Genomic DNA, 57,213 nt, shown 5'->3' with positions numbered 1-57,213 from the left:
GCCGCCGCGCATTCGGAGTACGACACCGGCCTGGACCTGCAGGCCGTGTGCGACCTCGAGCCGTACTGGGAGGCGCTGCGCAAGGTCTACAAGCCCTTCGAGTCGGGGCTGCCGGCCCCGACCGGACGCGTCTACACGCACGAGATCCCGGGCGGTCAGCTGTCGAACCTGCGCACCCAGGCCGTGGCCCTCGGTCTCGGCGACAAGTTCGAGGAGGTCGAGGCCAAGTACGCGGCCGCCGACCGCATGCTCGGCCGCCTCGTGAAGGTCACCCCGTCGTCGAAGGTCGTCGGCGACCTCGCCCTGCACCTCGTCGGATCCGGTGCCTCCACCGAGGAATTCAAGGACAACCCGGCGAAGTTCGACATCCCCGACTCGGTGGTCGGATTCCTGCGCGGCGAACTGGGCACCCCGCCCGGTGGCTGGCCCGAACCGTTCCGCACCCGGGCACTCGAAGGCCGCGGCGAAGCGAAGCCGGAGGTGCCGCTGTCCGCGGAGGACGAGAAGGCCCTCTCCGGCACGTCCGCGGAACGCCGCGCGACGCTCAACCGGTTGCTGTTCCCCGGCCCGACGAAGGAATTCCTCGAGCACCGCGACAAGTACGGCGACACGTCGCAGCTCTCGGCCAACCAGTTCTTCTACGGCCTGCGCCGCGGCGACGAGCACCGGGTCCGCCTCGCGCAGGGTGTCGAGCTGATCATCGGGCTCGAGGCCATCTCCGAACCCGACGAGCGGGGATACCGCACCGTCATGTGCATCCTCAACGGGCAGCTGCGTCCGGTGTCGGTGCGCGACCGGTCCATCTCCAGTGAGATGCCCGCCGCGGAGAAGGCGGACAAGAACAACCCCGGCCACGTGCCGGCGCCGTTCGCCGGTGTGGTGACCCTCGCCGTGACCGAGGGCCAGCACATCTCCGCGGGCGACACGATCGCGACCATCGAGGCCATGAAGATGGAAGCGGCCATCACCGCCCCGCGGAGTGGCACGGTCTCCCGGCTGGCCATCGGATCGGTCCAACAGGTGGAGGGCGGCGACCTGCTCGCCGTCGTGGCGACAGGGGAGTCCGCGAGCGAGTGACTCGGATCATCGCGGGACTCGCGGGCGGTCGACGCCTGCGGGTCCCGCCGAGCGGGACCCGGCCCACCTCGGACCGGGTCCGCGAGGCATTGTTCAGCGCACTGCACAGCCGGATGGACCTCGAGGGCGCGTCCGTCCTCGATCTCTACGCGGGATCGGGGGCGCTCGGCCTGGAAGCGCTCTCCCGGGGCGCGGACCGCGTGGTCCTCGTCGAGTCCGACGCGAAAGCGGCGGGCATCATCAAACACAACGTGAGCACCGTCGGTCTACCGGGCGCGGAAGTGCGCGGCGCTCCGGTGGCGGCGGTGCTCGCGGGCACCGCCGACCGGCCGTACGACCTGGTGATGGCGGATCCGCCGTACGCCGTCGACGACCAGGCGGTGCAGACGGTGCTCGGCCACCTGCGGGTCAACGGCTGGGTCGGCGACGGCTCGATCGTGGTGCTCGAACGGTCGTCGAGGTCACCCGAGACGGCCTGGCCCGAAGGCTTCGCACCCGTCAAGGCGAAGAAGTACGGCGAGGCGAGAATCGAATTGGCGACCTGCTACGGTCTGGACTCATGACTGGCGCTGTCTGCCCCGGATCCTTCGACCCCGTGACCAATGGCCACCTTGACGTGATCGGCAGAGCTGCCGCGCAGTTCGACGAGGTCATCGTGACGGTCATGGTCAACAAGAGCAAGCGTGGCCTGTTCACCGTCGAAGAGCGCATCGAGATGCTCGAAGACTCGACCAGTGAGCTGCCCAACGTGCGGGTCTCGTCCTGGCACGGCCTGCTGGTGGATTACGCCAAGCAGCAAGGGATCACAGCGATCGTCAAGGGCCTGCGCGGCGCCAACGACTTCGACTACGAGCTGCAGATGGCGCAGATGAACCAGAAGCTCAGTGGTGTCGACACCCTCTTCATCCCGACCAATCCCACGTACAGCTACCTGTCGAGTTCGCTCGTGAAGGAAGTGGCCACGTTCGGTGGCGACGTCTCCGACATGCTGCCCGAGAAGGTCCACGCCCGTCTTCTCGCGAGGATCGCCGAGCGCGCCGCCGAGAGCAGCTGATACCCGACACACCGGCTGCCACGACACACCCTCGGCGTCCGGTCGGGCAGACTTGCACGGAGAAGGCTGCGCCGACCTGCTGAGGGTCATGGATGATTGGGGTTGCTTGTGTACCGGGTATTCGAGGCGCTCGACGAACTTGTCGCGATTGTCGAAGAGGCACGCGGCGTACCGATGACCGCCGGCTGCGTGGTTCCACGCGGTGACGTCCTCGAACTGCTCGACGACGTGCGCGATGCGATTCCCGGTGAACTCGACGACGCCCAGGACGTCCTGGACCACAAGGACAAACTGGTGGGGGACGCGCGGTCCAACGCGGAGAAGACGATCTCCAGCGCCAACGCCGAGGCGAACTCCACCATCGAGAACGCGCGAGACGACGCCGACCGCATTCTGGCGGACGCGAAGGCGCAGGCCGACCGGATGGTCGCCGAGGCCCGCGCGCACGCCGAGCAGTTGGTCACCGACGCGCGCGCCGAGGCCGAGTCCTCGGTCGCGGAAGGCCAGCGCGAGTACGACGCACTCACGGGTCGAGCGCGGGCCGAGGCAGATCGCATGATCGAGTCGGGCAAGGCATCGTACGAGAGGTCCGTTGCGGAGGGCACGGCGGAGCAGGCGCGCCTCGTCTCGCAGACGGAGGTCGTCCAGGAGGCGCACGCCGAGTCTGCCCGGGTGATCGACTCCGCGCACGCCGAATCCGATCGTCTCCGCTCGGACTGCGATCTGTACGTCGACACGAAGCTCGCGGAATTCGAGGACTTCCTGAACGGCACCGTCCGGTCCGTCGGCCGGGGACGTCAGCAGTTGCGGACCGGTTCGGGTGTTCCCGACTACGCCTCGGACTACGACGTCGACGACCGCCGCGCCGAGCGTCGCCGCTGAGCGACGGTCGGGTCGCCGCACTCGATCGAATTTGGCTCCACCGCGCAGATTGCGTATCGTGGAGTGGTTGCCCTTTGTCGTTTCCCTTTTCTCGAAAGTGAAGTTTGTTGTCATCCCATCGCCACAGCTCATCGCGTTCCCGACGGGACGCGGACTTCGTGCTGGACACGGTCAAACTCGGCCGTCGTCCCGGTTCGATGCGCACCGTGGAACGGGTGGTGACGGCGCCACAGCGCATCGGTCTCGACCTGATCGCCATCGAGGAAGGATCGGAGATCGATCTCGATCTCCGATTGGAGGCCGTATCCGAGGGGGTCCTGGTCACCGGTTCGTTGCGAGCCGACACCGTGGGGGAGTGCTCGAGATGTCTCGAGCCGTTCTCCGACACGGTGGACCTGACTCTCACGGAGCTGTTCGCATACCCGGACAGCACTACGGAAGAGACCACGGAGGAGGGGGAGGTCTATCACGTCGTGGACGACGAGATCGATCTCGAACCCGTCGTGATCGATGCCGTCGGCCTCGCACTGCCATTGCAGCCGCTCTGCAGTGACGACTGCCAAGGATTGTGCCCAGAATGTGGCGTTCGCCTGGCGATTGCCGAATCTGGCCATGGGCATGACATACTTGATCCTCGCTGGGCTGGTCTTGCAGCCAAATTTGGCGTGGAATCAGAACCCAGCAAGAATCTTGTGAACACCGAAGCCGAGGAGAAGTAGAAGTGGCTGTCCCCAAGCGCAGAATGTCGCGATCCAACACGAGGTCGCGTCGCAGCCAGTGGAAGACCACTGTGCCTACTCTCGTCACCTGCCCCAACCGTGGCTGCGGCGAGAAGACGCTGCCCCACGTCGCGTGCCCGTCGTGTGGCACATACAAGGGCCGCCAGGTCACTGCCGCCGTCTAGTTCTCCGCGGAGAGGCGTTGTGACGAGCGACATCAGTAATACACCCGCCGGCGGCGAGGAGGATCATGCTTCCCTCCTCGCCGCCCTCGGCGTAGAAATCGAGCCTTCGCTGCTCACCTTGGCGTTGACGCACCGCTCGTATGCGTACGAGAACGGTGGTCTGCCCACCAACGAGCGTCTCGAATTTCTCGGCGACTCCGTGCTCGGAGTCACCGTCACCGAGAAGCTCTACCTTGCGCATCCGGACAAGTCCGAGGGCGACCTCGCGAAGATCCGTGCGAGCATCGTCAACATGCACGCGCTCGCGGAGGTGGCCCGCAGTCTCGGTGAGGGCGGCCTCGGTGCCCATCTCCTGCTCGGTAAGGGCGAGGAGATGACCGGTGGCCGTGACAAGCCGAGCATCCTGGCCGATGGCATGGAGTCGATTCTCGGCGCCATCCACCTCGAGCACGGCATCGATACGGCGCGACGCGTCGTACTCGACCTCTTCAGCGACCTCCTCCAGCGGGCCCCCCGTCTCGGTGCGGGTCTGGACTGGAAGACGAGTCTGCAGGAGTTGACCGCGGAGCGTGGCGTCGGTGTCCCGGCGTACGAGATCACCGCGACCGGCCCGGACCACGACAAGGAGTTCACCGCCACTGTGATCGTCGGCGGCAAGCCCCTCGGCGTCGGTATCGGCCGCTCCAAGAAAGAGGCCGAGCAGAAGGCTGCGAGCACGGCGTGGAATGCGTTGTCCGACGCAGGCCCCGACGTAGCGGCCGACGACGTCAGTGCCTGAACTGCCCGAAGTCGAGGTGGTCCGGCGCGGACTCGAACGCCATATCGTGGGGGCGTCGATCGATTCCGTCGACATCCTGCACCCGCGGGCGATCCGGCGTCATCTGCCCGGCGCCGCAGACCTCGCCGGACAGCTCACCGGCGAACGCATCGTGAGCGCCGACCGTCGTGGAAAGTATCTGTGGCTGGTCCTCGAACCCAGCACGGTCGCTCTCGTGGTGCATCTCGGCATGAGTGGTCAAATGCTCGTGCAGCCACCGGAATTGCCGACCGAGAAGCATCTGCGCATCCGTGCCCGGCTCGATTCCGGTCTCGACCTCCGGTTCGTCGACCAGCGGACGTTCGGGGGCTGGGCGCTGGCACCGCTCGTCGACGTCGACGGCTCGCTCGTGCCGGACTCGGTGGCGCACATCGCCCGTGACCCACTGGATCCGCGGTTCGACCTCGCGGCGACCGTGAAGGTCGTGCGCGGCAAGCACACCGAGATCAAGCGTGCGCTTCTCGACCAGACCGTCGTCTCCGGCATCGGCAACATCTACGCGGACGAGGCGCTGTGGCGCGCACAGATCCACGGAAATCGGCTCACTGACAGGGTGAGTGGTCCCAAGGTCCGTGAACTGCTCACGGCCGCCCGGGAGGTCATGCGTGAGGCACTCACGCAGGGCGGCACGTCCTTCGACGCGCTCTACGTGAACGTCAACGGCGAGTCGGGCTATTTCGACCGTTCGCTGTCCGCCTACGGTCAGGAGGATCGCCCGTGCCCGCGGTGCGGCACCGCGATCCGGCGGGAGAAATTCATGAACCGCTCGTCGTTCAGTTGCCCGAAGTGCCAGCCGGCCCCACGGAGAAGCCCGGCGAAATCGTCTGTGTGAGTTCGGCGGTCACGGGCTCGTCGGCGAACTGTCCGTCGGTGTCGTGGCGCGGTGTCGCCTTGGCGTCGAAGTAGTCGCCGCCCTTGCGTTTCACGTCGTCGGTGCCCCATTCGCGGTGGCGGGGGTCCGGTGCCATTCTCGGAATGTGCTTTCGGCAGTGGATGTATGCCTCCTCCACCTCCACCACCACCCAGCGTTCCGGGATCCGGCCGTTCGTGTGGTCCGCAGGCAGATCCGCGATGTCGGAGCGGAGGACCGGGTCTTCGACGATCCGGGCCGAACCGTTCACGTGCAGTCCGATGAGGTCCTGCACGAAGTCCACGAGAATGATTCCGACGTGCGGGTTTTCCCGGATGTTGCCGAGGCTCGCCATCACGCCGTTGCCGCGGTACTCCGGGTACGCGAGGGTCTTCGAGTCGATGACGTGCATGAATCCCGGTGTCCCGGCGCGCAGACTGTTGTCGCATTCGCCGGACGCGTCGGCGGTGGCGATGAAGGCGATCTCCTGGCGTCCGATGAACTCGATCATCGTCGGATTGAGATGGTCCAGCATCTGATCCGCGTAGAACTTGGCGGCACGATCCTCGGTCCCGTACTCGGACTGAAGTTGGCGCTCTCCCGCACTACCGATCTGGCCCATCTGCATTCCCCGCTACGTCTCGGCGTCATTGGTCGGTTCACCCTACGGCCCACCGGTTCCCTCTGCTGAGAATCCTCGTTCACAATTGCGCGGAAACCACTGCCGCCCACCCACCTACCTGGTGGTGCGTGGATCGGTGGCAGGATTGAGCGCATGGCAGAACAGACTTCCGACACGACGGCGCCCACCTCACTGTGGGTCGAGCGAACGGGCACCCGGCGGTACACCGGCCGCAGCTCGCGCGGCGCCGAGGTCCTGATCGGCTCCGAGGGCGTGGAGGGCGTGTTCACCCCCGGGGAACTCCTGAAGATCGCACTCGCCGCGTGCAGCGGAATGAGCTCGGACTTCCCGCTGTCGCGGCGGCTGGGCGACAACTACGACGCCACCATCCGGGTGTCCGGTGCCGCGGACCGGGAGAACGAGGTGTACCCGCAGCTGGACGAGGTCATGGAGCTGGACCTCAGCGAACTCGACGCCGATGCGCAGGAGCGTCTGGTGGCGCTCGTGGAACGGTCGGTGGACAAGGTCTGCACGGTCGGGCGGACGCTGAAGGCCGGGACGAAAGTGACGCTGACCGTCGAGAGAGAAGCATGATGCGGCGTGAGCTGGCCGCGCTCGCGGGCGGGGCGGCGCTCTGCGCGGGTCTGCTCGTGGTCGCGCCCGCGGCCGCTGGGCCCGCGTTCTCGCCGCCCGGCGGCGCGTGCACCCCGTGGTCGGTGTCGGAGGTGGCGTCCGGGGCGGGGGTTCTCGAGAACCTGGCCTTCGACGGGGCGGGCACCATGCTGGTGTCGCGAACAGGCCTGGTCGGCGGCGGAGCCCTCGACGGGGTCGCCCCCGACGGCACCGTCACCCCGATCGTGCCCGAGGTCGAGTCGCCCGGCGGAATCGCCGTGGACGGTGCCGACGCGTACTTCGCCACGGGGAACTCCTTCGCCGCCGGGGTCACGGGCTCGGCGAACGGCACGGTCGACGTCGTGAACCTCGCCACGAGTGACAGACGAACCGTGGCCGAGGGGCTGGTCATGCCGAACGGGCTGGTCCGGCTGAGTAACGGAGACATTCTCACCGCCCGGAATCTGGGCTCCGGGGCGGGGCTGACCCGCGTCCCCGCCGCGGATCCCCATACACCGGAGGTCGTGCGCACCGATCTGGGAACGGTCGACGGTCTCGCCGCGCACGACGGCAACGTCTACACGGTGACGACGTTCGACACGACCACCACGCTGCGCATCCTCCGCGAAGACGACCTGAGCGGTCCCGTCGTGTCGGTCGAACTGCCCGGCTCCGGGCCCCTCAACGCGGCCGACGATCTCACCGTCGGACCGGACGGCATCGTCTACGTCGCCTACAACGGCGGCGGCAAAGTGGTGCGGGTCGATCCCACGACGGGGGAGAGCTGCGCCCTCGCGTCCGGGCTGCCGCTGGTGTCGTCGGTGCGGTTCGGCGCCGGGCCGGGCTGGGATCCGGACGCGCTCTACGCCACCAGCTTCACCGGGAAGATCTACAAACTCGAACGGTCGTGACGGACATGGAGAGAATGACCGCGTGGGTGCACGGATTCGTGCAGGGTGTGGGATTCCGGTGGTGGACCCGCGCCCGCGCGCTGGAACTCGGCCTCGTCGGATACGCGGCCAACCAGAAGGACGGCCGCGTGCTCGTCATCGCCGAGGGGCCTCGCGACAAGCTGGAGACCCTCCTGACGCTGCTGCGGTCGGGAGACACGCCGGGCGCGGTGGATCTCGTCGTGGAGCAATGGGATTCCGCCCGCGGCGACCTCACCGGGTTCGTGGAACGGTGAACCGCAGGTAAAGTTCTCCGTCATGCATCTGAAGAGTCTGACGCTGAAGGGATTCAAATCCTTTGCGTCCGCAACGACTCTGCGATTCGAGCCGGGAATCACCTGTGTCGTGGGGCCCAACGGGTCGGGTAAGTCCAACGTCGTCGACGCGCTCACCTGGGTGATGGGCGAGCAGGGGGCGAAGGCGCTGCGCGGCGGCAAGATGGAAGACGTCATCTTCGCCGGCACCGCCGGGCGGGCGCCCCTCGGACGCGCCGAGGTCACGCTGACCATCGACAACTCCGACGGCGCCCTGCCGATCGACTACTCCGAGGTGTCGATCACCCGGCGCATGTTCCGCGACGGAGCCGGCGAATACGAGATCAACGGCAGCTCGTGCCGGCTGATGGACGTGCAGGAACTGCTCAGCGACTCCGGCATCGGCCGGGAGATGCACGTGATCGTCGGTCAGGGTCGCCTCGCCGCCATCCTCGAATCCCGTCCGGAGGACCGGCGCGCGTTCATCGAGGAAGCAGCCGGTGTCCTCAAGCACCGCAAACGCAAGGAAAAGGCGGTCCGCAAACTCGACGCGATGCAGGCCAACCTGGCGCGCCTGAACGACCTCACGGCGGAACTGCGGCGCCAGCTCAAACCACTCGGACGGCAGGCCGAGGTGGCACGCCGCGCCCAGACCGTGCAGGCCGACCTCCGCGACGCGAAGCTGCGGCTCGCCGCGGACGACCTGGTCACGCGACGCGAGGACCTGGCCAGCCAGGCTCAGGACGAGAAGATCGCGCGAGAGCAGCACGACCAGGTCACCGAGGCACTCGACGAAGCCAATCTCGAGCTGGGACGGCACGAACAGGAACTGTCGAGGCTCACACCGGGTGCGGAAGCGGCCGCGCAGACCTGGTTCCAGCTGTCGGCACTCGCCGAGCGCGTCAACGCGACCATCCGCATCGCCCGCGAGCGGGCGCGTCACCTCGACGCCGAGCCCTCCGCGAACCGCGGTCAGGATCCCGACGAGATGGAGGCCCGCGCCGACCGGATCGCCGCGGAGGAAATGGAGCTCGTCGAAGCCGTCGAGATGGCGCGCGCGGCGCTGGACGCGGCCAAGGAGCAGCTGGCACTGGGGGAGGAGACCGCCGCCGAGGCGGAACGAGCCCACATGGCAGCGGTCCGGGCGATCGCCGACCGCCGTGAAGGCCTGGCCCGGCTGTCCGGCCAGGTCGACACGCTGCGCACCCGCGCCGACTCCGTCGACGCCGAAGTGTCCCGGCTGACCGTCGCGATCGAGGAGGCCCGCCAGCGCGGCGACGCGGCACAGTCAGAGTTCGAGGTCGTCCAGGACGAGATCGGTGACCTCGACGCCGGCGAGCTCGGACTGGATTCCCACCACGAGCGTGCCGTCGAGGCACTGCGCCTGATCACCGAACGCGTCACCGAACTCCAGGCCGAGGAGCGCGCAGCCGGGCAGGAAGTGGCATCCCTGCGTGCCCGGATCGACGCACTGTCGATGGGCCTCGAACGCAAGGACGGCGCCGGCTGGCTCGTCGAGAATCGCGGCGAACACGGCATCCGCGGACCGATCGGTGGCCTCATCACCGTCGAGAAGGGGTACGAGGGCGCCGTCGCGGCCGCCATGGGCCCCGCCGCCGACGCCGTCGTCGCCGAATCCCTCGACGCCGCCCGTAGCGCAGTCGGTGCGCTGAAGGAGACGGACAGCGGTCGGGCGTCCCTGGTCATCGGAACCGATCTGGCGGCGCCGAACGGCGGACACCTGGACTCCGGCGCCCGGTGGGCCGTCGACGTCATCGACTGCCCTGCCGAACTGCGGACCGGACTCGCGGCGCTCCTGGCTGGAGTGGTCGTGGTCGATTCCCTCGACGACGCCGTCGAAACCGTCCGGCGCAGGCCCGACGTGCGCGCCGTCACCCGCGACGGAGATCTCCTCGGAGCGGGCTGGATGAGCGGCGGATCGGACCGTCAGCCGAGCACCCTCGAGGTCCAGGCCGCCATCGACAACTCGGTGCAGGATCTCGCCCGCGCCGAACGTCGCGCCGAGGAACTGTTCGCGGCACTGTCCGGCGCGGTCGCGGAACAGGCCGACCGCCAGGAGAACGCCGAGCAGGCACTGGCCGCGCTGAACGAGTCCGACGCCGCGATGTCCGCCATCTACGAGCGCCTCGGCCGCCTCGGCCAGGCCGCGCGGGCCGCGCACGCAGAATCCGATCGGCTCATGGCGCAGCGCGACAAGGCCGAGAGCGGCCGCGAGGACACACTGACCGCGCTCGCCGAACTCGAGGAACGGCTGCGCCTGGCGGAACAGGACGGGTCGCCCGCCGGCGCCGACACGGGCGGTTCCGACACGACGAGCATCGATCGTGAAATGGCGGCCGCCGCACTGGCCGAAGTGCGGGCCGTGGAAGTGGAAGCCCGGCTGTCCGTGCGCACGGCCGAGGAGCGCGCCGAGTCGGTGCGCGGCAAGGCCGACTCCCTGCGCCGCGCCGCACAGGTGGAACGCGACGCGCGCGCCCGCGCCGAACGCGTGATGAAGGCCCGCCAGAACGCGGCCGCCGTCGCGGCGGCGGTCGCCGAGTCGGGACAGCGGGTCGCCGAGCACCTCGGTGACGTCGTCGACGCCGCGATGGCGCACCGTGACGAACTCGCCCGGGCGCGCACCGAGCGGACGACCCAACTCGAACAGGTGAAGGAAAGGGTGCGTCAGCTGACCGGACAGCTGGCGTCGCTCACCGATGCCGTGCACCGCGACGAGGTGGCTCGCGCCCAGGCCGCGCTGCGCATCGAGCAGCTCGAGGAGGCGATCCTCGAACAGCACGGGATCGGCCTGGACGATCTGATCGCCGAATACGGCCCCGATGTCGCGCTGCCGCCGTCCGCACTCGAGATGGAGGAGTACGAGCAGGCGAAAGAGCGCGGCGAGCAGGTCACGATGCCCGCACCGATTCCGTACGACCGCGCCACGCAGGAACGTCGCGCGAAACGTGCCGAGAAGGACCTGGCGACGCTCGGCAAGGTCAACCCCCTGGCACTCGAGGAGTTCGCCGCACTCGAGGAGCGCTACAACTTCCTCTCGACTCAACTCGAGGACGTGAAGACCGCCCGCAAGGATCTCCTCGGTGTGGTGGCCGACGTCGATGCCCGCATCCTGCAGGTGTTCACCGAGGCCTATTCGGACGTCGAACGCGAATTCGTGCAAGTGTTCGCGAAGCTGTTCCCCGGTGGTGAGGGCAGGCTGGTGCTCACCGACCCGTCGAACATGCTGACCACCGGAATCGAGGTGGAGGCCCGCCCGCCCGGCAAGAAGGTCAAGCGGCTGTCGCTGCTGTCCGGTGGCGAGAAGTCTTTGACGGCGGTGGCGATGCTCGTGGCGATCTTCCGGGCCAGGCCGTCCCCTTTCTATGTGATGGACGAGGTGGAGGCCGCGCTGGACGACACGAACCTGCGTCGTCTCATCGGGTTGTTCGAGCAGTTGCGGGAGAAGTCGCAGCTGATCGTCATCACCCACCAGAAGCCGACGATGGAGGTGGCCGACGCGCTCTACGGCGTCAGCATGCGCGGCGACGGCATCACCACCGTCATCTCCCAGCGGCTCCGTGGCCAGGACATGGCGGCCGCGGACGCCTGATTTCGACCCGCTCCGGGACGGCGCGGGCGGGAAGGCAGTGCGCGACGAAATCCGGAGCCTGAAACAATGGGCGGCGTGACTACCGGAGCTTGGATTGCCATCGCGGCCGCACTGGCCGTACTTCTCGTCGTTCTCGTCGTCGGGTCCCTGCTGTATCGGCGTCGCCGGATTTCCCTGAAGGCGCCGGACACCCCGCAGGTCACCACGGCGGAGAAGGACCGTTCGGGCAGTTACCGGGCGGACGGCGGGTTCAACTTCAGCCAGGGGTCGACGGCGACGGCACCGCCGCGTCCGCCTGCGCCCGAGCCGGTTCTGCCGAAACCGGCGCCCGAACCCGAGGTGGCCGCGCCCGAACCCGAGGTCGTCGCGCCCCCGGCGCCGGAGAAGGCCCCTGAGAAGGCCCCTGAGAAGGCCCCGGAGAAGGCCCCGGAGAAGCCGACGGCCCCGGCGGAGCCGGTCACCTACGAGCCGGTCGTCGCGCCGGAGGTCGAAGCGGAACCCGAGGTCGCGCCCGCACCCGAACCCGAACCGGCTGCCGCCGTGCCGGTGCTCGACGTCATCGCCCCCACCGAAGGACGGCTCGACCGCCTGCGGGGGCGGCTGTCCCGTTCCCAGTCCGCGGTGGGCAAGAGCCTGCTCGGACTGCTCGGTGGTGGTGATCTCGACGAGGACTCCTGGGAAGAGGTGGAGGACACGCTCCTCATCGCCGACCTCGGCTCGGCGACCACCACGAAGATCGTCACGTCGCTGCGTGAGCAGATGGCATCGCGCAGCGTCCGCACCGAGGCCGATGCCCGCGCGCTGCTGCGTGAAGTCCTGGTCGCCGAACTCCGGCCGGAACTCGATCGCTCGATCCGTGCCCTGCCGCACGACGACCACCCGGCGGTCCTGCTGGTCGTCGGTGTGAACGGCACCGGCAAGACCACCACGACCGGCAAGCTCGCACGGGTGCTCGTGGCCGACGGCAGGCGCGTCCTGCTCGGTGCCGCCGACACGTTCCGTGCCGCCGCCGCGGACCAATTGCAGACGTGGGCCGAGCGAGTGGGCGCCGAGGTGGTGCGCGGGAAGGAAGCCGCAGATCCGGCGGCCGTCGCGTTCGACGCCGTGTCCAAGGGAATCGATACCGGCGTCGACGTCGTGCTGATCGATACCGCCGGCCGGCTCCACACGAAGACGGGACTGATGGACGAGCTCGGCAAGGTGAAGCGGGTCATCGAGAAGAAGGCCTCGGTCGACGACGTGCTCCTCGTCCTCGACGCGACCATCGGCCAGAACGGCCTCGCGCAGGCGCGGGTGTTCGCCGAGGTCGTCGACATCACCGGTGTGGTCCTCACCAAGCTCGACGGCACCGCCAAGGGCGGCATCGTGTTCCAGGTTCAGCACGAACTGGGGGTTCCCGTGAAGCTCGTCGGGCTCGGTGAGGGCGCCGACGATCTGGCGCCGTTCGAGCCGGGCGCCTTCGTCGACGCGTTGCTCGGCTGACGCAGCGATTCGGGGTCGTCGCGGGGTCCCGGACCGCTCCGGGGCGATGAAACCGACCGCAAATCGCCTGGCGAAACCTGGACGCAACAAAATAGGCCGATGCGTTCACGAGCGCGAAACAGTGCAGTGGCATAGCCGAAACACCAACTGAGCACCCTTCTTCTCAGGTCGTCAGCCGCTACCGGCTGGGCAGAGAAGGAGGAGGCTCAAGGTGGATTTCCCCACTATCGGTGCACCGGACACCGGGGACACAGCGTGGATGCTGACCAGCGCCGCGCTCGTGTTGCTCATGACTCCGGGTCTTGCGTTCTTCTACGGCGGCATGGTGCGGGCCAAGAGCGTGCTGAACATGCTCATGATGAGCATCAGCGCGATGGGTGTCGTCGGCATCCTGTGGGTTCTCTACGGCTACTCCATGGCCTTCGGTGAGGACAAGGGAAACCTTGTCGGTGATCCGTTCCAGTACTTCGGACTCAAGGGACTGTTCGGCGGGTCCTACCTCGCCGAGACCGACGACGCAGGTTCGGTCATCGCCGATTCCGCGATCCCGCTCGTCGGCACCATCCCCGCGACGGTGTTCGTCGCGTTCCAGGCCATGTTCGCGATCATCACCGTCGCCCTCATTTCGGGTGCCGTGGCGGATCGCCTGCGCTTCGGGCCCTGGCTGCTGTTCGCCGGCCTCTGGGCGACGGTCGTGTACTTCCCCGTGGCGCACTGGGTGTTCGCCTTCGACGGTGTCACCGCCGAGACCGGTGGCTGGATCGCCAACAAGCTCGCCGCGGTCGACTTCGCGGGTGGTACCGCCGTCCACATCAACGCCGGCGCCGCCGGCCTCGTCCTCGCGATCATTCTCGGCAAGCGCAAGGGATGGCCGGGAACCCCGTTCCGCCCGCACAACCTGCCCTTCGTGATGCTCGGCGCCGGCCTCCTCTGGTTCGGCTGGTTCGGTTTCAACGCCGGTTCGGCCGTCGGGTCCAACGGCATCGCCGGAGCAACCTTCATCACCACCGTCATCGGAACGTGCGCGGCCATGCTCGCCTGGCTCCTGGTCGAGCGGATTCGCGACGGCCACGCCACCACACTCGGCGCGGCGTCCGGAATCGTGGCCGGCCTGGTTGCCATCACGCCTTCCTGCTCCTCGGTGAACGTCCTCGGCGCACTTGCCATCGGCGTCGTGGCAGGCGCACTCTGCGCGCTCGCGGTCGGACTCAAGTTCCGCTTCGGATTCGACGACTCGCTCGATGTCGTCGGTGTCCACCTCGTCGGCGGCATCGTCGGAACGCTGATGGTGGGCCTGGTCGCAACGGCTGAGGCGCCCGCGGGTGTTGTCGGACTGTTCTATGGTGGAGGCCTCGACCAACTCTGGCGTCAGGCAGTGGGCGCCGGAGCAGTACTGCTTTACTCGCTCGTCGGTACAGCCGTCGTCGCGTTGATCGTGAAGTTCACGATCGGTCTGCGGCTCAGCGACGAGGGTGAATCACTTGGAGTGGACGAGTCGGAACACGCAGAAACTGGCTACGATTTCGCCGCTCTCGGCGGAAACTCGGCAACTGCTCGTGTATCCGGCAAGGAGGGATGAGGAAATGAAGCTGATCACAGCAATTGTCAAGCCGTTCACTCTGGAGGACGTGAAGACGGGCCTCGAGCAGGCGGGCGTCCTCGGGATGACCGTCAGCGAGGTTCAGGGGTACGGCCGGCAGAAGGGCCACACCGAGGTCTACCGAGGTGCCGAGTACTCGGTCGATTTCGTTCCGAAGGTCCGGGTCGAGGTCGTCGTGGACGACGCTGCTGTGGACAAGGTCGTCGAGGTGATCGTCGAGGCGGCACGCACCGGCAAGATCGGTGACGGCAAGGTCTGGGTCTCACCGGTCGAGTCGGTGATCCGGGTGCGTACCGGGGAACGCGGCGCGGATGCGCTCTGACCCCAACGGGTCCGGTAAGACCGGCCCTGGTCCCGTCGCCAAGGCGACGGAACCAGGGCCGGTTGCGTCAGGCGGATCGGACCAAGCAGCGGACCTGGCCCGCGCACGCAGGCAACTGCTCACCGGTGGCTCCGAGACCAGCCCCGGCGCAAGGAATTCCGCAGGTCACGGGCGTCGACTCGACGCTGCCGCGCTCCGTCACGCGCTCGTCGACCTGCACGAGTTCTGGTTGACCACAAAGGGTGCCGAGCTGGGCATCAAACCCGACAGCGGCTTCGCGCTCGTCGCGGTCGGTGGGCTCGGTCGCCGGGAACTCCTGCCGTATTCGGATCTCGACCTCCTTCTGCTTCACGACGACATGGATCCGACGGTCGTCTCGCAGGTGGCCGACCAGCTCTGGTATCCGTTGTGGGACGCGCACATCAAGCTCGACCACAGCGTCCGCACCATCCCTCAGGCCCTGCAGGTGGCGGACACGGACATCACCGCGGCGCTGGGAATGCTCGAGGCCCGTCACATCGTCGGCGACGTCGAGCTGACCAATCTGCTCATCAGCGGGGTGCGCCGGCAGTGGCGCACCGACATCCGCAACCGTTTCGACGGCCTCATCGAGCAGACCCGGTCGCGCTGGGAACGCAGCGGCGAGATCGCCCACCGCGCAGAGCCCGACCTGAAGAGCGGTCGCGGTGGACTGCGGGACGTACAGTTGCTCAACGCGCTGTCCATCGCGCAGCTCACCGACGGCATGCCCGGGCTCGGTCCCGAGTCGCCCGGCGGGGGACTGGCACTCGCACATCGCCGGCTCCTCGACGTCCGCACCGAACTGCACCGGGTCGCAGGCCGCTCCCGGGATCAGTTGCGAGCGCAGGACGCCGACGAGATCGGCGCCGCATTGCGGATCGGCGATCGATTCGACCTCGCGCGCATGCTCAGCGACGCCGCGCGCACCATCAGCTATTCCGTCGAGGTCGGTGTGCGGACGGCCGGACACGCCCTGCCGCGGCGCGGTCTGGCGCGGTTGCGCCGACCACCGGTGCGACGGCCCCTCGACGAGGGTGTCGTCGAGCACGCCGGGGAAGTGGTGCTGGCGCGCGATGCCCGGCCGGCGAAGGACCCCGGCCTCGTGCTGCGGGTCGCGTCGGCGTCGGCGACGACGGGGATGCCGATGTCGGCGTCCACTCTGAATCGCTTGGCCGACAACGCCCCCGAGCTGCGCGAGCCGTGGCCGAAGGAGGCGCTGAACGATCTGCTGGTGATGCTCGGCTCGGGTAGCCGTGCCGTCGCGGCGATCGAGGCTCTCGATCGGACCGGGCTGTGGGGCAGGCTTCTTCCCGAGTGGGGTGCCGTCCGGGATCTGCCGCCGCGGGACGCGGTGCACACGTGGACCGTGGATCGTCACCTCGTCGAGACCGCCGCCTACGCCAGTGGGTTCACCACCCGCGTCGCGCGCCCGGACCTGCTGATGCTCGGTGCGTTGCTGCACGACATCGGCAAGGGCCGCGGCGGCGACCACAGTGTGGTCGGCGCGGAACTGGCCACCCAGATCGGTAAGCGTCTCGGATTGTGGCCTTCGGACGTCGCGCTGCTGACGGCGATCGTGCGCCACCATCTGCTGCTGCCGCACACCGCGACGCGGCGTGACCTCGACGATCCCGAGACGGTCGAGAAGGTCGTGGAGGCACTCGGCGGTGACGGCGTTCTGCTGGAGTTGCTGCACGCGCTGGCGGAGGCGGATTCACTGGCGACGGGTCCCGGTGTGTGGGGCGACTGGAAGTCCTCGCTGATCGGGGAACTCGTGCGGCGCTGCCGCATGGTCATGGCGGGCGAGGTTCTTCCCGCACCCGATCCGCTCGATCCGGAACACGTCGCGCTTGCGGCGTCGGGTGGCGTGCACGTCGCGCTGGTCCCCGCCGACAGTCCCCACACGTACGTGGTGACGGTCATCGCCCCCGACCAGCGTGGTCTGCTGTCGAAAGCGGCAGGTGTGCTCGCGCTTCATTCGCTGCGGGTCCACTCCGCGTCGCTGGGCAGTGCCGAGGGGTCGGCTGTCAATTCGTTCGTCGTGTCTCCGAGATTCGGGGCGCCGCCGCAGGCGGGTCTGCTGCGGCAGGAGCTGATCCGCGCGCTGGCGGGAGAGCTGAATCTGCTGGAGATGCTGACGGCCAAGGAAGAGGAGGCTCGCGAGAGCCAGCGCGTGGCCGCCGTGGAGGAACGGGGCGAAGCCGCGGTTCCGGTGCAGTACGCGCAGGCGCCGCCGCGGGTCATCTGGTTCGACACCGCGTCGCCCGGCGAGGTCATCCTCGAGCTCAGGGCCGAGGATCGGCTGGGGCTGCTGTCCAGGCTGGCCGACGCGTTCGACACGTGCGGGGCCGACGTCCGCTGGGCGCGGGTGACCACCCTGGGTTCGTCGGTGATCGACTCGTTCTGCCTCGATCTCGGCGGCGGGGACACCCGGGCGAGCCGGGAACAGGTCGAGAGCGCGATCCTCGGCGTCGTTCCGCTGACGAAGCCGAAGAAGCAGGAGGGCAGCGGGGGAGAATGAACGGCAGGACGTGAGCGGCTAGGCTGGTGCCCGAGAATATCCACCGCACACTCGTATGACTTCAGGAGCGCACTCGGTGTTCGAATCCCTTTCCGACAGGTTGACCGGAACCCTCAAGGATCTGCGTGGCAAGGGTCGCCTTTCCGGAGCCGACATCGATGCCACCTGCCGTGAGATCCGGTTGGCCCTGCTCGAGGCAGACGTCGCGCTGCCCGTCGTCCGCGCGTTCATCGCCAAGATCAAGGAACGCGCCAAGGGCGTCGAGGTGTCGGCGGCGCTGAACCCGGCGCAGCAGGTCGTCAAGATCGTCAACGAGGAACTTGTCGGGATCCTCGGTGGCGAGACCCGCCGTCTGGTGTTCGCCAAGACGCCGCCGACGGTCATCATGCTCGCCGGTCTGCAGGGTTCCGGTAAGACGACGCTCGCAGGCAAGCTCGCGAAGTGGCTGCGCGACCAGGGGCACACCCCGCTCCTCGTCGCCTGCGACCTGCAGCGTCCCGGCGCCGTCACCCAGCTGCAGATCGTCGGCGAGAGGGCGGGCGCCACGGTGTTCGCTCCGCACCCCGGCACGTCCATCGGCGGCGGCGACAACGAGCTGGGCATCACCGCGGCCGACCCGATCGAGGTGGCCCGGGCAGGTGTCGAGGAAGCCCGCAACAAGCAGTTCGACGTGGTCATCGTCGACACCGCGGGCCGCCTGGGTATCGACGCCGACCTGATGGCGCAGGCGGCGGGTATCCGCGACGCCGTGAACCCGGACGAGACGATCTTCGTTCTCGACGCGATGATCGGTCAGGACGCGGTCAGCACGGCCGAGGCGTTCCGTGAGGGTGTCGGATTCACCGGTGTCGTGCTCACGAAGCTCGACGGCGACGCCCGCGGTGGTGCGGCGCTCAGCGTCCGCGAGGTCACCGGGCAGCCCATCCTGTTCGCGTCCACGGGTGAGAAGCTCGAGGACTTCGACGTCTTCCACCCCGATCGCATGGCCAGCCGCATCCTCGGCATGGGTGACGTCCTCAGCCTGATCGAGGCGGCCGAGCAGCACTTCGACGCCGAGCAGGCCGAGGCCACCGCACAGAAGATCGGCTCGGGCCAGCTCACACTGGAGGACTTCCTCGAGCAGATGATGGCCGTCCGCAAGATGGGCCCCATCGGCAACCTCCTGGGCATGCTCCCGGGTGCCGGACAGATGAAGGACGCTCTCGCGAACGTCGACGAGAAGCAGCTCGACCGGGTGCAGGCCATCATCCGCGGCATGACCCCCGCCGAGCGCGACGATCCCAAGATCATCAACGCCTCCCGCAGGCTGCGGATCGCCAACGGTTCGGGCGTCAAGGTCTCCGACGTCAACCAGCTCGTCGACCGTTTCTTCGAGGCCCGCAAGATGATGGCCGCGATGGCCGGGCGGATGGGCATGCCCGGTTCACGGAAGCAGCAGCGCAGCAAGAAGGGCAAGAAGGGCAAGAAGGGGGGCAAGGGACCGACGCCGCCGAAGGTGCGCGGGGGATTCCCCGGCGGTCTGCCCGGTGGGTTCCCGGGAATGCCGCCCGGCGGTCTTCCCGCGGGGATGCCGGATTTGTCGAACATGCCGAAGGGCCTGGACGAATTGCCGCCCGGACTCGAGGGCATCGACCTGTCCCAGCTGAAGCTGCCGAAGAAGTAGCCGATGGCTGCACTGCACTTCCGGGGGACCGGTCTGCCCGACGAACAGCCGGTCGAGTTCTGGGTCGACGGCGGTGTGATCTCGACGGAACCGGTTCCCGGCGCCGAGACCGTCTGTGAATCGGGATGGATCGTGCCCGGTCTCGTCGACGCTCACTGCCACGTCGGCATCCGGTTCGGCGGTGGGGGCGGCGAGAGCGTCGAAGGGTTGATCGCGCAGGCGGAGACCGAGCGCGACTGTGGGGTCCTGCTGATCCGTGACGCGGGTTCGCCGGTCGACACCCGGTTCGTCGACAACCGCCCCGACCTGCCGAGGATCATCCGCGCCGGGCAGCACATCGCCGCGCCCAAGCGGTACATCCGCGGACTCCCGGTCGATCTGGAGGACGAGTCGCAACTGCCGGACGAGGTGGTGCGCCAGGCCCGGGCCGGCGACGGATGGGTCAAGCTCGTCGGCGACTGGATCGACCGCTCCTCGGGCGACCTGGCGCCCTTGTGGAGCGACGACATCCTCGTCGAGGCGATCGCGGCCGCGCACCGCGAAGGGGCTCGTGTCACCGCGCACGTCTTCGCCGAGGATGCGCTTCCGGGCCTGATCAACGCCGGAATCGACTGCATCGAGCACGGCACCGGGCTCACCGACGAGACGATCGAGCTGATGGTCTCGCACGGAACCGCCCTCGTCCCGACGTTGATCAACATCGCGACGTTCCCGGACATCGCCGAGTCCGCCTCGCGGTTCCCGATCTACGCCGCGCACATGCGTGACCTGCACTCGCGGGTGAAGGACACCATCGGTGCCGCGCACGACGCGGGGATCCCGATCTACGCCGGCACCGACGCCGGCGGATCGATCGTCCACGGACGCATCGCCGACGAGGTCGAGGAACTGAAGGCGGTCGGACTGACCCCGTCCGAGGCGCTCGGCGCCGCATGCTGGGACGCGCGCGCGTGGCTCGGACATCCGGGAGTGGAAGCGGGTGCGCCCGCGGATCTGCTGGTATTCCGGAACGACCCGCGCGCGAGCAGCGACGCCCTCGCCGCGCCCGATGTCGTGGTGCTGCGGGGCACCGTCGTCAAGACCCGATGACCTGGTTTCCCCCTGACGGTGTTCGTCTGGCAGAATGAACCGCTGTTCGTCGCATCCGGTCACGCACCGCGCGGCGGTCACAGGTTGGAGGCAAAACCGGGCGCGCTATTCCTGCGCGTCGCCGAATTGCACGTGACACGTGGGCACTCGTGTGCGCACTGAAGGAGAAGTACAGCAGTGGCTGTCAAGATCAAGCTCACCCGGCTCGGCAAGATCCGGAACCCGCAGTACCGCATCGTCGTCGCCGACTCCCGCACCCGCCGCAACGGCCGTGCGATCGAGACCATCGGGAAGTACCACCCCAAGGAAGAGCCCTCGCTGATCGAGGTCGATTCCGAGCGCGCTCAGTACTGGCTCGGCGTCGGCGCCCAGCCCACCGAGCCCGTCGAGGCCATCCTCAAGATCACCGGTGACTGGCAGAAGTTCAAGGGCCTGCCGGGCGCCGAGGGCACCCTCCGCGTCAAGGAAGCCAAGCCCTCCAAGCTGGAGCTGTTCCAGGCTGCGCTCGCGCAGGCCGAGAACGAGCCCGTCGGCGAGGCCATCACGCCCAAGAAGAAGAAGGCGAAGGCCGAGGACGCCGAGGCTGCTGCCGACGCTCCCGCCGAGGCTGCTGCAGAGTCCGAGGCTGCTGACAAGTGAGTGCCGTCGTCGCCGATGCCGTGGAGCACCTCGTTCGTGGCATCGTCGCCAACCCCGACGACGTTCGTGTCGAGCTGATCACCGGGCGTCGGGGGCGCACTGTCGAGGTGCACGTCAACCCTGACGATCTCGGCAAGGTCATCGGTCGCGGTGGCCGCACCGCGACCGCTCTGCGGACGCTGGTCTCCGGTATCGGTGGCCGCGGGATCCGTGTCGACGTCGTCGACACCGATCAGTAGAGGCCTTACAGCAGTGGAGCTCGTCGTCGGCCGTGTCGCCAAGTCGCACGGCATCAAGGGTGAGGTCGTGGTCGAGGTTCGCACCGACGAACCCGAGGATCGATTCGCCGTCGGTGCCGTGCTGCGGGGGCACAAGCCGCGCGAGCAGACTGTGAGCACATACACGGTGGAAGCCGCCCGGGACCATTCCGGGCGGCTTCTGCTGCGCCTCGAAGGGGTGTCGGACCGCACCGCGGCGGATGCCCTGCGGGGCACGCTGTTCGTCATCGACAGCGCCGAACTCGAGCCGTCCGACGACCCTGACGAATTCTACGATCACGAACTCGAGGGACTGTCGGTGCGCCTCGCGGACGGCACCGAGGTGGGAACCGTCATCGAGGTATTGCATTCCGCGGCAGGCGAATTGCTCTCGATCCGCCGGGCCGGCGAACAGTCCGGCGAACTTCTCGTCCCGTTCGTGGCCGCGATCGTCACGTCCGTGTCCGTCGCCGACGGCGTCGTCGAGATCGATCCGCCGGAAGGGTTGCTCGATCCCGACTTCGGTGAATCCGCCGACGGGAAGTGAGTCGGTAGCCATGCGTCTCGACGTGGTCACCATCTTCCCCGAGTACCTCGAACCGCTTCGAGCGGCGTTGCTCGGCAAGGCCATCGACAAGGGCCTCATCTCCGTCGACGTGCACGATCTGCGGGACTGGACGCACGACGTCCACAAGGCCGTCGACGATTCTCCGTACGGCGGCGGGCCGGGGATGGTGATGAAACCCACGGTGTGGGGGCCCGCGCTGGACGATGTCCTCGCCGCGGGCGACGGCGACTCGGACACGCTGCTGGTCGTCCCCACACCGGCCGGTGTTCCTTTCACGCAGGCCACCGCCGAGCGCTGGGCGGGGGAGAAGCACATCGTCTTCGCCTGCGGACGTTACGAAGGCATCGATCAGCGCGTGTTCGACGACGCCGCCCGCCGGGTGCGCGTCGAAGAGGTGAGCATCGGCGACTACGTCCTCATCGGGGGCGAGGCGGCCGTGCTGGTGATGACCGAGGCGTTCGTGCGCCTGATCCCCGGAGTGCTCGGCAATCAGCAGTCGCACCAAGAGGATTCGTTTTCCGACGGCCTCCTCGAAGGACCCAGCTACACGCGGCCGGCGACGTGGCGCGGACTCGACGTCCCGCCCGTCCTGCTGTCGGGTGATCACGCGAAGGTGGCTGCGTGGCGACACGAGCAGTCGCTGCAACGCACGGCCGAACGCCGTCCGGACCTGTTGCCCTGAACCGATTTCCGGTCCTGCCCGGGCGCTAGCCCTGGGGATGTGCCCAGTCGTCGACGACACCGGTGGGGAACAGGGACTTCACGAATCCGGTCATCGTGTCCCGTGCATGCCGGGCGCTGGAATCCTCGGTGACATCTGTGGTCGCGGTGTCCGGGTACGACTCCTCGTCGTCCTCGTACCGGATGTCCTCGCGGGACGCGACGGCCACGATGTAGCGGTTGTCGTCACCGATCAGGCCCGTCGACACGTGGATCCACCGATCGCCCACACAGCACATCCAACCCTGTTTCACCCCGACGACGTTCTCGCCGGGCAACCCGTCGGGGATGCCGAAGCGCTGGTCGTAACCGTCGATGCCCTCGGGTGTCGACGACCGCAGGTAGTCGACGAACTCGGCGATGCGACCCGGGCCCAGGCCGTCACGGTCGTCGAGAAGCCCGGCATAGAACGTCACGAGGTCGGCGGCGGTCGTCTCGGTGTTCCACCACAACCCGTCCCAGGGCGGTGTGGTCGCGGCGAGTCCGTACCGCCCGGCGACGTCGACGACGACGTCCGAGCCGCCCAGATCGTCCCAGAGAGTGTTGGCCGCGTCGTCGTCGGACGCCTCGAGCATCCGCTTCAGGAGGACACGGTCGTAGTCGGACAGTGTCCGCTCACCGAGCGCGTCGAGGTGGTACATCTGGGCGGCGATGAACAGCTTGGCCAACGACGCCGTTTCGACCGGTTCGGCGGCGGCGCCCTCCAGATAGCTGCCGGCGGCGCGGTCCAGAACGGCGATAGACACGTCGGCGCCGCGCTCGGTGGCCGCCGTCGCGACCGCCGCCGAGATGCGTTCGGCGAGGGGTGCGGTGACGGGGACTCGCGCGGACGGGAACGGCTCGGGGCTCACGGTCACGCCGTCACCCGCCGGCGGTTCGTCGGCAGGGAGGAGGTCGGGGGTCGCGACGGCGGGTGACGTCGCCGGGATGTCGACCACGGAGTTCGTCTCGGTCGGGATGGTGCAGGCCGGCGGCGCAGCCAGCAGGAAGACCAGGACCGTCAGGCAACGGATCAGCCTGGACATGAAATTCTCCCGAGATTTCCGTGACGGCCTCACCGCCGACGATATTGTCTCAGGGTAGCGGTAGGGTCCATTTCCGTGACTCTCAAGACCGTGAACCAGCGCATTGCCGAGGAGCTCGACGTCCGGGAGGGACAGGTCGCGGCCGCCGTGGACCTCCTCGACGGTGGAGCCACCGTGCCCTTCATCGCCCGGTACCGCAAGGAAGTCACCGGAACGCTCGACGACGCTCAGCTCCGCCAGCTCGAGGAACGCCTGCGTTACCTGCGGGAACTGGACGAGCGCCGGGTTGCCGTGCTCGAGTCGATCGACTCGCAGGGCAAGCTCGACGACCAGTTGCGTGGGCAGATCATGACCGCCGACACGAAGGCGCGCCTCGAGGACATCTACCTGCCGTTCAAGCCGAAGCGCCGCACGAAGGCGCAGATCGCCCGCGAAGCCGGGCACGAGCCCGTCGCCGACGCGCTGATCACCGATCCCTCCACCGATCCGGCGTCCTACACGGCCGAACAGCTCGAGGGTGCGCGCGCGATCCTCGTCGAGCGTTTCGCCGAAGACGCGGACCTGGTGGGTGAGCTCCGCGAGCTGATGTGGACCCGTGGGCAGCTGGTGTCCGCGGTCCGCAAGGGCAAGGAGACCGAGGGCGCGAAGTTCGCCGACTACTTCGAGTTCTCCGAGCCGTTCGGCAAGCTCCCGTCCCACCGCATCCTGGCGGTGCTGCGCGGCGAGAAGGAAGAGGTGCTCACGCTCACCCTGGCACCCGACACGGAGGAGCCCGTCCCCGGCGAGCCCACCGTCTACGAGGGCCGGATCGCCGGCCGGTTCGGCATCGCCGACCGCGGCAGGCCCGCCGACCGGTGGCTGCTCGACACCGTGCGGTGGGCGTGGCGCACCAAGATGATCGTCACGCTGGGCATCGACACCCGGATGCGCCTGCGGCAGTCGGCGGAGAAGGACGCCGTCGACGTGTTCGCCAACAACCTGCGCGACCTGTTGCTGGCAGCGCCTGCCGGTACCCGCGCCACGATGGGCCTCGACCCCGGTTTCCGGACCGGTACGAAGGTCGCGGTCGTGGACGCCACCGGCAAGGTGGTGGCCCACGACACGATCTACCCGCATCAGCCGCAGAACAAATGGGACGCCTCCCTGGCCACCCTCGCCGGTCTCGTCGCCAAGCACGGCGTGGAGCTCATCGCCATCGGGAACGGCACCGCCTCCCGCGAGACGGATGCACTCGCGACCGAGCTGATCGCCAAGTCGGGCACCACCAACCTGACGAAGATCGTGGTGTCCGAGGCCGGCGCGTCCGTGTACTCGGCGTCCGCGTACGCCTCGGCGGAGTTGCCCGACCTCGACGTGTCGATCCGTGGAGCGGTCTCCATCGCGCGCCGACTGCAGGATCCTCTCGCCGAACTGGTGAAGATCGACCCGAAGTCGATCGGCGTCGGGCAGTACCAGCACGACGTGTCGGAGACGCTGCTCGCACGGTCGCTCGGCGCGGTCGTCGAGGACGCGGTGAACGCGGTCGGCGTCGACGTGAACACCGCGTCGGTGCCGCTGCTGTCCCGCGTGTCCGGTATCGCAGGTTCGCTGGCCGAGAGCATCGTCGCGCACCGGGACCAGAACGGCCCGTTCCGCAGCCGCAAGGGGCTCAAGGATGTCGCGAGACTCGGTCCGAAGGCGTTCGAGCAGTGCGCCGGTTTCCTGCGCATCCCCAACGGGGACGACCCGCTCGACGCGTCCAGCGTTCACCCCGAGGCCTACCCGGTGGTGCGCAAGATCGTCGGCGCCAGCGGCACCGACGTGCGCGAGATCATCGGCAACACGTCCGCGCTCCGCAGCCTGAACCCGGCAGACTTCGTCGACGACCGGTTCGGCCTGCCCACGGTCACCGACATCATCGGTGAGCTCGAGAAGCCCGGCCGCGACCCCCGCCCGGAGTTCAAGACGGCCACGTTCGCGGCCGGCATCGAGAAGGTGTCACACCTGAAGCCGGGGATGACGTTGGAGGGTGTCGTCACCAACGTGGCGGCGTTCGGCGCGTTCGTCGACGTCGGCGTCCACCAGGACGGCCTCGTTCACGTGTCCGCGATGTCCCACAACTTCGTCAAGGACCCGCGGGACGTGGTGAAGTCGGGCGACGTCGTGAAGGTGAAGGTCCTCGAGGTGGACGAGGCCCGTCAGCGCATCGGGCTGACGCTGCGGCTCGACGACGAGGTCGGGGCCGGCCGCAAGAACGACGGTCCCCGCGGCGGCGGGCAGCGGCCGGACCGACGCGGTGGCGGGCAGCCGCAGGATCGGCGCGGCGGCAAGCCGCAGCAGCAGGGTGGACGCGATCGCGGGCGTGACTCCCGCACGGCGCCCGGCGGTTCGATGGCCGACGCGCTGCGGAAGGCGGGATTCGGAAAGTAAACAGGTCACCATCCCGACACGAGCCACCACTTTTCGATGGAGTGACCAGTTCTTTACTGGGATAGTGGATGCCGATGTACGAATGGCTGGATCGGGAAATCGTCGGGCACGGGCGGCTGCCTCTGCTCTTTTTCCTGCTCGGGTTTCTCGCGGCTTTCCTGTTCATCCGGTTGAGCGTGCGGATGATCCGCGCCGAGGTGTCGTGGTGGCCGGGCAATGTGAAACCCGGCGGGCACCACGTCCACCACGTGGTGTTCGGCGTCGTCACGATGCTCGTGTCGGGAGTTTCCCTCATCGCCGTGTACGAGGACGGCACCCAGACCACCGGCGCCGTCCTCGCCACGTTCTTCGGGATCGGCGCCGCGCTGGTGCTGGACGAATTCGCGCTGATCTTCTACCTGCAGGACGTGTACTGGGCGGATGAGGGCCGGACGTCGGTCGATGCCGTGTTCGTGGCGATCGCGGTGACGGGTCTGCTGCTCCTCGGACTCCGGCCGCTCGAACTGATCAACGTCACCGACTTCCGGGATTCGCCCGATCCGTGGGTGCGGGTCGCGATCGGGGTGTCGTCCGTCATCAACCTGCTCATCGCGGCGGTGGTGCTGCTGAAGGGGAAGATCTGGACCGGTCTGCTCGGCCTGTTCATCTTCCCGATCCTGCTGATCGGGGCGCTCCGATTGAGCCGGCCGAGCGCGCCGTGGGCGCGGTGGCGGTACACCTCCAAGCCGAAGCGGATGCTCCGCGCACTCGAACGGGAGCGAAAATGGCGTCGGCCGGTCATCCGGGCCAAGATCTTCGTGCAGGACTTCATCGCGGGGACGCCCAGCGCGGAGCACGTGAAGGAAGCCGCGGAGCATGCCAGGGTGGCGGCGGAGGTGGAACTCGACCATGTGGTGCATGCGGCGCCACCGCCGATTTCTCTTCACCCGGTGGCGTCTGGCACAATGGACGGGTTGCCTGGACCAGGCAGCAATACTTGATCTGGGCACGAACCAGACGAGCACCGGTGTTCTCCGAACGTCCGGGTGCCGCTCGGTTCCTCTGCTCCTGCGAAAACGCAAGGATGGAACACCGATGAACACTCTCGATTTCCTGGACAAGAAGTCCCTCCGCGACGACATTCCCGAGTTCCGTCCCGGCGACACCCTCAACGTGCACGTCAAGGTCATCGAAGGCTCGAAGGAGCGCGTGCAGGTCTTCAAGGGCGTCGTGATCCGCCGTCAGGGCGGCGGCGTCCGCGAGACCTTCACCGTCCGCAAGGTCTCCTTCGGTGTCGGCGTCGAGCGCACCTTCCCGGTCCACAGCCCGAACCTGGCGCAGATCGAGGTCGTCACCCGCGGTGACGTCCGGCGCGCCAAGCTGTACTACCTCCGCGATCTGCGTGGCAAGGCCGCCAAGATCAAGGAAAAGCGCTGACCTTTCCGATGAGCCCGGCACTGCGTACTCGCAGTGCCGGGCTAATCTGACTTCGTGACAGATTCTTCGAAGGAGCGGGCATTGTCGTCGGAATCCGAGACCACCGGCGATTCGGCCGCCACCTCCGCCGTGAACGGCGGTACGGCGGAGCCCGAGAAGAAGCCCCGCTCCTTCTTCCGCGAGTTGCCGATCCTGATTCTGGTCGCGCTCGTTCTGAGTTTCCTGTTGCAGACGTTCGTCGCCCGGGTGTATCTCATTCCGTCCGAATCGATGGAACCGACGCTGCACGGGTGCGCGGGCTGCACCGGCGACCGCATCGTGGTCGAGAAGATCGGTTACCGCTTCGGTGAACCGCAACCGGGTGACGTCATCGTGTTCCGAGGCCCCGATTCGTGGTCGCAGGATTTCGTCTCCACCCGGTCCTCCAACGTGGTGATCCGCGGTGCGCAGGAACTCGGTTCCCTCGTCGGACTCGTCCCCCCGGACGAGAACGACCTCGTCAAGCGGGTGATCGCCACCGGCGGTCAGACCGTCGAATGCTGCGACGACCAGGGCCGCATCCTGGTCGACGGCACACCGCTCGACGAGCCCTACGTCGTCATGGACTTCCCGTTCGTCCCCGGCTCGCAGGCCTGCGACACCGCGTTGAAGTCGGCACGCTGCTTCGGTCCGGTCACCGTCCCGGACGGCCACCTGTGGGTGATGGGCGACAACCGCAGCAACTCCGCGGACTCGCGGTACCACGTGGGCGACGACATGCAAGGCACCATCCCGCTCGACAACGTGATCGGTAAGGCGGTCTTCATCGCGTTGCCGCCGGCGCGGATGGGCACGATCAGCTCACCCGATATCCAGGGCAAGTGACTTCCTGGCCTCCACGCATCGTCATTCGCAGGTCGTCCGGTCTGCGGACGATGGAGTCGGCCCTGGTCCGGAGCGGCCTCGGGCCGGTGGCCGGTGTCGACGAGGCGGGCCGGGGTGCGTGTGCAGGCCCGCTCGTCGTGGCGGCCTGCGTGCTCGCACCGAAGCCGTATCCGGCACTGGCGCGCCTCGACGATTCGAAGAAACTCACCGAACGCACGCGTGAAGAGCTGTTCCCGGCCATCACCCGGCTGGCAGTGGCGTGGAGCGTCGTGTCTTTCCCGGCCGAGGAAGTCGACCGCATGGGTGTCCACGTGGCCAACATCGAGGGCATGCGACGTGCCGTCGCCGGCCTCTCGACCACCCCGGGTTACGTTCTCACAGACGGCTTCCGCGTCCCGGGGCTCCCGGCCCCGTCGCTGCCGGTGATCGGCGGCGACGCCGCGGCGGCATGCATCGCGGCGGCGAGTGTGCTGGCCAAGGTGTCTCGTGACCGGGTGATGGTCGCGATGGACGAGGCACATCCCGGTTACGGTTTCGCGATCCACAAGGGCTACAACACGCCCGCGCACCTTGCGGCACTCGAGGAGCTGGGCCCGTGCCCGGAGCACCGCCGCTCGTGGTCGAACGTCGCGGCGTTGATACACCGGGTGGATAACAGTTCCGGAAGTGCGAGATGATGACAATTCACACCAGAGCAGGAGGACTCCGAGACCGATGAGTGCCGAGGATCTCGAGAAGTACGAAACCGAGATGGAGCTGTCGCTCTACCGCGAGTATCGGGACATCGTCGGTCAGTTCTCCTATGTCGTGGAGACCGAGCGCCGGTTCTATCTGGCCAACTCGGTGGAGTTGCTGCCGCACAACGCGGACGGGGAGATCTACTTCGAACTGCGTATGTCCGATGCATGGGTGTGGGACATGTACCGTCCCGCGCGCTTCGTGAAGTATGTCCGCGTCATCACGTTCAAGGACGTGAACATCGAGGAGCTCGACAAGCCGGACCTGCGGCTCCCGGACAACGGTCTGTCCTGACGGGCGACGTCCTCGTCCGCGTAGGATCGTTCGATGACCGGACGGAGGCGCGTCGCGCTGGCTCTGGGTAGCGGCGGCGCACGAGGGTACGCCCACATCGGGGCGATCCAGGTACTCGAGGAGCGCGGATTCGAGATCGTCGGTGTCGCGGGCTCGTCGATGGGTGCCCTCGTGGGTGGCCTCCACGCCGCGGGAAAGCTCGACGATTTCACCCGGTGGGCGATCAGCCTGACCCAGCTCGACGTCGTGCGGCTTCTCGATCTGTCCGTGTCCGCGCCCGGTGCCATCCATGCCGAGAAGATCCTGCAACGGGTCAGGGAGATTCTCGGCGAGATCCGCATCGAAGACCTTCCCATTCCGTATACGGCGGTGGCCACGGATCTCGCTGCAGGCCGGTCGGTGTGGTTCCAGCGAGGACCCGTCGACGCGGCCATCCGTGCGTCGATCGCGATTCCCGGCGTCATCACGCCGTATGTACTCAACGGCCGCGTCCTCGCCGACGGCGGGGTGCTCGACCCGCTGCCGATGGCCCCGCTCGTCTCGGTGAGCGCCGACCTGACCGTCGGGATCAGCCTGGGCGCCGAGGATCGGGACGGTCGCTCTCTGGCACCGGAGAACGTCAGCGCGGACTCGCGGCCCGTGGACGAGTGGATGACACGTTTCCGCCGGAGCGCTGCGCAGCTGCGCGACCTGGACATCGTGCGGTCGGTCGTCGGACGGTTCGGCGCCGCGCAGACCGATCCGGATCCGTCGGACGAGCCGGACGGCCAGGCGATCGACGGTCAGACGGTGGTCGAGGACGATGCGGTGGCTGTCCCGAAGTTCAGCCGGTTCGCGGTGATGAACCGCTCGCTCGACGTGATGCAGGCGACGCTGGCTCGATACCAGCTCGCCGCGTACCCGCCGGACGTGCAGGTTCGCGTGCCTCGGAACGCCTGCCGCAGTCTCGATTTCCATCGCGCCGCCGAGATGATCGAACTGGGTCGTGCGCTCACCGAGCGCGCCCTCGACGACGCCGGACTCACCTCGACGACCGTCGCCGTCTCTCCGGCAGATTCGGACGGCGAGCCCACCTGACAGGAGAAGGGGCCGGTGCTGCCCATGCTGCACCGGCCCCTCCGAGTCACGGGGTGTTCAGTTCGAGGCCGGCGTCCGGGCGGCGCCGAGGTCGCTCACGGACTCGCCGTCCACGTGATCGACGTGCTGTGGTGCCGCGAGCAGGCAGAGGATGCTGACCGCGCACATTCCGATCAGGAGCCCGATCACCGGCCACACGCTGCCGGTGGCCTGGTACATGAGGGTCGAGACCAACGGCGACAGCCCACCGAAGAGTGCACCCGCCCCCTGGTAGGCGAGGGAGATGCTGGTGTACCGGGCCTGCGGCCGGAACATCTGCGACAACACTGCGGCGATCGGACCGTATGTCGCGGCCAGGACGAGTCGCATGACGGCGAAGGTCAGGAAGATCAGGACCACCGAGCCGGATGTCAGGACCAGGAACTGCGGTGCCGCGAGCACCGCGACGGCCAGCAGTCCGTATATCACCACGCGGATCCGGCCGACCTTGTCACCGAGCCACGCCACTGCGAGGGTGGCGATCAACTCCACCACGGCGGCGACGCTGAGCGCGTTGAGGACGAGTGTCTCGGACAGTCCGACGTCCGGGTCGGTGGCGTAGGCCGTGATGAACGTCGTCACCAGGTAGTAGCCACCCACCGCGACGGGCAGGATGCCCATGCCGAGCAGAATCGGGCGCCAGTTCGTGACGATGGCGTACTTCAGTGGCAGCGCCTCGGGGACGGTTGCCGTCTGCACCTCGGATTCGAAGACGGGGGATTCCTCCACCTTCAGACGCACCAGCAGCCCCACGCCGATCAGCAGCGCCGAGCACAGGAACGGCAGGCGCCACGCCCAGTCCCGCAGGGCGTCGTCGCTGAAGGTCGAGAGGACGCTGAAGAACCCGGTGGCGAGCAGCGCGCCCGCGGGGTTACCCAACTGTGCGAATCCGCCGTAGAAGGTCTTCTTGTCCTCGGGCGCGTGTTCGACGGCCATCAGCACGGCCCCGCCCCACTCGCCGCCCACCGCGAAGCCCTGCACGAACCGCAGAATGACCAGCAGCAGCGGCGCCCAGAATCCGATCTGCGCGTACGTCGGCAGCGCACCGATCAGGAACGTGCCCGCGCCCATCAGGGTGAGCGTCACGACGAGTGCCGTCCGCCTGCCGATCCGGTCGCCGACGTGTCCGAAGACGATGCCACCGAGTGGGCGGGCGAAGAAGCCCACCGCGTAGGTGGCGAACGCGGCGGCGATGCCCGTCAGGCGGTCGGTGTCGGACGGGAAGAAGATCTCCCCGAACACCAGGGCCGCCGCCGTGGCGTACACGTAGAAGTCGTACCACTCGATGGTGGTGCCGACGAAGGCCGCGAAACCCGCCTTGCGGGCCTTCGCGATCTGAGTGTCGTGGCTCATGACTGATCCTCGGTGGTTGCGGTGGTCGAGAATAGGTCGCTGCGAGTGGAATGCGCCAATTCGCCGTCGATCCAGGTTTCACGGACCTCGATTTCGGCGATGGTGTTCGGGTCGACGGTGAGAGGGTCGGCGCCGAGGACCACGAAATCGGCGCGCTTGCCGGGGGAGATGCTGCCGAGTTCGGATTCGCGCCCGAGCGCGCGGGCCCCGTTCAGCGTGTGCGCGGTGAGGGCCTGGGCTGCTGTCAGTCGCAACGCGTTCGAGCCGAGTTGATGTCCCTGCCGGGTGATGCGGGTGACCGCGGCCTGGATGGCCTCGAGAGGCTTCGGCTCGGCGACCGGCGCGTCGGAACTGATCGTGACCGGCACGTCGGCTTCGACGAATTCGCCCAGGGGATTGAACCGCTCACCCGGGGTGCCGATGGCCGCGGTGACGCCCTCGCCCCAGTTGTAGTAGTGCTGCGGCTGGTTGACGGGGTACACCCCGAGTGAGTGCATCCGAGTGATCTGCTCGGGGGTCGGCAACCCGCAGTGCTCGATGCGGTGACGGGCGTCGGCGTCGGGATGCGCCTTCTGCGCGGCGTCGATCGCGTCGAGGACCATGTCGATCGCGGTCGGCGACTGCGCGTGTGTCGCAGTCTGCAGGCCGACGGCGTGCGCCTTCGCGATCAGCGCCGCATAGTCGGTGGGCTCGTGATAGAGCTGTCCGGTCCGGCACGGGTCGCCCACGTACCCGTCCGGGAAATACGCGGTCCAGCCGCCGAGAGTGCCGTCGGCGTAGAACTTGATCCCGCCGAACGCGAGACGTGAGTTGCCGAACGCGCCGTGCAATCCAGTGTCGAGCGCGTGATCGAGCAAGTGGCTGAGCAGGTACATGCTTACCCGGGTCTCGAGCCGGCCCTGCTCCGCCAGGCGCAGGTACATGTCGAACTCGCGCCGCGTCACCTGGCAGTCGCCGATCGTGGTGACGCCGCCCTCGAGGAACTTCTCCTGCGCCACGGAGAGCTGCCGCAGATGTTCCTCCGGTTCGTCCTCGAGGTGGAAGTTCGGGCCGTGGTGACCGACCTTGACGCCGTTCACACCGGTGAGGATGTTGCAGGCGGCGTCGGACAGTTCGCCGGTCAGTTCACCGTCCGCGTCGCGGAAGAACTCGCCGCCGCGCGGATTCGGGGTGTCGCGGGTGACGCCGTGGAATTCGAGGGTGAATGTGTTGACGACGCCGCCGTGGCCGCTCGCGTTCATCAGGTACACCTCGCGGTCGGTACCGACCTGATCGAGTTCTTCCTTCGTGGGATGACGGCCCTCGACGAGGTTGCGGTGCTCGTAGCCGTACCCGCGCACCGGGATCCCGGAAGGCTGGTTCCGGGCCGCTTCCTGCAGCAGAGCGACGATCTCGGGGATGGTGCGCGCCTTCCCGGGGCCGCAGTCCACCCAGCTGAGCATCTGGCCGTACATCAGGGGGTGAGCGTGCGGATCGACGAACCCGGGCACGACGGTCGCCCCGGCGAGATCGATGACGTCCGTGGTCCGGTTGCCGATCCTCCGCGCTTCCTCACGGCATTCCGCAACGGTGCCGACGGCGGCGAACCGGTTACCGAAGACGAGGAAGGCCTCGGCGCCCTCGGTGTCTGCGTCCACGGTGCGGAGCGTGCCACCGGTGAAGACGGTGGCGGTGGCGTCGAGGGGGGACGCCTCGTGGTGAAACAGCGTGCGCATGGGGATCCTTCACGATGGTGGTGTGGGTCACGTTCGGCTGGGAGGGAAAATTACGCCCTGACCAGCGGCTGCGCAATACATCAAAATTCCGGACCAAGCGGTACACGACAAATGTGTTCAGCTTTTCGAGCAGATTCGCACCGATTCGCAGAATCTGGCAATGTGTGCGATTCTTCTTCTCTGTCGGGAGTGCAGAAAGAAATCGAGCAATCTCGGGGCATCATGAGTGTCGAACTGGATTCCAAGCTCATCGCGGCGTTGCAGTCGAATGGTCGTGCGACTTATCGGGAGCTCGCCGCGACCGTGGGCGCACCCCGTGCCGCGGTGTCCACGCGCGTGCAGACGCTGCTCGACACCGGCACGGTGAGCGTCGTTGCCGTCGCCCATCCCGAGTTGCTGGGCCTCAAGGCGATGGCTCACGTGTCCGTCGCCGTGTCGGGTCCGGTGGGTCCCGTGGCCGAGGCGCTCTGCGCGTCGGAGGCGGCCGTCTACATTTCCGCGGTGAGCGGGCAGTACAACATCATCGCCGAGCTGCGCGTCCCCAGCCAGCAGGACCTCTACGACGCCATCGCCGCGATCCGTGCGGAACCCGGTGTCCGCACCGTCAACACGCTGTTCTACGCCGATGTCATCAAGGGAATCTTCATGCCCAAGAGCGCATTGCGCGCCGATGTTCGACTGGACGCGAAAGACGTCGCGCTCATCGAGTTGCTGGAAAGGAACGGGCGGATGCCGTTTCTGGAACTGGCCGAACGCACCGGGCTCTCGCCCAGTGCGGCGCGGAATCGAGTGAACCATCTGATCGACAGCACCGCGTTGCGCGTCGGAGCCGTCGTGAAGCGCCGCGGCGGCGGCAGAACACTCGCCATGGGCATCGGCGTCAGCCTCGGATCGCGGGACCGGGAGGCGTGCGCGCAGATCGAGGCTCTGCCGGGTATCGAGTTCCTGGCGCGCACACTCGGCCGATTCGACCTGATCGGAACGGTCGCCGCCGATTCGTCGGGTGACCTCTACTCTCTCGCCGAGCACATCCGGACGATCGACGGAGTGAGGGCCCTGGAGACCTGGACGCATCTCGAGGTGTTCAAGGAGCACTACGCCCGCAGCCTCGACGTCCGCGGATAGGAGCGTGCCGGAAGCGAGTCACGTGGGCCGGGCAACTGTGAGACGATCAGCCGATGCGCCTCGGGTTGCACGCACTCGGGATCGGCACCGGCGCTCGTCGCGCGGTGATCGACTCGGTCGCGGTTGCCGCCGAGAACAGCGGATTCGCCACGCTGTGGGCCGGCGAGCACGTCGTGATGGTGGACCGGTCGGAGTCGCGGTATCCGTACGCGGACGACGGCCGGATCGCGGTCCCCGCCGTCGCGGATTGGCTCGACCCGATGATCGGGCTGAGCTTCGCCGCCGCTGCCACCCACACTATCGGCGTCGCCACCGGTGTGCTGCTGCTGCCCGAACACAATCCCGTCCTCATGGCCAAGCAGGCGGCCACGTTGGATCTGATGAGTGGTGGCCGGCTGACGCTCGGCGTGGGGATCGGCTGGTCCAGGGAAGAATTCGCTGCGCTCGGCATTCCGTTCGAAGGCCGTGGCGCGCGGGCGGCCGAGTACGTCGCGGCGATGCGCTCGCTGTGGCGTGACGACGTCGCGACGTTCGAGGGTGAGTTCGTCCGTGTCGACTCGGTGCGGGTCAATCCGAAACCCGTGCGCGATCGCCGGATTCCGGTCGTGCTCGGGGGCAACAGCGACGCCGCGCTCCGCCGGGTCGCGGCGTGGGGCGACGGCTGGTACGGGTTCAACCTGGACGGCGTCGACGCCGTCACCGAACGGATCCGGACGATCCACGCACTGTGCCGGGACGCGGGGCGCGACGCCGAGGAGTTGCGCCTCGCCGTCGCCCTCCGGGAGGTGGACCCCTCCGACGTCGAGTCGCTGGTCGATGCGGGAGTCGACGAACTCGTCCTCGTCGAGTCGCCACCCGGGGATCCCGGTGAGGCCGCCGACTGGGTGGCGGCTCTCGCGCGCCGATGGATGCCTGCGCTCGGCTGACTGTCCGATTTCAGGCTTGACAGCCCTGGCCTGGGCCTATGGGGTGATCGCGGGCCGCGGAGTGCCGAGTTGTCCACAACGTGCACTTCATGCACAGCCCAGTTCGTTCGCCCAGTTCGAGTGCCTCTTCCCGGAATCGGGTCGGGCACGGTGGTGCGAGAGGCGCGGTTCGCATCGGTGGGCCGCCGGGGGACGGGGTGGAGGCTGCTGTGGCGCACAATCTCGCGCTTGGAGCACATGGGGAGGATCTGGCCGCCCGGTATCTCACCGAGGCGGGCATGGAGATCGTCGACCGAAACTGGCGATCCCGATACGGGGAAGTCGATCTCATTGCAGCAGAGGGAGACTGGCTCGTGTTCGTGGAGGTGAAGACACGGCGCGGCCTGGGATACGGCAGCCCGGCCGAAGCGGTGACGTTCTCGAAACAGCGCAGGATCCGCCTGTTGGCCGTGGAGTGGCTGCGGGACTCGGGCCGGCACTGGTCGCGGGTGCGGTTCGACGTGGTCGCGATCATGATCGGGCACGGTCCGCAGCCCCAGATCGAACACGTCCGGGATGCGTTCTGATGGCACTGGGGCGAGCACATTCGGTGGCGGTGACCGGGGTCGACGGTCAACTGGTCGAGATCGAGGCCGATATCGGCCGCGGGCTACCCGCGGTGCATCTGGTCGGGCTGCCGGACACTGCGCTGCAGGAGGCTCGGGACCGGATCAGGGCTGCCGTGGCGAATTCGGGCGAGGAGTGGCCGGATTCGAAGGTGATCCTCGCGTTGTCGCCGGCGACGCTGCCGAAGGTCGGGTCGGTCTACGATCTCGCGCTCGTCGCTGCCGTGCTGGACGCGGCCAAGCAGGTGAAGCGGCAGCGGCTGCGCGAGACCGTTCTGCTCGGAGAACTGGCGCTGGACGGGCGGCTCCGGTCGGTGCGCGGGATCCTGCCCGCGGTGCTCGCGGCGAAGAATGCGGGGTGGGCGACGGTGGTGGTCCCGGTGCAGTCGCTGCCCGAGGCGGGACTCGTCGGTGGTGTCGAGGTGCTCGGCGCGCACGATCTGAGGGCGGCGATCGCGTGGCTGCGGGAGGAGCGCGATCTCGAGTACCCGGAGCCGGCCCAGTGGGTCGCGCAACCGGTGCGCGCCGATCTGAGTGAGGTGGTGGGTCAGGCCGAGGCGCGCTGGGCCATCGAGGTGGCGGCGGCGGGAGCGCACCACCTGATGCTCACCGGCCCACCCGGCGTGGGGAAGACGATGCTGGCGCAACGACTTCCCGGCGTTCTGCCCCCGCTGACCGAGAGTGAATCGCTCGAGGTGACTGCCATCCACTCCGTGGCCGGGCTCCTGCCGCCCGAGCGTCCCCTCATCGACGTGCCGCCGTTCATCGCACCGCACCACACCGCGTCCGTGAGCGCGCTCGTCGGCGGCGGAAGCGGTGTCGCGAAGCCCGGCGCCGTCAGTCGCGCCCACCGTGGGGTGCTGTTTCTCGACGAGTGCGCCGAGATCGGAACCAAGGTCCTCGAAGCCCTGCGGACCCCGCTCGAGGACGGGGAGGTGCGTATCGCGCGCCGGGACGGGGTCGCCCGCTATCCGGCGCGCTTCCAGCTGATCCTCGCGGCCAATCCCTGCCCGTGCGCGCCCGCGCGGGAGGCCGACTGCGTGTGCGCGCCGACCGCCCGGCGACGCTACCTCGGGAAGCTGTCGGGACCGTTGATGGATCGGGTGGATCTGCGGGTGCGGATGCAGGCCGTCGCGACCGGGGCGTTCATCGACGAGGTCGGTGAGAGCACCGAGGACGTCCGGCAGCGGGTGGCCGAGGCGCGGGCCGCCGCCGGCGAGCGGTGGAGCGACTACGGGTGGCGCACCAACGCGGAGGTGCCCGGACCGGCCCTGCGGCAGAAGTTCCGGTTGGCGCGGCCCGCGCTGGCGCCGGTGGAGCGAGCGCTGCGGAAGGGACTGATCACGGCCCGAGGCGCCGATCGGGCGTTGCGTGTGGCCTGGACGGTGGGCGATCTGGCGGGGCTCGACATGCCGGGCCCGGAGCAGGTGGTCACCGCGTTGGGATTTCGTGATCGGAGCTTTCAGTGACGGTGGAAAGTCGGAGTGGTGCAAGCGATCCGAGTGGGGTTCAGGATCCGCGGCGGTTGGCGTGGGCGTATCTGTCGAAGGTGGTTCAGGGGCCGTGCCCGGCGCTGTCGCGGCTCGTGGAGGAGGTGGGTCCGGAGGAGGCTGCGCGTGCCGTGCGGGAGCGGGACCTGTCGGAGATGCTGGGGGAGCGCACGATTGCCCGGGCACATGTGGATACCGCCGCACACGATCTCGAACTGGTGGCGGGGATGGGTGGCCGGCTCGTGACGCCGGACGACGACGAGTGGCCGCAGTGGCGGTTTCTCGGTTTCGGGAATCTGTCCCGGTCGCGGGACGAGGGCCCGCCGTTGGCGTTGTGGGTGCTCGGTTCGCGGCCGGTGGCCGAATTGACCGATCGGGCGATCTCGATCGTGGGGACGCGGGCGGCGAGTGGATACGGCGAGCACGTGACTGCGGAGATTTCCGGTGATCTCGCCGCCGACGGGTGGACGATCGTGTCGGGTGCGGCGTTCGGGGTCGATGGTGCCGCGCATCGTGCGGCGTTGGGTGTCGGGGGGCTGACGGTCGCGGTGCTGGCGTGTGGTGTGGATCGTGCGTACCCGGCGGGGCATGCGCGCATGCTGCGGCAGATCGCGCAGAACGGTGCGGTGATCAGTGAGTACGCGCCGGGCACGACACCGGCGAAGCATCGGTTTCTGGCGAGGAATCGTTTGGTGGCGAGCCTGTCCGACGGGCTGGTCGTGGTGGAGGCGGGGTGGCGCAGTGGCGCGCGGAACACGGCGAGTTGGGCCCGCAAACTGGGGCGTCCGGTGATGGCGGTACCGGGGCCGGTGACGTCGGCGTCGTCGATGGGATGCAATCGGATGATTCGGGAAGGGGAGGCGCGGTTGGTCGCGAATGCCGGTGACGTGGTGGAGGAAGCCGGGCCGATCGGGCTGCGGGAAGGCCTCGACGTGGTCCGCGATCTCGATGCGCTGTCCGGTGCTGCCCTGCTGGTGTACGAGGCGTTGCCTGCGGTCGGGCCGCGTGGGGTCCGGGAGTTGTCCGAACTGTCCGGCGTCGCGGTGGAGCAGGTTCGGGCCGTGCTGCCGTTATTGGAGATGGAGGGCTTCGTCGGATCAGACGACACCGGATGGTCACGGCAGAGGTGACACCTGAGGCCGATCCCATCGAGAGTCCGCCCGGCGCGCACTTCATCGTGCTCGGAAGTCCGAAGTGCGAGTCGAAGCGACCCATCGACGACATGTTGGGGTAGAAACTTTCGTAGAACGCACCTCACAACCACACGAAGGAGTGAGATATGGGGTCAGCCGAGGACTTGTGGCGGAACTTCGTCGCGCAGGTGTTGAGCCTGTTGATCGCTTCCGGCTCGTAGCGGAGCTACTACCTCCTCACAGCGCCTCCAGTCGGTTCACCGATGCAGCGCCGGGTCGGTGCACGTACGGTCTCCGGTGAGGCAACTACCGGCGCGCCGCGAGTGCAGTCCACTCGAGGGTGCGTCTCGAGGAGGGAACGTCCACCACGTCGCGCCGAGCGAAGAGGCGGCGTTCGCGTGGGTGCGGGAGTATCTCGGCTTCCTCCCGGCCAGCAGGCACGAAGAAGCGCCGATCGTGAACCCGGGCCTCGAACCCGAGATCACCGACAACGATCTGGCGTTGAACGAGTTCATGCCGGACGCCGACAACGCCGCCTACGACATGCACGACCTGCTGCTGAACATTTGCGACGACGGTGACTTTCACGAACTCGCCGCGCAGACGGCACCGAACGTGATCACCGGATTCTCCCGGGTGGACGGGCGATCCGTCGGAGTCGTGGCCAACCAGCCGCAATTCCTCAGTGGGGCACTGGATCAGGTCGGCGCAGACAATGCGGCCCGCTTCGTGCGGATCTGCAACGCCTACGAGATTCCCCTCGCGTTCGTCATCGACACACCGACCGCACGCATCGCGGTCATGGGCGCCGAGGCGGCGATCAGTCTCCTCTGCCACCGCGAGCTCGAAGCCGCCAGGCGTGGAACAGGACGCGATGGGGCAGCAACTCGTCGACGCCTACAACGAGAACGTCGCGACACCGTATTCGGCCGCCGAGCGCGGCTACATCGACGCGGTGATCGAACCGTCCGCCACCCGGCTCGAGATCCGGCGGGCGCTGACGTTGCTCCGCGACAAACGCCAAGCGCTCCGCCCGCGGCGAGCAGAAGCACCACCTGATTCCGCTCTGACTGCCGTCGGCAGTCACTCCTGTACCGTAGTTAGGTAACACTAACCAACTTGAGTTCATTGGAGAGATGCCTGTGGCAAAGCCGACTGCGACGCTGACCGTGCTCCGGACCGAATGGCTGACCCCGCACATGGTGCGGGTATTCCTCGGCGACCCGGGATTCGACAGCTTCGTTCCCAATGCCTTCACCGATGCGTACGCGAAACTCGAATTCGGAAGTCCCGAAGAGCCCGCCCTACGCACGTACACGATCCGGTCGGTGGATCCGGTGAAGCGTGAGATCGCCATCGACTTCGTGGTGCACGGCGACGCCGGTGTCGCCGGGCCGTGGGCGGCGTCCGCGGCGGCCGGCGACGTCCTCCGGCTGCGCGGCCCCGGAGGCGCGTTCGCGCCGGACCCGGCAGCCGACTGGTACCTGCTCGCGGGCGACGAGACCGCAATCCCCGCCATCTCGGCGTCCGTCGAGAAGCTGGACCCGTCGGCGGTCGGACGGGTGATCATCGAGGTCGCCGGCCCCGAGGACGAAATCGCCTTCGACTCGCCCGCGGGCGTCGACGTCACGTGGATCCACCGCGGCGACACGTCGGACCGGATCGGGGAAGAGGCGTCGGGGGACAACGCACCCCTCGTCGCGGCAGTGCGCGACACCGCATGGCTGCCCGGAACGGCGCAGGTGTTCATTCACGGTGAGGCGCAGGCCGTCATGCACAACCTGCGCTCCTACGTGCGCAAGGAACGGGGCGTTCCCGCGTCGGCCGCGTCGATCTCCGGTTACTGGCGTCGCGGTCGCACCGAGGAGGGCTTCCGGGTGTGGAAGTCCGAGCTCGCCGCGAGCGAAGGTGCCTCGCGCTGACTCACTGCGGCGGACGCGCTACGAGATGTGCGTCCGCCGCGTCAGCACCAGCAGTGACAGCATCGCCACGGCGCCCGCCGACGGGATCGCGACGGCCATCGGAACCGCGGTGTCGGGGCCGGCGATGCCGACGAGCGGCGAGACCACCGCGGCGAGGCCGAACTGGCCGGCACCGAGGAGCGCAGACCCGGTGCCGGACGCCCTGGTCACCTCGCCCTGAGCCAGCGCCGTCGCGTTGCCCATCACGAAACCGATGCTCGACACCGAGACGAACAGCGGAATCAGGATCGCCCACCAGGGCGGCGAATCGATCAGCGTCGCGGCGAGCAGCAGCACGACGCCCGCTGCCAGGAGCAGCGTGACCCCGAAACCCAGCAGCTGCCGCGCATGGAATGTGCCCACGAGCCGCGTGTTGACGATCGCGGCGCCCACCATGCCCGCCGCGTTCACCGCGAACACCATGGAGAACTGCCCCGGGCTGAGCCCGAGGACGTTCTGCACGACGAACGGGGACGCGGAGATGTACGAGAAGAGCGCGACGAACCCGAACATGAACGTGAACGCGTAACCCAGATAGACACGGTTGCCGACGACGTAGCGCAGGTTCCGGACCAGTGCAGTGAGCCCGCCGCCGTGCCGGTTCTCCACGGGAAGCGTCTCCGGGACCAGGATCAGCACCCCCGCGAACATCACCACACCGGCGGCGGTGAGAACCCAGAAGATCCCTCGCCAGCCGACCGGCCCGAGCAGGGCGCCGCCCATCAGCGGCGCGACGACCGGCGCGACCCCGCCGATGATCATCATGATGCTGAAGAGCCGGGCAGCGCTGTCTCCGCGGGCCCGGTCGGCAATGCAGGCGCGTGCGAGCACGATCGCCGCGCCACCGCTCAGACCCTGGAAAAGGCGTGCAGCGATGAGGGTTTCGACGGTTGGTGCGAGAGCGCACGCCATCGCGGCGAGGGTCGTGACGACGGTGGCGCCGATCAGCAGGCGCCGGCGCCCGAGGCCGTCCGACAGCGGTCCCACGACGAGCTGACCGATGCCGAGCCCGGCCATGAATGTGGTCAACGTCAGCTGCACGCTCGGCGCGGACGTGTTCAGGCTCTCCGTCATCAGGGGGAGACCGGGGAGATACATGTCGGTGGCCAGGGGAGCGATCGCGGACAGTAACGCCAGGACACACAACATCGGGATGGAGATCGTTCGCGGCACAAAAGAACTCTAGCGGCGCGGCTGCTTGATTTATCTCCCGCCCGAGTCGACTGTTGCCTTTATGAGCAGCGACCTGCCGGCACCGTTGGAGCTGGTACTCGAGGAGTACGCGCGGCATCTCGGGCTCGAACGCGGCCGATCGCAGCACACCGTGAAGGCGTACGTCGCGGACGCGAAGTCGCTGCTGCAGCACTGGTTGTCGACGTCACCGGAGGCACACCTCGGCGAGCTCGACATCCAGGTACTGCGGTCGTGGCTCGCGGGCCAGTCCGCGGCCGGCATCGCCCGGACGACCCTCGCCCGGCGGACGTCGTCGGTGCGCAACTTCACAGCCTGGCTGCTGCGGACCCGGCGTATCGCCACCGATCCAGGCGCCCGGCTGGGTGCCGCGAAGGCCCACCGCACGCTGCCCCCGGTGCTGCGGCAGTCGCAGGCGGCCGATGTGATGGATGCCGCCGAATCGGGCGCGCAGCAGAACGATCCGATCGCCCTGCGCGACCGTCTCATCGTGGAACTGCTCTACGCGACGGGAATACGGGTGGGGGAACTGTGCGGCCTCGACCTCGGTTCGGTGGATCGCGAGCGGTGGCTGCTGCGTGTGATCGGCAAGGGAGACAAGGAGCGCTCCGTGCCGTATGGGAAACCGGCCGCGGACGCCGTGGACCTCTGGTTGCACGTCGGCAGGCCCGCTGTCGCGACGGACAGTTCCGGGCAGGCGCTACTCCTGGGCAAACGAGGGAAGCGTCTGGACCAGCGGCAGGCGCGCAGCGTCGTCCACGAGGTCCTGTCCGCGGTCCCCGGCGCACCGAACCTGAGCCCGCACGGCCTGCGCCACACGGCCGCGACACACCTCCTCGAAGGCGGAGCGGACCTGCGCGTCGTGCAGGAACTCCTCGGGCACGCGAGCCTCGCGACCACCCAGCTCTACACGCACGTGTCCGTCGCGAGGCTCCGCGCGGTGCACGATCAGGCGCATCCCCGGGCCTGACTCGGTTTGGTAGCGTCGCGCCACGAATCTGCAGTTATTTCTGCACTATCCCGGGGGAAGTAGTGGACCGCGAAGACTTGACTCGACCGCAGCCGTCCTGGCTGAACGATGGTGGCGGCGCCCCGGTGGGCGACACCGCGGCAGATCCGTGGGGGCAGCAATCCTGGGACGGTCCCGCCCCGGAGCCGAGCCGGCATCAGGTGACCAGTCAGGATCTGGTGGCGGATGCTCTCCTCGAACGGGCACGCAAGGCGCCGAGCCGAGGGTGGCGGCGCGGACTGCACCGGCTCACAGGCGGATCGGTGAATCCGGGGGAGTCGGCAGGTGAGGCGCGCGAAGCGGCACTGCTCGACCGCATCCGGCAGCCGATCCAGGGGGACTATCGAATTGCATTCCTGTCCTTGAAGGGCGGCGTCGGCAAGACGACGACCACGATCGGGCTGGGATCGACGTTCGCGTCACTGCGCGGCGACTGTGTGATCGCCGTCGACGCCAACCCCGACTTCGGGACACTCGCGCAACGCGTGCCGCTGCAGACGCATTCGACCGTCCGCGATCTCATCGCGGCGGAGTCGACCATCCGGCGTTACTCGGATGTACGGGCCCACACGTCGCAGGCGCCGAGCCGTCTCGAGGTGCTCGCGAGCGAACAGGACCCGGCGATCTCCGAGGCGTTCAGCGAGGACGACTACCGGCGGGTGATCGACATCCTGCAGGTGTACTACAACATCATCCTCACCGACTGCGGCACCGGCATCATGCATTCGGCGATGAACGGTGTTCTGCAACTCGCCAACTCCCTGGTGCTGGTGAGCTCGCCGGCAATAGACGGCGCCCGCAGTGCCGCCGCCACGCTGGACTGGTTGCAGCACCACGGTTACGGGCACCTGGTCTCGCGGACGGTCGTCGTGATCAGCGCCGCCCGGCCCGGCTCGAGCACGATCGACATGACGGAACTGACCAATCACTTCCTGCTCCGGTGCCGGGCCGTGAAGGTGGTGCCGTTCGACGAGCACCTCGCCGAGGGTTCGGTGGTGGATCTGGATCTGCTGCGCCCAGCGACGCGGAAGGCGTTCGTCGAACTCGCGGCGATGGTCGCGGACGACTTCCCGGAGTCGGCAGGCAGGCACGCCGTCGCAGAGTGGCGCTAGCCGCCGACGGGTTCGAGCCGTACCGGAGTCACGCGGACGAGTCCGAGCGGGTCGAGGTATTCGCGGTCGCGGCGAAGACCCCAGTGCAGGCACGCGGCGACGGGTGCGATGCAGCCCGGGTGCCCGGGTTCGAGCGTGCCGACGACGGTCCCGCGCCCCACGCGCTGCCCGGGGGTGACCCGGGCGGTCACCGGTTCGTACGTGGTGCGGAGCCCACCCGGGTGGTCGACGGAGACGACGGGCTTGCCGGCCACCGTGCCGGCGAACACCACCACACCCGCACCTGCCGACAGGACGGCCTCGTCGGGCACGCCACCCAGATCCACGCCGCGATGGCCGGGAAGCCAGTCGTGCTCGGGGTTGTCGAACGCCCGGACCACCCGCGGTCGTGGGTGCAGCGGCCAGTCGAAGTCGCCGCTCGGCGCGGCATCGGCGGGCGGGGCGACGAGCGCCGCGGCGGTCAGCAGCGTGGACGCCGTGGCCGTCGCCGTGAGCGCCCGCAGAAGCGCCCCGAACTTCGTCATGGATGAACGATCCCGCACGTCCGGGTCGATGATCGGGCAGTGGGCGAGAATGTGGATCGAATGCGCTTTGTCCACAGATCCCGCAAAACCCTTGCACGCGCGGCCGCCGTGTGGCAGGGGCGGTTAGGGCGTTCGGCGAGGAGGCCGTACACTGATCGAGCGGTCTGTGCTCCCACAGTCCGACTTCGCGCGCCCGCGCAGGTTATCGGCCATCGGCTGGTCTCGCATCTCGGTGTGAGTCCGATGGTCTGCGGGCGCCAGGGTGGAGCGTCTCGAGACGCTCTGCATCAACCGGCAATGAAAGAGAGATACACAGCCATGGCTGTCGTAACAATGAAGCAGCTGCTCGACAGCGGCACGCACTTCGGTCACCAGACCCGTCGTTGGAACCCGAAGATGAAGCGTTTCATCTTCACCGACCGCAACGGCATCTACATCATCGACTTGCAGCAGACGCTGACGTACATCGACAAGGCGTACGAGTTCGTCAAGGAGACCGTTGCCCACGGCGGCACCGTCCTCTTCGTCGGCACCAAGAAGCAGGCCCAGGAGTCCATCGCGGCCGAGGCCACTCGCGTCGGGATGCCCTACGTCAACCAGCGTTGGCTCGGCGGCATGCTCACCAACTTCACCACCGTCCACAAGCGTCTTCTCCGCCTCAAGGAGCTCGAGGCCATGGAGCAGACCGGTGGCTTCGAGGGTCGCACCAAGAAGGAAATCCTCATGCTCACGCGTGAGATGACCAAGCTGGACCGCACTCTCGGTGGTATCCGCGACATGGCCAAGGTCCCCTCCGCGGTGTGGGTCGTCGACACCAACAAGGAGCACCTGGCCGTCGCCGAGGCTCGCAAACTGAACATCCCGGTCATTGCGATCCTGGACACCAATTGCGACCCCGACCTCGTCGACTACCCGATCCCGGGCAACGACGACGCCATCCGCAGCGCCGCCCTGCTGACCAAGGTTGTTGCTTCCGCAGTGGCCGAGGGCGTGCAGGCCCGTGCCGGACTGAGCGCCGACAAGGACGCGAAGCCCGAGGCCGGCGCCGGCGAACCCCTCGCCGAGTGGGAGCAGGAACTGCTCTCGCAGGCAGCGCCCGCCGCTGAGGCTGCGCCCGCCGCAGAGGCCGCTCCCGCAGCTGAGGCACAGGCGGCTCCGGCTGCCGAGGCCCCCGCAGCAGAGGCACCCTCCACCGAGGCCTGATCCGATGCACACGGCCCTGACCAGAGATCTTTTGGTCAGGGCCGTTTCACGGTCTGGTCCGAGTACTACCCTGACTTACGTCCCGACAGACATATGAGGAGGCTCGCTCACCATGGCGAACTACACCGCCGCTGACGTCAAGCGGCTCCGCGAGCTCACCGGCTCCGGAATGATGGCCTGCAAGAACGCTCTCGCTGAGGCCGAGGGTGACTTCGACAAGGCTGTGGAGCAGCTGCGCATCAAGGGCGCCAAGGACGTGGGCAAGCGTGCCGAGCGCACCACGGCCGAGGGCCTGGTCGTTTCCAAGGACGGCGTCCTGCTCGAGCTCGACTGCGAGACGGACTTCGTCGCGAAGAACGAGGACTTCCTGAAGCTCGCCGAGTCGATCGTCACGGTCGCCGCGGCAGCGAAGCCCGCCGACGTCGACGCGCTCAAGGCGCTCGAACTCGACGGCAAGACGGTCGACACCGTCATCCAGGAGCAGTCCGCGAAGATCGGCGAGAAGCTCGTCCTGAGCAAGATCGCCTCGTTCGACGGACCGGTCGCGGTCTACCTGCACAAGCGCAGCGCCGACCTGCCGCCCGCCGTCGGCGTCCTCGTCGAGTACACCGGTGAGGGCGACGCTGCTGCGGAGGCCGCTCGCGGTGCCGCCATGCAGGTCGCGGCGCTCAAGGCCAAGTACGTCACGCGTGACGAGGTCCCCGAGGACATCGTCGCCAACGAGCGGCACATCGCCGAGGAAACCGCTCGCGCCGAGGGCAAGCCGGAGCAGGCTCTGCCGAAGATCATCGAAGGCCGCGTCAACGGTTACTTCAAGGACGTCGTGCTGACCGAGCAGTCCTCGGTGCAGGACTCCAAGAAGTCCGTGAAGGCGATCCTCGACGAGGCCGGCGTCACCATCAAGCGCTTCGTTCGCTTCGAGGTCGGTGCTTCGAGCTAGTCGGGTGAGTCGTATGGCCCCGTCGGACGAGTGCGCTCGCCCGGCGGGGCCTACGTATACCGCCACCGTCCTGATGAGGCAGGATGAGGATGGCCGTCTGAATGGGTCGAGTAGGCGCGTGGGTGCGCTCGGCCGCTGTCGAAATCGACGAGTGCTGTGGAACTGAGGAGAGCAATGTCCGAACCAGCCAACGAACGTACGGGATTCCATCGAGTCCTTCTCAAACTCGGCGGAGAAATGTTCGGTGGTGGCAAGGTCGGCCTCGACCCCGACGTGGTGACCAAGGTCGCGGAACAGATCGCCGAGGTCGTGCGGTCCGGGGTGCAGGTGGCGGTGGTCATCGGCGGCGGCAACTTCTTCCGTGGTGCGGAACTGCAGCAGCGAGGTTTGGACCGCGCGCGTTCCGACTACATGGGCATGCTCGGCACCGTGATGAATTGCCTTGCTCTGCAGGACTTCCTGGAGAAAGAGGGCATCGACAGCCGCGTGCAGACGGCGATCACCATGGGACAGGTGGCGGAGCCCTACATTCCGCTGCGCGCTCAGCGTCACCTCGAGAAGGGCCGCGTCGTGATCTTCGGCGCCGGCATGGGCATGCCCTACTTCTCGACCGACACGACCGCGGCGCAGCGCGCACTCGAGATCGGCGCCGAGGTCGTCCTGATGGCCAAGGCCGTCGACGGCGTGTTCACCGCGGACCCGAACCTCGACCCGACCGCGACGATGTACACGCAGATCACGCACCGTGAGGTCATCGAACAGGGACTCAAGGTGGCCGACGCGACGGCCTTCAGCCTCTGTATGGACAACGAGATGCCGATCATGGTGTTCAATCTGCTGACCGAGGGGAATATCGCTCGGGCAGTATCCGGTGAGAAGATCGGAACGCTCGTCAAGTCATGACGCGAGTGACACGCTCGACACAGGGTTTTCTCGAAACAGAGGCAGTGACGAATCGATGCAGAACGACATGGAGGAACAGCCGTGATTGATGAAGCTCTCTTCGAAGCCGAGGAGAAGATGGAGAAGGCTGTCACGGTGGCCAAGGACGATCTCGGATCGATCCGCACGGGCCGCGCGAATCCTGGCATGTTCAATCGCATCGGAATCGACTACTACGGCGCGTTCACCCCGATCACGCAGCTCGCCAGCATCAACGTGCCGGAAGCGCGACTGGTCGTCGTCAAGCCGTACGAGGCCTCGCAGCTCGGCGCCATCGAGACGGCGATCCGGAACTCCGACCTGGGCGTGAACCCGTCCAACGACGGAAACCTGATCCGCATCTCCGTCCCCCAGCTCACCGAGGAACGCCGCCGCGAACTGGTCAAGCAGGCCAAGTCCAAGGGCGAGGACGCGAAGGTGTCCGTGCGGAACGTGCGCCGCAAGGCGATGGACGAGCTGTCCCGGATCCAGAAGGACGGCGAGGCGGGCGAGGACGAGGTCGGTCGGGCCGAGAAGGAACTCGACAAGACGACCGCCCGGTACGTCGCGCAGGTCGACGAACTGGTGAAGCACAAGGAAGCCGAGTTACTGGAAGTTTAGTCACGAGACGAGGAGTGGATCGGGGACAGTGACCGTGCCAGCAGAACACGGGACCCCAGGGGGACCCATCTCCGAGGGCGACCCCTCGGAACCGGTCTCCGAGGGTGCGCCTGCGCCGGAGGCGGCCCCGGCCGCGAAGTCGAAGGCCGGGCGTAACCTCCCCGCCGCGATCGGCGTGGGCGTCGGTCTCGGCGTCGCGCTGATCCTGATCCTCGTCTACGTGCCGCTGGTGTGGATCGGCGTGGTGGCCGTCGCGATGGCGGTCGCCACCTGGGAGGTCACCAAGCGCCTGCGGGAGACCGGGATCAGCGCCCCCCGGATCCCGCTGCTCGCGGGCGGTCAGGCGATTCTGTGGCTCGGGTGGCCGTTCGGCCCGGTCGGGGTGCTCAGCGCCTTTGCGGGGACCGTGCTGGTCTGCATGGTCTGGCGGCTGTTCGACCACGGGCTGAAGGCGACACCGCAGAATTTCCTCCGGGACACCGCGATCACCGTGTTCGTCGCCTCCTGGATCCCGCTGCTGGCGTCGTTCGCCGTGCTGATGGTGTTGCAGGCCGACGGCGCCGGGCGGGTGCTGTGCCTGATGATCGGCGTGGTCTGCTCCGACGTGGGCGGCTACGCGGCGGGTGTGCTGTTCGGCAAGCATTCGATGGTGCCGGCGATCAGCCCCAAGAAGTCGTGGGAAGGGTTCTTCGGTTCGCTGCTGTTCTGTGTCATCGGCAGCCTGCTCACGGTCACCCTGATCCTCGACGAGAACTCGATGATCGGCGTGCTCCTCGGTGTCGTCCTGGTGGTCACCGCCACGCTCGGCGATCTCATCGAATCCCAGGTCAAGCGAGAGCTTCGCATCAAGGACATGGGCACCCTGCTTCCCGGGCACGGCGGCATCATGGACCGTCTCGATTCCCTGCTGCCGTCGGCGTTCGTGACGTGGCTGGTGCTCACGGTCCTCGTCTGACCGCCCTGCCGTGACCATTCCCAGCCCGAACATCTGGCACTGGCCGGAGTGGTACGAGGTCGAGAATCGCGCCCAGGACGTGGACGGGGCGATCTTCCGGCACCTGCGCGGGGCCGTGGACTGGACGGGCGGCATCGTCGCCGACGTGGGCTGCGGCTCCGGCTTCCACCTCCCGGTCTTCGCCGAGTCAGCGGCCAGGGTCTACGGAATCGAACCGCACTCGCCGCTGCTGGAACGTGCCCGCACCCGCGTGGGGCACCTGCCGAACGTCCGCGTGATCGACGGCTCGGCCGAGGGCATACCCCTCGGCGACGCGAGCGTGGACGTCGTGCATGCGCGGACCGCCTATTTCTTCGGTCCCGGCTGTGGCCGCGGAATCTGCGAGGCGATGCGGGTGCTGCGTCCGGGCGGCGCGCTCGTGGTGGTCGATCTCGATGCCACGGCCCATCCCTACGGCGAGTGGATGCGGGCCGACCTGCCGCAGTACAACCCGGCGACCGTCGAGGCCTTCTTCGCGGCGCAGGGGTTCGGCCTCGTGCGCGTGGAGACGCGATGGCGATTCCCGGACCGGGAAGCGCTGCGCGGAGTCCTCGGTATCGAGTTCACCAAGAAGACGGCATCGAAGGCGTTCGCGCAGACACCCGGCGTGGCTCTCGACGTGCGCTACCGCGTGCACGTCCGCCGAAAGCCCGCCGGGCTGGAGATGCTCTGACCGGTGTCGTTACCGCGGTGCGATGTGGAAGAGCTGTGCGAGTGCGTTGATCTTCTTGGCCTTCGCCAGCTTGGGGAGGTCACTGCCGTCCCGCACCCGGGAGCCGTCCTCGCCGAGGTCCGCGATCACGTCGCGCGCCCATTCGGCTTCGGCCGGGGACGGGCTCAGTGCGTCGTTGACCGGGGCCGTCTGCGCGATGGTCATGCACAGCTTCCCGGTCATGCCCATCGAGAGGGTCAGCGCCGACGCGCGGACCAGTGCGTCGACGTCCGTGCCGAGGGTGGGGCCGTCGATCGGCGGTGCGATCCGGGCGGCCCGGCTGGCGACCGTCAGCCGGGAGCGGGGATAGGCCATCGCCAGCGGCGAATCGTCCATCCCGGTGTCGCGACGGAAGTCGCCGCTGCCGAACGCGAGCCGGAACGTGGCCTCCGTCCGGGCGATCTCGGGTGCCGCCTCGAGTCCCATCGCGGATTCGACGAGGGCGAGCACCTTCGTGCCCTCGGGGAGCCGCTCGGCGGTGGCGTCGACCTGCATTCCACTCTCGGTCTTGGCGAGCATGACGCCCTCGAGCCCGGGAACACCGTTCAGGGCTGCCAGATCGTCCGCCCAGTAGGGGGTGGTGGCGTCGTTGATCCGCACCCACGCGCGGCGGTTCTCGCCGAGCCAGGCGACGACGTCGGCGCGCGCCCGGGGTTTGCGGTCGGGGGTGACGGCGTCCTCGAGGTCGAGGATCACGGCGTCGGCGGCGCTGGCATGGGCCGCCTCGAAACCCTCGGGTTTGCCGGCGGGAACCAGCAGCCAGGATCGTGCTTGTTCAGCCGCGATACGCGGTGCCACAGTCGTCTCCATGTCGGCCTTCACAGTCGTGCCGTTCCGGTGATATCCACGACAGTAATTCTGCTCGCTCAGTGTCTGCGCAATCCACTTGCGTAACTAATGTTCAGTTAGAAATTACTGTTCAGGCGCCGCTGCCGGTTCGCTGCCCGACGGATCTGGATGATGCGGACCCCGCCCGCGAGGGCCATGATCACCGCGCCTGCGATCGCCGCGAACAACAGTGTGACGCCCAGCGGGAGGGTGAATTCCCAGGCGAACATTTCGAGGGTCACGCTGTCGAGGTTCTGCAGGATGAACACGAGAAGCAGTACCAGAACGACGATTCCGATCACCAGACCGGTCCACGTGGCGCCCACCCGGGTGTGCTTGATGCCCTTGCGGCGTGCGACGTCGGGATGCTCGGCGCCGGCCGGTGTCGTGTCGGAGTGCGGCGGGTCGGTGGGCACCGGACCGGTGCTCGGACCATGGTGTGCCGGAACGTCCGGAGGGAAGTTCGAGGGGTCGTCCGGTGTTGTCGACATAAGTTGATCTTCACCCACCTCGGCGGGTTCCGCATGCGCATCGGGCGGCGAAACGACGTCGATCAGGCATCCGCACGACAACGACCCCCGAATCAATGGGACAATGGAGAAACTATGGCTGTCTCGCTTCCCCTCGTTTTCACCGCGCCCCGGCGTGGGATGCCGCCCAAGCATCTCGCGGACCTCGACTCCGCCGAGCGGCGGGAGGCCGTCAAGGAGCTGGGTCTGCCCGGGTTCCGGGCCGACCAGCTGGCCCGGCAGTACTACGCGCGGCTCGAGGCGGATCCGGAGAAGATGACCGATCTCCCCGCCGCCGTGCGTGAGCAGGTGGGCGCGGCCCTGTTCCCGACGCTGCTCACCCCCGTCAAGCACCTGGCCTGCGACGGCGGAGACACCCGCAAGACGCTCTGGAAGGCGAACGACGGGACGCTGCTCGAAAGCGTCCTCATGCGCTACCCCGACCGCGCGACGCTGTGCATCTCCAGTCAGGCGGGATGCGGAATGGCGTGCCCGTTCTGCGCGACCGGTCAGGGCGGGCTGCAACGCAACCTGTCGACCGCCGAGATCGTCGACCAGGTGCGTGCGGCCGCGGCCGCACTCCGCGACGGTGACGTCCACGGCGGTCCGGGCCGGTTGTCGAACGTCGTCTTCATGGGGATGGGGGAGCCGCTCGCCAACTACAAGCGAGTGGTCGCCGCCGTCCGTCGCATCACGTCACCCGCCCCCGACGGTCTCGGGTTGTCGCAACGCTCCGTGACGGTGTCGACGGTGGGTCTGGCGCCCGCGATCCGCAAGCTCGCCGACGAGGACCTCAGCGTGACGTTGGCCGTGTCTCTGCACACCCCGGACGACGAACTGCGCGACACCCTCGTGCCCGTGAACAACCGCTGGTCGGTGGCGGAGGTCCTCGACGCCGCCCGCTACTACGCGGACAAGTCCGGCCGGCGCGTCTCGATCGAGTACGCGTTGATCCGGGACGTGAACGATCAGCCGTGGCGCGCCGACCTGCTGGGCAAGAAGCTGCGCAAGGCGCTCGGACCGTTGGTGCACGTGAATCTCATTCCGCTGAACCCCACACCGGGCAGTGAGTGGGACGCGAGCCCGAAGCCGGTGGAGAAGGAATTCGTCCGGCGCGTGCTGGCGCAGGGTGTGTCCTGCACCGTGCGGGACACCCGCGGCCAGGAGATCGCGGCCGCCTGCGGGCAGCTCGCCGCCGAGAACTGAGCGTCTGCCGAACAGGCAGAAACGACGAACCCCTCGCCCGAGTGATCGGGGCGAGGGGTTCGCTCGTGGTTCGTGTTACCGGGGCTTGCGCCGCAGGACGATGTCGCGAACGAGGATCAGGACCATCAGGGCCGCGCAGCCGATCAGCCACAGGTCCTCGACCAGGCCGGTGTGGTTGCCGATGATCATGAGCAGCAGGAACACGGCGAAGAACCATCCGAAGAACCGGAACGTCTTCGGCGCCTCACCGCTCCAGCCCCATGCCGCCGACGGGACCTCCGCGGTGTCGATGTGTGCGGCCACGATGGGGTCGCTGGACGAGGGCTCCAACTGGGTACCGGCCACGATCGATCCTCCTGCAGATTCGGTTGCGCTACTCGACATATCGTGACATACGACTGCCCGTCGTATGTAGCGGGGCCATCCGTGGCGGACCGTCCGCATTTCATCAGGAACAATGGGTGGGTGGATGAAAACAGGCCCACTCGCGTCCTGCTGCTCGGCAGCACAGGTTCGATCGGTACCCAGGCGTTGGAGGTGGTGGCCGCCAATCCGGACAAGTTCACGGTGGTGGGACTCGCGGCCGGCGGCGGAAACGTCGAACTGCTGAACCGGCAGATTCGTGAGACGGGTGTGTCCTCCGTCGCAGTCGCGGATCCGCGGGCGGCCGCATCGCTGGATCGGCCCGGCGTGCTGAGTGGACCGGACGCCGTCACCGAACTCGTGCGGACCACGGAAGCGGACGTCGTGCTCAACGCGCTCGTCGGTTCGCTGGGACTGGAGCCGACCCTGGCCGCGCTCGAGTCCGGTGCGCGGCTCGCCCTGGCCAACAAGGAGTCGCTCGTCGCCGGCGGCCCCCTCGTCACCGCAGCGGCGGCCCCGGGACAGATCGTGCCGGTCGACTCCGAGCACTCCGCGCTGGCCCAGTGCCTGCGGGGCGGCAGCGCGGACGAAGTGGATCGGCTGGTTCTCACCGCCTCGGGCGGACCGTTCCGCGGCTGGACGGCCGATCGGCTCGAATCGGTCACACCCGAGCAGGCCGGTGCCCACCCCACGTGGTCGATGGGGCCGATGAACACGCTGAACTCCGCGACACTCGTCAACAAGGGCCTCGAACTGATCGAGACCCACCTGTTGTTCGGCGTCGACTACGACCGGATCGACGTCACCGTTCACCCGCAGTCCATCGTGCACTCGATGGTCACGTTCACCGACGGGTCGACGCTGGCGCAGGCCAGCCCACCCGACATGAAACTCCCGATCGCCCTGGCGCTCGGCTGGCCGCACCGGGTGGCCGGCGCCGCCGCAGCCTGCGACTTCAGCACGGCGTCCACCTGGGAATTCGAGCCACTCGACTCGCAGGTTTTCCCTGCCGTCGACCTCGCCCGCGAGGCGGGCAAGGGTGGGGGATGCCTCACCGCGGTCTACAACGCTGCGAACGAGGTCGCGGCTCAGGCATTCTTGGACGGGATCATCCGGTTCCCGCGCATCGTCCGCACCGTCGCCTCCGTGCTGTCCGAGGCGGACGAGTGGTCGGCGCCACCGGCTACCGTGGAAGACGTACTGGCCGCCGACGGCTGGGCACGTGAGCGAGCACGTCAGCTCGTGAAGCAGGAAGGCTAGAACTGCATGGTGTTCGCAGTGGGCGTTGTTCTCTTCGCCCTCGGGATCGCGCTGTCGATCGCACTTCACGAAGCGGGGCACATGTGGGTGGCGCAGGCCACCGGCATGAAGGTCCGCCGGTATTTCATCGGTTTCGGACCCAAGATCTTCTCCTTCCGCCGCGGTGAGACCGAGTACGGGCTCAAGGCGCTTCCGCTCGGCGGGTTCTGCGACATCGCCGGGATGACGGCGCTGGACGAACTCGAACCGGACGAAGAAGACCGGGCCATGTACAAGAAGCCGACCTGGAAGCGCCTCGCGGTGATGTCCGGCGGCATCGGCATGAACTTCGTCCTCGGGCTCGTGCTGGTCTACGTCCTCGCCGTCGGGTGGGGGCTGCCCGACCTCAACCGGTCCACCGACGCGGTCGTCGGCTCGGTCGGGTGCGCGGCGCCGACCCAGGGTCCCGGCCCCGACTACGCCCTGTCCGAGTGCACCGGACCGGGCCCCGCCGAGCAGGCGGGCATCAGGACCGGCGACGTCATCACCGCGGTCGACGGCACGGACACGCCCTCGTTCGCCGACGTGGCCGCCGCCACGCGTTCGCTGTCCGGTCCGGTGGACTTCACCATCGAGCGGGACGGCGAAGAGCAGACGATCGTCGTCCCGGTCCAGCAGGTGCAGCGCTGGGTGCAGGAGGAGGGGGAGAGCGAACCTCACGAGGCGACGGTCGGCGCGATCGGCATCGGCGCGACCCCGAGCGTCGTCGAGCACTCGGCCCTTTCGGCGGTGCCCGCCTCGTTCGAGTTCACCGGCGACATGTTCGTGATGACCGCCGAGCGGCTGGTGCAGATGCCGAGCAAGGCCGTCGACCTGTGGCACGCGGTGACGGGCGGCGAACGCGACCCGGAGACCCCGATCTCCGTGTACGGCGCCAGCGTCATCGGCGGTCAGATAGCCGAACAGGGCATCTGGGAAGCGTTCGTGCTGCTGCTCGCGAGCCTGAATTTCTTCCTCGGGATGTTCAACCTCCTGCCGCTGCTGCCGCTCGACGGCGGGCACATGGCGGTCACCGTGTACGAGCGGGTCCGGGACTGGTTCCGCAGCAGGCGCGGCCTTCCCAGCGGGGGGCCCGTCGACTACATGAAACTTCTGCCCGTCACCTATGTGGTGATCGTCATAGGCGGCGCATACATGCTCCTCACCCTGACCGCCGACATCGTCAACCCGATCAAGCTCTTCCAGTGATCGCTAAACTCGGACTTGAAGCTACGAAAGAAGGCACCCACGTGACCAGCCCTGTCGGATTGGGTATGCCCGAAGGCCCGGCCGCCGTTCTCGCACCCCGCCGCAAGACTCGCCAGCTCCAGGTCGGAACTGTCGGAGTCGGCAGCGACTTCCCGGTATCCGTGCAGTCGATGTGCACCACCAAGACCCACGACGTCAACGCCACCCTGCAGCAGATCGCCGAACTCACGGCGTCGGGCTGCGACATCGTCCGTGTCGCCTGCCCGCGGCAGGAGGACGCCGACGCGCTCGCGACCATCGCGAAGAAGAGTCAGATCCCGGTCATCGCCGACATCCATTTCCAGCCCCGGTACATCTTCGCTGCCATCGAGGCCGGCTGCGCGGCCGTCCGTGTGAACCCCGGCAACATCAAGGAGTTCGACGGACGCGTCAAGGAGGTCGCGAAGGCCGCGGGCGACGCAGGCATCCCGATCCGCATCGGCGTCAACGCCGGTTCCCTCGACCCGCGGCTGATGCAGAAGTACGGCAAGGCCACGCCGGAGGCGCTCGTCGAGTCCGCGCTGTGGGAGGCGGGACTGTTCGAGGAACACGGGTTCGGCGACATCAAGATCTCGGTGAAGCACAACGACCCGGTGATCATGGTCGAGGCCTACCGGCAGCTGGCGGCGCAGTGCAACTACCCGCTGCACCTCGGGGTGACCGAGGCCGGTCCGGCGTTTCAGGGCACGATCAAGTCGGCGGTGGCGTTCGGTGCGCTGCTGGCGGACGGCATCGGCGACACCATCCGGGTGTCGCTGTCCGCCCCGCCCGCCGAGGAGATCAAGGTCGGCACGCAGATCCTGCAGTCGCTGAACCTGCGACCCCGGAAGCTCGAGATCGTGTCCTGCCCGTCGTGCGGGCGCGCCCAGGTAGACGTGTACACGCTCGCCGACGAGGTCACCGCCGGTCTCGAGGGCATGGAGATCCCGCTGCGCGTGGCCGTCATGGGGTGCGTCGTCAACGGTCCCGGTGAGGCCCGCGAGGCCGACCTGGGTGTCGCGTCCGGCAACGGCAAGGGGCAGATCTTCGTCAAGGGCAAGGTCATCAAGACCGTGCCGGAGGCGCAGATCGTCGAAACCCTCATCGAGGAAGCCATGCGGATCGCCGAGGAGATGGAGGGTGATGCGACGTCCGGATCACCCGTCGTGACGGTCAGCTGAGTCGGCGCAGGCAGCGGGCGACGAAACGTCTCCCGTTTCCGGCGAGTTCATGGCAATCTGGTGGGCAGGTCCACTAGCTGACAAGGTTGGGTAGATGCTCAAGCTCCTCGGTGCCAAACAGTTGAGCAGTCGGGACGCAGCACACGTGCTTCGCGTTCTCGACGCCGATCCTGTCGCCGCCTGCATGGTTGCCGCTCGCGTAGAAGAGGGCGGCATCGATCCCCGGATGATCCACGGAGAGTTGTGGAGTCGGGGCGGGCCGCTCGAGTCGTTGTGCTTCTCGGGCGCGAATTTCGTGCCGCTGCGCGGCAGCATCGACGACATGCGGGCGTTCGCCGACCGCGCCTGTCGCACCCCGCGCATGTGTTCGTCGCTCGTCGGCCGGGCCGAACTGACGCTGCCGCTGTGGGAGATGCTCGAGATGGATTGGGGGCCTGCCCGCGAGGTCCGGCCCGACCAGCCGCTGCTGGCGCTGGCGAGTACCCCGCAGTGCCGCCCGGACCCCCTGGTCCGGCAGGTGCGGATGCACGAACTCGAGCAGTACCTGCCTGCCGCGGTCGCGATGTTCATCGAAGAGGTCGGCATCGATCCGCGCGCCAACGACGGCGGACGAGGGTACCGGCGTCGCGTCGCCAACCTGATCGCCGCCGGCCGGGCGTGGGCCAGATTCGACGACGGTCAGGTGGTGTTCAAGGCCGAGGTCGGCTCGG

The 57,213-nt window shown here is 67.9% G+C and carries 57 protein-coding genes and 1 pseudogene (2 of these 58 only partly in view); 49 read left to right on the top strand and 9 right to left on the bottom strand.

All coding sequences use genetic code 11. The features are described from left to right. From HGB39_RS24150 to mutM, 8 genes are all read left to right on the top strand, one after another. A protein-coding gene (locus HGB39_RS24150; protein ID WP_005259420.1) for a pyruvate carboxylase crosses the window boundary here: on the top strand, positions 1 to 1,077 show its 3' end. 2,328 nt of this gene lie to the left of the window's left edge; only the last 1,077 of its 3,405 coding nucleotides appear in the window; its start codon lies off the left edge, out of view; it ends in the stop codon at positions 1,075 to 1,077. Further along, positions 1,074 to 1,640, top strand: coding sequence for a 16S rRNA (guanine(966)-N(2))-methyltransferase RsmD (gene rsmD, locus HGB39_RS24145; RefSeq protein WP_005566189.1), 567 nt, complete (start codon positions 1,074 to 1,076; stop codon positions 1,638 to 1,640). Before HGB39_RS24150 ends, rsmD begins: the two co-directional genes overlap by 4 nt. Beyond that, complete coding sequence (gene coaD, locus HGB39_RS24140) at positions 1,637 to 2,131, top strand: pantetheine-phosphate adenylyltransferase (RefSeq protein WP_005240440.1); 495 nt, start codon at positions 1,637 to 1,639, stop codon at positions 2,129 to 2,131. Before rsmD ends, coaD begins: the two co-directional genes overlap by 4 nt. A 108-nt stretch (positions 2,132 to 2,239) precedes the next feature. Then, a complete protein-coding gene (locus HGB39_RS24135) occupies positions 2,240 to 3,013 on the top strand; it encodes a DivIVA domain-containing protein (protein ID WP_005566190.1) in 774 nt (257 codons plus the stop codon). 158 nt (positions 3,014 to 3,171) lie between these two features. Then, the gene (locus tag HGB39_RS24130) at positions 3,172 to 3,732 is read left to right on the top strand and encodes a YceD family protein (RefSeq protein WP_005259408.1); all 561 of its coding nucleotides are present in this window, start codon (positions 3,172 to 3,174) and stop codon (positions 3,730 to 3,732) included. 2 nt (positions 3,733 to 3,734) lie between these two features. Continuing rightward, positions 3,735 to 3,917 carry a 50S ribosomal protein L32 gene (gene rpmF, locus HGB39_RS24125; RefSeq protein ID WP_005240446.1) on the top strand — a complete coding sequence of 61 codons (183 nt, stop codon included), beginning with the start codon at positions 3,735 to 3,737 and terminating at the stop codon, positions 3,915 to 3,917. Positions 3,918 to 3,936: 19 nt separating this feature from the next. Further along, positions 3,937 to 4,695, top strand: a complete 759-nt coding sequence (gene rnc, locus HGB39_RS24120) for a ribonuclease III (protein ID WP_005566192.1) — start codon at positions 3,937 to 3,939, stop codon at positions 4,693 to 4,695. Beyond that, the gene (gene mutM / locus HGB39_RS24115; RefSeq protein WP_005566194.1) at positions 4,688 to 5,566 is read left to right on the top strand and encodes a bifunctional DNA-formamidopyrimidine glycosylase/DNA-(apurinic or apyrimidinic site) lyase; all 879 of its coding nucleotides are present in this window, start codon (positions 4,688 to 4,690) and stop codon (positions 5,564 to 5,566) included. Before rnc ends, mutM begins: the two co-directional genes overlap by 8 nt. On the opposite strand, the gene HGB39_RS24110 is transcribed toward mutM, so the two are convergent. Then, positions 5,508 to 6,212 (bottom strand): pyridoxamine 5'-phosphate oxidase family protein, encoded by a 705-nt coding sequence (locus HGB39_RS24110; protein ID WP_005566196.1) that lies wholly within the window; start codon positions 6,210 to 6,212, stop codon positions 5,508 to 5,510. The genes mutM and HGB39_RS24110 overlap by 59 nt on opposite strands. A 147-nt stretch (positions 6,213 to 6,359) precedes the next feature. Between HGB39_RS24110 and HGB39_RS24105 the strand changes: the two genes are divergently transcribed. The 14 genes from HGB39_RS24105 to trmD all read left to right on the top strand — a co-directional run bounded on the left by HGB39_RS24105 (position 6,360) and on the right by trmD (position 22,476). Further along, a complete protein-coding gene (locus tag HGB39_RS24105) occupies positions 6,360 to 6,800 on the top strand; it encodes an OsmC family protein (RefSeq protein ID WP_005240454.1) in 441 nt (146 codons plus the stop codon). After that, positions 6,800 to 7,729 (top strand): hypothetical protein, encoded by a 930-nt coding sequence (locus tag HGB39_RS24100; RefSeq protein ID WP_081276545.1) that lies wholly within the window; start codon positions 6,800 to 6,802, stop codon positions 7,727 to 7,729. The genes HGB39_RS24105 and HGB39_RS24100 overlap by 1 nt, the downstream gene beginning before the upstream one ends. 5 nt (positions 7,730 to 7,734) lie before the next feature. Further along, complete coding sequence (locus tag HGB39_RS24095) at positions 7,735 to 8,004, top strand: acylphosphatase (RefSeq protein WP_011598391.1); 270 nt, start codon at positions 7,735 to 7,737, stop codon at positions 8,002 to 8,004. 22 nt (positions 8,005 to 8,026) lie between these two features. Then, positions 8,027 to 11,632: a chromosome segregation protein SMC gene (smc, locus tag HGB39_RS24090; RefSeq protein WP_005564854.1), complete on the top strand. Its 3,606-nt coding sequence runs from the start codon at positions 8,027 to 8,029 to the stop codon at positions 11,630 to 11,632. Between the two features lie 66 nt (positions 11,633 to 11,698). Then, a complete protein-coding gene (gene ftsY / locus HGB39_RS24085) occupies positions 11,699 to 13,114 on the top strand; it encodes a signal recognition particle-docking protein FtsY (protein WP_005564856.1) in 1,416 nt (471 codons plus the stop codon). A gap of 259 nt (positions 13,115 to 13,373) precedes the next feature. After that, positions 13,374 to 14,693, top strand: a complete 1,320-nt coding sequence (locus HGB39_RS24080; protein ID WP_210752954.1) for an ammonium transporter — start codon at positions 13,374 to 13,376, stop codon at positions 14,691 to 14,693. Between the two features lie 4 nt (positions 14,694 to 14,697). After that, positions 14,698 to 15,036 (top strand): P-II family nitrogen regulator, encoded by a 339-nt coding sequence (locus HGB39_RS24075; protein WP_005240467.1) that lies wholly within the window; start codon positions 14,698 to 14,700, stop codon positions 15,034 to 15,036. Continuing rightward, the gene (locus tag HGB39_RS24070) at positions 15,026 to 17,578 is read left to right on the top strand and encodes a [protein-PII] uridylyltransferase (protein ID WP_005564857.1); all 2,553 of its coding nucleotides are present in this window, start codon (positions 15,026 to 15,028) and stop codon (positions 17,576 to 17,578) included. Before HGB39_RS24075 ends, HGB39_RS24070 begins: the two co-directional genes overlap by 11 nt. A 76-nt stretch (positions 17,579 to 17,654) precedes the next feature. Beyond that, positions 17,655 to 19,241 (top strand): signal recognition particle protein, encoded by a 1,587-nt coding sequence (gene ffh / locus HGB39_RS24065; RefSeq protein ID WP_005564859.1) that lies wholly within the window; start codon positions 17,655 to 17,657, stop codon positions 19,239 to 19,241. Between the two features lie 3 nt (positions 19,242 to 19,244). Next, the gene (locus HGB39_RS24060) at positions 19,245 to 20,330 is read left to right on the top strand and encodes an amidohydrolase family protein (protein ID WP_005564861.1); all 1,086 of its coding nucleotides are present in this window, start codon (positions 19,245 to 19,247) and stop codon (positions 20,328 to 20,330) included. 177 nt (positions 20,331 to 20,507) lie between these two features. Then, positions 20,508 to 20,969 carry a 30S ribosomal protein S16 gene (gene rpsP / locus HGB39_RS24055; protein WP_005240477.1) on the top strand — a complete coding sequence of 154 codons (462 nt, stop codon included), beginning with the start codon at positions 20,508 to 20,510 and terminating at the stop codon, positions 20,967 to 20,969. Next, positions 20,966 to 21,208, top strand: coding sequence for an RNA-binding protein (locus tag HGB39_RS24050; RefSeq protein WP_005240479.1), 243 nt, complete (start codon positions 20,966 to 20,968; stop codon positions 21,206 to 21,208). The genes rpsP and HGB39_RS24050 overlap by 4 nt, the downstream gene beginning before the upstream one ends. Before the next feature lie 13 nt (positions 21,209 to 21,221). Then, positions 21,222 to 21,773 carry a ribosome maturation factor RimM gene (rimM, locus tag HGB39_RS24045; protein WP_005564862.1) on the top strand — a complete coding sequence of 184 codons (552 nt, stop codon included), beginning with the start codon at positions 21,222 to 21,224 and terminating at the stop codon, positions 21,771 to 21,773. Between the two features lie 10 nt (positions 21,774 to 21,783). Beyond that, positions 21,784 to 22,476, top strand: a complete 693-nt coding sequence (gene trmD / locus HGB39_RS24040; RefSeq protein WP_005259386.1) for a tRNA (guanosine(37)-N1)-methyltransferase TrmD — start codon at positions 21,784 to 21,786, stop codon at positions 22,474 to 22,476. A gap of 25 nt (positions 22,477 to 22,501) precedes the next feature. On the opposite strand, the gene HGB39_RS24035 is transcribed toward trmD, so the two are convergent. Next, positions 22,502 to 23,539, bottom strand: a complete 1,038-nt coding sequence (locus HGB39_RS24035; RefSeq protein ID WP_206031412.1) for a serine hydrolase — start codon at positions 23,537 to 23,539, stop codon at positions 22,502 to 22,504. A 75-nt stretch (positions 23,540 to 23,614) separates the two neighbouring features. On the opposite strand from HGB39_RS24035, the gene HGB39_RS24030 reads away from it, so the two are divergent. The 7 genes from HGB39_RS24030 (at position 23,615) to HGB39_RS24000 (ending at position 30,337) form a co-directional block, all read left to right on the top strand. Then, the gene (locus HGB39_RS24030) at positions 23,615 to 25,948 is read left to right on the top strand and encodes a Tex family protein (RefSeq protein ID WP_169695603.1); all 2,334 of its coding nucleotides are present in this window, start codon (positions 23,615 to 23,617) and stop codon (positions 25,946 to 25,948) included. Positions 25,949 to 26,022: 74 nt separating this feature from the next. Continuing rightward, positions 26,023 to 26,928 (top strand): hypothetical protein, encoded by a 906-nt coding sequence (locus HGB39_RS24025; protein ID WP_005571203.1) that lies wholly within the window; start codon positions 26,023 to 26,025, stop codon positions 26,926 to 26,928. A 94-nt stretch (positions 26,929 to 27,022) separates the two neighbouring features. Further along, positions 27,023 to 27,364 (top strand): 50S ribosomal protein L19, encoded by a 342-nt coding sequence (gene rplS / locus HGB39_RS24020; protein WP_005240490.1) that lies wholly within the window; start codon positions 27,023 to 27,025, stop codon positions 27,362 to 27,364. An 81-nt stretch (positions 27,365 to 27,445) separates the two neighbouring features. After that, the gene (lepB, locus tag HGB39_RS24015) at positions 27,446 to 28,228 is read left to right on the top strand and encodes a signal peptidase I (RefSeq protein ID WP_005259374.1); all 783 of its coding nucleotides are present in this window, start codon (positions 27,446 to 27,448) and stop codon (positions 28,226 to 28,228) included. Continuing rightward, positions 28,225 to 28,905, top strand: coding sequence for a ribonuclease HII (locus HGB39_RS24010; protein WP_043792350.1), 681 nt, complete (start codon positions 28,225 to 28,227; stop codon positions 28,903 to 28,905). The genes lepB and HGB39_RS24010 overlap by 4 nt, the downstream gene beginning before the upstream one ends. Positions 28,906 to 28,942: 37 nt before the next feature. Then, positions 28,943 to 29,260 carry a DUF2469 domain-containing protein gene (locus tag HGB39_RS24005; protein ID WP_005240496.1) on the top strand — a complete coding sequence of 106 codons (318 nt, stop codon included), beginning with the start codon at positions 28,943 to 28,945 and terminating at the stop codon, positions 29,258 to 29,260. Positions 29,261 to 29,293: 33 nt separating this feature from the next. Beyond that, entirely contained in the window at positions 29,294 to 30,337 is a 1,044-nt protein-coding gene (locus HGB39_RS24000) for a patatin-like phospholipase family protein (RefSeq protein WP_005571198.1), read from the top strand. 57 nt (positions 30,338 to 30,394) lie between these two features. Here HGB39_RS24000 and HGB39_RS23995 read toward each other — a convergent pair whose 3' ends face one another. Next, positions 30,395 to 31,729, bottom strand: a complete 1,335-nt coding sequence (locus HGB39_RS23995) for an MFS transporter (RefSeq protein ID WP_005571195.1) — start codon at positions 31,727 to 31,729, stop codon at positions 30,395 to 30,397. Then, complete coding sequence (locus HGB39_RS23990; RefSeq protein ID WP_005571193.1) at positions 31,726 to 33,444, bottom strand: amidohydrolase; 1,719 nt, start codon at positions 33,442 to 33,444, stop codon at positions 31,726 to 31,728. The genes HGB39_RS23995 and HGB39_RS23990 overlap by 4 nt, the downstream gene beginning before the upstream one ends. A 222-nt stretch (positions 33,445 to 33,666) precedes the next feature. Here HGB39_RS23990 and HGB39_RS23985 point away from each other — a divergent pair, with 222 nt between their 5' ends. The 7 genes and pseudogenes from HGB39_RS23985 (at position 33,667) to HGB39_RS23955 (ending at position 40,645) form a co-directional block, all read left to right on the top strand. Beyond that, the gene (locus HGB39_RS23985; RefSeq protein ID WP_005571191.1) at positions 33,667 to 34,569 is read left to right on the top strand and encodes an Lrp/AsnC family transcriptional regulator; all 903 of its coding nucleotides are present in this window, start codon (positions 33,667 to 33,669) and stop codon (positions 34,567 to 34,569) included. A gap of 53 nt (positions 34,570 to 34,622) precedes the next feature. After that, positions 34,623 to 35,495: an LLM class F420-dependent oxidoreductase gene (locus tag HGB39_RS23980; RefSeq protein WP_005571189.1), complete on the top strand. Its 873-nt coding sequence runs from the start codon at positions 34,623 to 34,625 to the stop codon at positions 35,493 to 35,495. Between the two features lie 209 nt (positions 35,496 to 35,704). Further along, complete coding sequence (locus tag HGB39_RS23975; protein ID WP_005259362.1) at positions 35,705 to 36,061, top strand: YraN family protein; 357 nt, start codon at positions 35,705 to 35,707, stop codon at positions 36,059 to 36,061. Then, the gene (locus tag HGB39_RS23970; protein WP_005259360.1) at positions 36,061 to 37,569 is read left to right on the top strand and encodes a YifB family Mg chelatase-like AAA ATPase; all 1,509 of its coding nucleotides are present in this window, start codon (positions 36,061 to 36,063) and stop codon (positions 37,567 to 37,569) included. The genes HGB39_RS23975 and HGB39_RS23970 overlap by 1 nt, the downstream gene beginning before the upstream one ends. Further along, positions 37,566 to 38,720 (top strand): DNA-processing protein DprA, encoded by a 1,155-nt coding sequence (gene dprA, locus HGB39_RS23965; RefSeq protein WP_267204509.1) that lies wholly within the window; start codon positions 37,566 to 37,568, stop codon positions 38,718 to 38,720. Before HGB39_RS23970 ends, dprA begins: the two co-directional genes overlap by 4 nt. Before the next feature lie 282 nt (positions 38,721 to 39,002). Then, positions 39,003 to 39,831, top strand: a pseudogene (locus HGB39_RS23960) (carboxyl transferase domain-containing protein). Positions 39,832 to 39,865: 34 nt separating this feature from the next. Next, a complete protein-coding gene (locus tag HGB39_RS23955; protein WP_064080427.1) occupies positions 39,866 to 40,645 on the top strand; it encodes a siderophore-interacting protein in 780 nt (259 codons plus the stop codon). 18 nt (positions 40,646 to 40,663) lie between these two features. On the opposite strand, the gene HGB39_RS23950 is transcribed toward HGB39_RS23955, so the two are convergent. Beyond that, positions 40,664 to 41,833: a multidrug effflux MFS transporter gene (locus tag HGB39_RS23950; protein ID WP_005569354.1), complete on the bottom strand. Its 1,170-nt coding sequence runs from the start codon at positions 41,831 to 41,833 to the stop codon at positions 40,664 to 40,666. Between the two features lie 85 nt (positions 41,834 to 41,918). Here HGB39_RS23950 and HGB39_RS23945 point away from each other — a divergent pair, with 85 nt between their 5' ends. Further along, complete coding sequence (locus tag HGB39_RS23945) at positions 41,919 to 42,845, top strand: tyrosine recombinase XerC (protein ID WP_037204602.1); 927 nt, start codon at positions 41,919 to 41,921, stop codon at positions 42,843 to 42,845. Positions 42,846 to 42,970: 125 nt separating this feature from the next. Next, entirely contained in the window at positions 42,971 to 43,996 is a 1,026-nt protein-coding gene (locus HGB39_RS23940; RefSeq protein ID WP_005569351.1) for a MinD/ParA family ATP-binding protein, read from the top strand. Here HGB39_RS23940 and HGB39_RS23935 read toward each other — a convergent pair. Beyond that, positions 43,993 to 44,595 carry a M23 family metallopeptidase gene (locus HGB39_RS23935; protein WP_376744846.1) on the bottom strand — a complete coding sequence of 201 codons (603 nt, stop codon included), beginning with the start codon at positions 44,593 to 44,595 and terminating at the stop codon, positions 43,993 to 43,995. The genes HGB39_RS23940 and HGB39_RS23935 overlap by 4 nt on opposite strands. A 243-nt stretch (positions 44,596 to 44,838) precedes the next feature. Here HGB39_RS23935 and rpsB point away from each other — a divergent pair, with 243 nt between their 5' ends. The 6 genes from rpsB (at position 44,839) to HGB39_RS23905 (ending at position 49,872) form a co-directional block, all read left to right on the top strand. After that, positions 44,839 to 45,723, top strand: coding sequence for a 30S ribosomal protein S2 (gene rpsB, locus HGB39_RS23930; RefSeq protein WP_005259344.1), 885 nt, complete (start codon positions 44,839 to 44,841; stop codon positions 45,721 to 45,723). 112 nt (positions 45,724 to 45,835) lie between these two features. Next, positions 45,836 to 46,663: a translation elongation factor Ts gene (gene tsf, locus HGB39_RS23925; RefSeq protein WP_005259342.1), complete on the top strand. Its 828-nt coding sequence runs from the start codon at positions 45,836 to 45,838 to the stop codon at positions 46,661 to 46,663. Between the two features lie 174 nt (positions 46,664 to 46,837). Further along, complete coding sequence (gene pyrH / locus HGB39_RS23920; RefSeq protein ID WP_005240535.1) at positions 46,838 to 47,566, top strand: UMP kinase; 729 nt, start codon at positions 46,838 to 46,840, stop codon at positions 47,564 to 47,566. A gap of 81 nt (positions 47,567 to 47,647) precedes the next feature. Next, entirely contained in the window at positions 47,648 to 48,205 is a 558-nt protein-coding gene (gene frr, locus HGB39_RS23915) for a ribosome recycling factor (RefSeq protein WP_005240537.1), read from the top strand. Between the two features lie 28 nt (positions 48,206 to 48,233). Beyond that, positions 48,234 to 49,160 (top strand): phosphatidate cytidylyltransferase, encoded by a 927-nt coding sequence (locus HGB39_RS23910; RefSeq protein ID WP_005573709.1) that lies wholly within the window; start codon positions 48,234 to 48,236, stop codon positions 49,158 to 49,160. 10 nt (positions 49,161 to 49,170) lie between these two features. Continuing rightward, entirely contained in the window at positions 49,171 to 49,872 is a 702-nt protein-coding gene (locus HGB39_RS23905) for a class I SAM-dependent methyltransferase (RefSeq protein ID WP_005573710.1), read from the top strand. 9 nt (positions 49,873 to 49,881) lie between these two features. On the opposite strand, the gene HGB39_RS23900 is transcribed toward HGB39_RS23905, so the two are convergent. Both HGB39_RS23900 and HGB39_RS23895 read right to left on the bottom strand, forming a co-directional pair. Continuing rightward, positions 49,882 to 50,733: an HpcH/HpaI aldolase/citrate lyase family protein gene (locus HGB39_RS23900; RefSeq protein ID WP_005259336.1), complete on the bottom strand. Its 852-nt coding sequence runs from the start codon at positions 50,731 to 50,733 to the stop codon at positions 49,882 to 49,884. A gap of 83 nt (positions 50,734 to 50,816) precedes the next feature. Beyond that, entirely contained in the window at positions 50,817 to 51,230 is a 414-nt protein-coding gene (locus HGB39_RS23895; protein WP_005573712.1) for a LapA family protein, read from the bottom strand. A 114-nt stretch (positions 51,231 to 51,344) separates the two neighbouring features. On the opposite strand from HGB39_RS23895, the gene rlmN reads away from it, so the two are divergent. After that, on the top strand, positions 51,345 to 52,454 hold the full coding sequence (rlmN, locus tag HGB39_RS23890) for a dual-specificity RNA methyltransferase RlmN (protein WP_005240549.1): 1,110 nt from the start codon (positions 51,345 to 51,347) through the stop codon (positions 52,452 to 52,454). A 75-nt stretch (positions 52,455 to 52,529) separates the two neighbouring features. Here the strand turns inward: rlmN and HGB39_RS23885 are convergent, their stop codons facing one another. After that, positions 52,530 to 52,799 (bottom strand): DUF2631 domain-containing protein, encoded by a 270-nt coding sequence (locus HGB39_RS23885; RefSeq protein WP_005259333.1) that lies wholly within the window; start codon positions 52,797 to 52,799, stop codon positions 52,530 to 52,532. Between the two features lie 120 nt (positions 52,800 to 52,919). Here HGB39_RS23885 and dxr point away from each other — a divergent pair, with 120 nt between their 5' ends. The 4 genes from dxr to HGB39_RS23865 form a co-directional block, all read left to right on the top strand. After that, positions 52,920 to 54,077 (top strand): 1-deoxy-D-xylulose-5-phosphate reductoisomerase, encoded by a 1,158-nt coding sequence (gene dxr, locus HGB39_RS23880; protein ID WP_064080775.1) that lies wholly within the window; start codon positions 52,920 to 52,922, stop codon positions 54,075 to 54,077. Between the two features lie 6 nt (positions 54,078 to 54,083). After that, positions 54,084 to 55,304, top strand: a complete 1,221-nt coding sequence (locus HGB39_RS23875) for a M50 family metallopeptidase (protein ID WP_005573717.1) — start codon at positions 54,084 to 54,086, stop codon at positions 55,302 to 55,304. Positions 55,305 to 55,345: 41 nt separating this feature from the next. Next, positions 55,346 to 56,503, top strand: coding sequence for a flavodoxin-dependent (E)-4-hydroxy-3-methylbut-2-enyl-diphosphate synthase (ispG, locus tag HGB39_RS23870; protein ID WP_005259330.1), 1,158 nt, complete (start codon positions 55,346 to 55,348; stop codon positions 56,501 to 56,503). Positions 56,504 to 56,597: 94 nt separating this feature from the next. After that, positions 56,598 to 57,213, top strand: partial view of a GNAT family N-acetyltransferase gene (locus tag HGB39_RS23865; protein WP_005573719.1) — the 5' portion only. The gene runs 221 nt beyond the window's last position; the window shows 616 of its 837 coding nt (coding positions 1-616); the start codon lies at positions 56,598 to 56,600; the stop codon falls past the right edge of the window.

Origin of the sequence: Rhodococcus opacus, assembly GCF_012396235.1 — a bacterium.
GTDB lineage: Bacteria > Actinomycetota > Actinomycetes > Mycobacteriales > Mycobacteriaceae > Rhodococcus_F > Rhodococcus_F opacus.
The sequence above is the reverse complement of the archived record's forward strand: the minus strand, read 5'-3'. Positions and strand labels throughout refer to the sequence as shown.

Bases quoted from the DNA above. Each gene is read 5' to 3' on its own strand.
- HGB39_RS23945 (WP_037204602.1), top strand. From the start codon at position 41,919: ATGAGCAGCGACCTGCCGGCACCGTTGGAGCTGGTACTCGAGGAGTAC.
- HGB39_RS23985 (WP_005571191.1), top strand. From the start codon at position 33,667: ATGAGTGTCGAACTGGATTCCAAGCTCATCGCGGCGTTGCAGTCGAAT.
- coaD (WP_005240440.1), top strand. From the start codon at position 1,637: ATGACTGGCGCTGTCTGCCCCGGATCCTTCGACCCCGTGACCAATGGC.
- rplS (WP_005240490.1), top strand. From the start codon at position 27,023: ATGAACACTCTCGATTTCCTGGACAAGAAGTCCCTCCGCGACGACATT.
- HGB39_RS23875 (WP_005573717.1), top strand. From the start codon at position 54,084: ATGGTGTTCGCAGTGGGCGTTGTTCTCTTCGCCCTCGGGATCGCGCTG.
- HGB39_RS24095 (WP_011598391.1), top strand. From the start codon at position 7,735: ATGGAGAGAATGACCGCGTGGGTGCACGGATTCGTGCAGGGTGTGGGA.
- smc (WP_005564854.1), top strand. From the start codon at position 8,027: ATGCATCTGAAGAGTCTGACGCTGAAGGGATTCAAATCCTTTGCGTCC.
- HGB39_RS24110 (WP_005566196.1), bottom strand. From the start codon at position 6,212: ATGCAGATGGGCCAGATCGGTAGTGCGGGAGAGCGCCAACTTCAGTCC.
- HGB39_RS24000 (WP_005571198.1), top strand. From the start codon at position 29,294: ATGACCGGACGGAGGCGCGTCGCGCTGGCTCTGGGTAGCGGCGGCGCA.
- HGB39_RS24070 (WP_005564857.1), top strand. From the start codon at position 15,026: ATGCGCTCTGACCCCAACGGGTCCGGTAAGACCGGCCCTGGTCCCGTC.
- HGB39_RS24100 (WP_081276545.1), top strand. From the start codon at position 6,800: ATGCGGCGTGAGCTGGCCGCGCTCGCGGGCGGGGCGGCGCTCTGCGCG.
- rpsB (WP_005259344.1), top strand. From the start codon at position 44,839: ATGGCTGTCGTAACAATGAAGCAGCTGCTCGACAGCGGCACGCACTTC.
- HGB39_RS23950 (WP_005569354.1), bottom strand. From the start codon at position 41,833: ATGTTGTGTGTCCTGGCGTTACTGTCCGCGATCGCTCCCCTGGCCACC.
- pyrH (WP_005240535.1), top strand. From the start codon at position 46,838: ATGTCCGAACCAGCCAACGAACGTACGGGATTCCATCGAGTCCTTCTC.
- HGB39_RS24060 (WP_005564861.1), top strand. From the start codon at position 19,245: ATGGCTGCACTGCACTTCCGGGGGACCGGTCTGCCCGACGAACAGCCG.
- HGB39_RS24075 (WP_005240467.1), top strand. From the start codon at position 14,698: ATGAAGCTGATCACAGCAATTGTCAAGCCGTTCACTCTGGAGGACGTG.
- HGB39_RS23980 (WP_005571189.1), top strand. From the start codon at position 34,623: ATGCGCCTCGGGTTGCACGCACTCGGGATCGGCACCGGCGCTCGTCGC.
- HGB39_RS23970 (WP_005259360.1), top strand. From the start codon at position 36,061: ATGGCACTGGGGCGAGCACATTCGGTGGCGGTGACCGGGGTCGACGGT.
- trmD (WP_005259386.1), top strand. From the start codon at position 21,784: ATGCGTCTCGACGTGGTCACCATCTTCCCCGAGTACCTCGAACCGCTT.
- HGB39_RS24105 (WP_005240454.1), top strand. From the start codon at position 6,360: ATGGCAGAACAGACTTCCGACACGACGGCGCCCACCTCACTGTGGGTC.
- HGB39_RS23995 (WP_005571195.1), bottom strand. From the start codon at position 31,729: ATGAGCCACGACACTCAGATCGCGAAGGCCCGCAAGGCGGGTTTCGCG.
- HGB39_RS24025 (WP_005571203.1), top strand. From the start codon at position 26,023: ATGTACGAATGGCTGGATCGGGAAATCGTCGGGCACGGGCGGCTGCCT.
- HGB39_RS23895 (WP_005573712.1), bottom strand. From the start codon at position 51,230: ATGTCGACAACACCGGACGACCCCTCGAACTTCCCTCCGGACGTTCCG.
- HGB39_RS23990 (WP_005571193.1), bottom strand. From the start codon at position 33,444: ATGCGCACGCTGTTTCACCACGAGGCGTCCCCCCTCGACGCCACCGCC.
- ftsY (WP_005564856.1), top strand. From the start codon at position 11,699: ATGGGCGGCGTGACTACCGGAGCTTGGATTGCCATCGCGGCCGCACTG.
- HGB39_RS24080 (WP_210752954.1), top strand. From the start codon at position 13,374: ATGCTGACCAGCGCCGCGCTCGTGTTGCTCATGACTCCGGGTCTTGCG.
- rlmN (WP_005240549.1), top strand. From the start codon at position 51,345: ATGGCTGTCTCGCTTCCCCTCGTTTTCACCGCGCCCCGGCGTGGGATG.
- HGB39_RS24005 (WP_005240496.1), top strand. From the start codon at position 28,943: ATGAGTGCCGAGGATCTCGAGAAGTACGAAACCGAGATGGAGCTGTCG.
- HGB39_RS24035 (WP_206031412.1), bottom strand. From the start codon at position 23,539: ATGTCCAGGCTGATCCGTTGCCTGACGGTCCTGGTCTTCCTGCTGGCT.
- tsf (WP_005259342.1), top strand. From the start codon at position 45,836: ATGGCGAACTACACCGCCGCTGACGTCAAGCGGCTCCGCGAGCTCACC.